Source organism: Pseudomonas sp. FW305-3-2-15-E-TSA4 (assembly GCF_058787295.1).
In genome coordinates this window covers 1-56,589 of the sequence record NZ_JBYSZP010000013.1, presented here as the reverse complement: position 1 = coordinate 56,589, position 56,589 = coordinate 1, and the positions used below count along the sequence as shown (strand labels likewise).

Annotated in this window: 51 protein-coding genes (1 of these 51 only partly in view); 25 read left to right on the top strand and 26 right to left on the bottom strand. The window is 60.0% G+C overall.

Annotated elements, in window-relative coordinates; all coding sequences use genetic code 11:
- The 3 genes from rpoD to rpsU form a co-directional block, all read right to left on the bottom strand.
- A protein-coding gene (rpoD, locus tag AC3WMV_RS18555) for an RNA polymerase sigma factor RpoD (RefSeq protein WP_027610709.1) crosses the window boundary here: on the bottom strand, positions 1-1,833 show its 5' portion. The gene continues 15 nt to the left of window position 1, outside the view; the window shows 1,833 of its 1,848 coding nt (coding positions 1-1,833); the start codon lies at positions 1,831-1,833; its stop codon lies off the left edge, out of view.
- A 67-nt stretch (positions 1,834-1,900) separates the two neighbouring features.
- Positions 1,901-3,865, bottom strand: coding sequence for a DNA primase (gene dnaG / locus AC3WMV_RS18550; RefSeq protein WP_103368685.1), 1,965 nt, complete (start codon positions 3,863-3,865; stop codon positions 1,901-1,903).
- A 481-nt stretch (positions 3,866-4,346) separates the two neighbouring features.
- On the bottom strand, positions 4,347-4,562 hold the full coding sequence (gene rpsU / locus AC3WMV_RS18545; protein WP_002551877.1) for a 30S ribosomal protein S21: 216 nt from the start codon (positions 4,560-4,562) through the stop codon (positions 4,347-4,349).
- 199 nt (positions 4,563-4,761) lie between these two features.
- On the opposite strand from rpsU, the gene tsaD reads away from it, so the two are divergent.
- On the top strand, positions 4,762-5,787 hold the full coding sequence (gene tsaD / locus AC3WMV_RS18540) for a tRNA (adenosine(37)-N6)-threonylcarbamoyltransferase complex transferase subunit TsaD (protein ID WP_027610710.1): 1,026 nt from the start codon (positions 4,762-4,764) through the stop codon (positions 5,785-5,787).
- 35 nt (positions 5,788-5,822) lie between these two features.
- On the opposite strand, the gene plsY is transcribed toward tsaD, so the two are convergent.
- On the bottom strand, positions 5,823-6,392 hold the full coding sequence (plsY, locus tag AC3WMV_RS18535; protein WP_041070041.1) for a glycerol-3-phosphate 1-O-acyltransferase PlsY: 570 nt from the start codon (positions 6,390-6,392) through the stop codon (positions 5,823-5,825).
- Positions 6,393-6,466: 74 nt separating this feature from the next.
- Here plsY and folB point away from each other — a divergent pair, with 74 nt between their 5' ends.
- Both folB and folK read left to right on the top strand, forming a co-directional pair.
- Complete coding sequence (folB, locus tag AC3WMV_RS18530; protein WP_003228857.1) at positions 6,467-6,823, top strand: dihydroneopterin aldolase; 357 nt, start codon at positions 6,467-6,469, stop codon at positions 6,821-6,823.
- Positions 6,814-7,332 (top strand): 2-amino-4-hydroxy-6-hydroxymethyldihydropteridine diphosphokinase, encoded by a 519-nt coding sequence (gene folK / locus AC3WMV_RS18525; RefSeq protein WP_097089125.1) that lies wholly within the window; start codon positions 6,814-6,816, stop codon positions 7,330-7,332. Before folB ends, folK begins: the two co-directional genes overlap by 10 nt.
- Positions 7,333-7,412: 80 nt before the next feature.
- On the opposite strand, the gene AC3WMV_RS18520 is transcribed toward folK, so the two are convergent.
- From AC3WMV_RS18520 to AC3WMV_RS18470, 11 genes are all read right to left on the bottom strand, one after another.
- Complete coding sequence (locus tag AC3WMV_RS18520; protein WP_097089127.1) at positions 7,413-8,642, bottom strand: multifunctional CCA addition/repair protein; 1,230 nt, start codon at positions 8,640-8,642, stop codon at positions 7,413-7,415.
- Positions 8,643-8,706: 64 nt separating this feature from the next.
- On the bottom strand, positions 8,707-10,269 hold the full coding sequence (locus tag AC3WMV_RS18515) for a SpoVR family protein (protein ID WP_027610714.1): 1,563 nt from the start codon (positions 10,267-10,269) through the stop codon (positions 8,707-8,709).
- Positions 10,266-11,537, bottom strand: coding sequence for a YeaH/YhbH family protein (locus AC3WMV_RS18510; RefSeq protein WP_103368684.1), 1,272 nt, complete (start codon positions 11,535-11,537; stop codon positions 10,266-10,268). Before AC3WMV_RS18510 ends, AC3WMV_RS18515 begins: the two co-directional genes overlap by 4 nt.
- A gap of 107 nt (positions 11,538-11,644) precedes the next feature.
- Positions 11,645-13,567: a PrkA family serine protein kinase gene (locus AC3WMV_RS18505; protein ID WP_003228848.1), complete on the bottom strand. Its 1,923-nt coding sequence runs from the start codon at positions 13,565-13,567 to the stop codon at positions 11,645-11,647.
- Between the two features lie 294 nt (positions 13,568-13,861).
- A complete protein-coding gene (gene glpE / locus AC3WMV_RS18500; protein ID WP_027610715.1) occupies positions 13,862-14,191 on the bottom strand; it encodes a thiosulfate sulfurtransferase GlpE in 330 nt (109 codons plus the stop codon).
- Between the two features lie 33 nt (positions 14,192-14,224).
- The gene (locus tag AC3WMV_RS18495; protein WP_027610716.1) at positions 14,225-15,106 is read right to left on the bottom strand and encodes a symmetrical bis(5'-nucleosyl)-tetraphosphatase; all 882 of its coding nucleotides are present in this window, start codon (positions 15,104-15,106) and stop codon (positions 14,225-14,227) included.
- Positions 15,106-15,486 (bottom strand): Co2+/Mg2+ efflux protein ApaG, encoded by a 381-nt coding sequence (gene apaG / locus AC3WMV_RS18490; RefSeq protein WP_027610717.1) that lies wholly within the window; start codon positions 15,484-15,486, stop codon positions 15,106-15,108. The genes AC3WMV_RS18495 and apaG overlap by 1 nt, the downstream gene beginning before the upstream one ends.
- 113 nt (positions 15,487-15,599) lie before the next feature.
- Complete coding sequence (gene rsmA / locus AC3WMV_RS18485) at positions 15,600-16,415, bottom strand: 16S rRNA (adenine(1518)-N(6)/adenine(1519)-N(6))-dimethyltransferase RsmA (RefSeq protein ID WP_103368683.1); 816 nt, start codon at positions 16,413-16,415, stop codon at positions 15,600-15,602.
- Positions 16,412-17,401 carry a 4-hydroxythreonine-4-phosphate dehydrogenase PdxA gene (pdxA, locus tag AC3WMV_RS18480; RefSeq protein WP_103368682.1) on the bottom strand — a complete coding sequence of 330 codons (990 nt, stop codon included), beginning with the start codon at positions 17,399-17,401 and terminating at the stop codon, positions 16,412-16,414. Before pdxA ends, rsmA begins: the two co-directional genes overlap by 4 nt.
- A complete protein-coding gene (locus AC3WMV_RS18475) occupies positions 17,398-18,714 on the bottom strand; it encodes a peptidylprolyl isomerase (protein WP_103368681.1) in 1,317 nt (438 codons plus the stop codon). Before AC3WMV_RS18475 ends, pdxA begins: the two co-directional genes overlap by 4 nt.
- Positions 18,695-21,493, bottom strand: a complete 2,799-nt coding sequence (locus AC3WMV_RS18470) for an LPS-assembly protein LptD (protein WP_103368680.1) — start codon at positions 21,491-21,493, stop codon at positions 18,695-18,697. Before AC3WMV_RS18470 ends, AC3WMV_RS18475 begins: the two co-directional genes overlap by 20 nt.
- 130 nt (positions 21,494-21,623) lie before the next feature.
- Here AC3WMV_RS18470 and AC3WMV_RS18465 point away from each other — a divergent pair, with 130 nt between their 5' ends.
- The 3 genes from AC3WMV_RS18465 to AC3WMV_RS18455 are packed head-to-tail and all read left to right on the top strand — an operon-like array spanning position 21,624 to position 24,080.
- Positions 21,624-22,643: an aminoglycoside phosphotransferase family protein gene (locus AC3WMV_RS18465; RefSeq protein WP_097089139.1), complete on the top strand. Its 1,020-nt coding sequence runs from the start codon at positions 21,624-21,626 to the stop codon at positions 22,641-22,643.
- On the top strand, positions 22,640-23,311 hold the full coding sequence (gene murU / locus AC3WMV_RS18460) for an N-acetylmuramate alpha-1-phosphate uridylyltransferase MurU (protein ID WP_027610723.1): 672 nt from the start codon (positions 22,640-22,642) through the stop codon (positions 23,309-23,311). Before AC3WMV_RS18465 ends, murU begins: the two co-directional genes overlap by 4 nt.
- A 1-nt stretch (position 23,312) precedes the next feature.
- The gene (locus tag AC3WMV_RS18455; RefSeq protein WP_103368679.1) at positions 23,313-24,080 is read left to right on the top strand and encodes a TerB family tellurite resistance protein; all 768 of its coding nucleotides are present in this window, start codon (positions 23,313-23,315) and stop codon (positions 24,078-24,080) included.
- A gap of 136 nt (positions 24,081-24,216) precedes the next feature.
- Here AC3WMV_RS18455 and AC3WMV_RS18450 read toward each other — a convergent pair whose 3' ends face one another.
- A complete protein-coding gene (locus AC3WMV_RS18450; RefSeq protein WP_027610725.1) occupies positions 24,217-25,206 on the bottom strand; it encodes an alpha/beta hydrolase family protein in 990 nt (329 codons plus the stop codon).
- A gap of 74 nt (positions 25,207-25,280) precedes the next feature.
- Between AC3WMV_RS18450 and AC3WMV_RS18445 the strand changes: the two genes are divergently transcribed.
- The 10 genes from AC3WMV_RS18445 to trpE all read left to right on the top strand — a co-directional run bounded on the left by AC3WMV_RS18445 (position 25,281) and on the right by trpE (position 37,828).
- Positions 25,281-27,677, top strand: coding sequence for a PAS domain-containing sensor histidine kinase (locus AC3WMV_RS18445; RefSeq protein ID WP_103368678.1), 2,397 nt, complete (start codon positions 25,281-25,283; stop codon positions 27,675-27,677).
- Between the two features lie 125 nt (positions 27,678-27,802).
- Positions 27,803-28,432, top strand: coding sequence for a response regulator (locus AC3WMV_RS18440; RefSeq protein ID WP_003228820.1), 630 nt, complete (start codon positions 27,803-27,805; stop codon positions 28,430-28,432).
- A 351-nt stretch (positions 28,433-28,783) separates the two neighbouring features.
- Positions 28,784-29,908 (top strand): ABC transporter ATP-binding protein, encoded by a 1,125-nt coding sequence (locus AC3WMV_RS18435; protein ID WP_007966453.1) that lies wholly within the window; start codon positions 28,784-28,786, stop codon positions 29,906-29,908.
- Positions 29,909-29,956: 48 nt separating this feature from the next.
- On the top strand, positions 29,957-31,000 hold the full coding sequence (locus tag AC3WMV_RS18430; RefSeq protein ID WP_027610727.1) for an ABC transporter substrate-binding protein: 1,044 nt from the start codon (positions 29,957-29,959) through the stop codon (positions 30,998-31,000).
- Between the two features lie 194 nt (positions 31,001-31,194).
- A complete protein-coding gene (locus tag AC3WMV_RS18425) occupies positions 31,195-32,442 on the top strand; it encodes an ABC transporter permease (RefSeq protein WP_027610728.1) in 1,248 nt (415 codons plus the stop codon).
- Between the two features lie 12 nt (positions 32,443-32,454).
- Positions 32,455-33,279: an ABC transporter permease gene (locus AC3WMV_RS18420; protein ID WP_041070101.1), complete on the top strand. Its 825-nt coding sequence runs from the start codon at positions 32,455-32,457 to the stop codon at positions 33,277-33,279.
- A gap of 277 nt (positions 33,280-33,556) precedes the next feature.
- Positions 33,557-34,705, top strand: coding sequence for an iron-containing alcohol dehydrogenase (locus tag AC3WMV_RS18415; protein WP_097089150.1), 1,149 nt, complete (start codon positions 33,557-33,559; stop codon positions 34,703-34,705).
- Positions 34,706-34,785: 80 nt separating this feature from the next.
- Positions 34,786-35,460 (top strand): ribulose-phosphate 3-epimerase, encoded by a 675-nt coding sequence (gene rpe / locus AC3WMV_RS18410; protein ID WP_003228808.1) that lies wholly within the window; start codon positions 34,786-34,788, stop codon positions 35,458-35,460.
- Positions 35,457-36,275: a phosphoglycolate phosphatase gene (locus AC3WMV_RS18405; RefSeq protein WP_103368677.1), complete on the top strand. Its 819-nt coding sequence runs from the start codon at positions 35,457-35,459 to the stop codon at positions 36,273-36,275. The genes rpe and AC3WMV_RS18405 overlap by 4 nt, the downstream gene beginning before the upstream one ends.
- Positions 36,276-36,346: 71 nt before the next feature.
- Positions 36,347-37,828, top strand: coding sequence for an anthranilate synthase component I (gene trpE, locus AC3WMV_RS18400; RefSeq protein ID WP_103368676.1), 1,482 nt, complete (start codon positions 36,347-36,349; stop codon positions 37,826-37,828).
- A 169-nt stretch (positions 37,829-37,997) separates the two neighbouring features.
- Here trpE and estP read toward each other — a convergent pair whose 3' ends face one another.
- Entirely contained in the window at positions 37,998-39,908 is a 1,911-nt protein-coding gene (gene estP, locus AC3WMV_RS18395) for an esterase EstP (RefSeq protein ID WP_103368675.1), read from the bottom strand.
- A 407-nt stretch (positions 39,909-40,315) separates the two neighbouring features.
- On the opposite strand from estP, the gene AC3WMV_RS18390 reads away from it, so the two are divergent.
- From AC3WMV_RS18390 to AC3WMV_RS18375, 4 genes are all read left to right on the top strand, one after another.
- Positions 40,316-40,909: an aminodeoxychorismate/anthranilate synthase component II gene (locus AC3WMV_RS18390; RefSeq protein WP_047596412.1), complete on the top strand. Its 594-nt coding sequence runs from the start codon at positions 40,316-40,318 to the stop codon at positions 40,907-40,909.
- Positions 40,910-40,918: 9 nt separating this feature from the next.
- Positions 40,919-41,968, top strand: a complete 1,050-nt coding sequence (gene trpD, locus AC3WMV_RS18385) for an anthranilate phosphoribosyltransferase (RefSeq protein ID WP_003228800.1) — start codon at positions 40,919-40,921, stop codon at positions 41,966-41,968.
- A complete protein-coding gene (gene trpC, locus AC3WMV_RS18380) occupies positions 41,965-42,801 on the top strand; it encodes an indole-3-glycerol phosphate synthase TrpC (protein WP_097089157.1) in 837 nt (278 codons plus the stop codon). The genes trpD and trpC overlap by 4 nt, the downstream gene beginning before the upstream one ends.
- A gap of 134 nt (positions 42,802-42,935) precedes the next feature.
- The gene (locus AC3WMV_RS18375; protein WP_103368674.1) at positions 42,936-43,634 is read left to right on the top strand and encodes a lipoate--protein ligase family protein; all 699 of its coding nucleotides are present in this window, start codon (positions 42,936-42,938) and stop codon (positions 43,632-43,634) included.
- Between the two features lie 10 nt (positions 43,635-43,644).
- On the opposite strand, the gene crp is transcribed toward AC3WMV_RS18375, so the two are convergent.
- Positions 43,645-44,289 (bottom strand): cAMP-activated global transcriptional regulator CRP, encoded by a 645-nt coding sequence (crp, locus tag AC3WMV_RS18370; protein ID WP_007966430.1) that lies wholly within the window; start codon positions 44,287-44,289, stop codon positions 43,645-43,647.
- A gap of 239 nt (positions 44,290-44,528) precedes the next feature.
- Between crp and AC3WMV_RS18365 the strand changes: the two genes are divergently transcribed.
- On the top strand, positions 44,529-44,951 hold the full coding sequence (locus AC3WMV_RS18365; RefSeq protein ID WP_103368673.1) for an OsmC family protein: 423 nt from the start codon (positions 44,529-44,531) through the stop codon (positions 44,949-44,951).
- A gap of 237 nt (positions 44,952-45,188) precedes the next feature.
- Positions 45,189-45,983: an adenosylmethionine decarboxylase gene (gene speD / locus AC3WMV_RS18360; protein WP_027610737.1), complete on the top strand. Its 795-nt coding sequence runs from the start codon at positions 45,189-45,191 to the stop codon at positions 45,981-45,983.
- Positions 45,984-46,099: 116 nt separating this feature from the next.
- Here the strand turns inward: speD and coq7 are convergent, their stop codons facing one another.
- The 6 genes from coq7 to hemJ form a co-directional block, all read right to left on the bottom strand.
- A complete protein-coding gene (coq7, locus tag AC3WMV_RS18355; protein ID WP_027610738.1) occupies positions 46,100-46,747 on the bottom strand; it encodes a 2-polyprenyl-3-methyl-6-methoxy-1,4-benzoquinone monooxygenase in 648 nt (215 codons plus the stop codon).
- 197 nt (positions 46,748-46,944) lie between these two features.
- Complete coding sequence (locus AC3WMV_RS18350) at positions 46,945-47,283, bottom strand: histidine triad nucleotide-binding protein (RefSeq protein WP_003228789.1); 339 nt, start codon at positions 47,281-47,283, stop codon at positions 46,945-46,947.
- A gap of 80 nt (positions 47,284-47,363) precedes the next feature.
- Positions 47,364-48,152 (bottom strand): SDR family NAD(P)-dependent oxidoreductase, encoded by a 789-nt coding sequence (locus AC3WMV_RS18345; RefSeq protein WP_027610739.1) that lies wholly within the window; start codon positions 48,150-48,152, stop codon positions 47,364-47,366.
- 61 nt (positions 48,153-48,213) lie between these two features.
- A complete protein-coding gene (locus AC3WMV_RS18340) occupies positions 48,214-49,161 on the bottom strand; it encodes a DUF805 domain-containing protein (protein WP_103368672.1) in 948 nt (315 codons plus the stop codon).
- 79 nt (positions 49,162-49,240) lie between these two features.
- A complete protein-coding gene (locus tag AC3WMV_RS18335) occupies positions 49,241-50,209 on the bottom strand; it encodes an NAD(P)H-dependent flavin oxidoreductase (RefSeq protein WP_027610741.1) in 969 nt (322 codons plus the stop codon).
- A gap of 34 nt (positions 50,210-50,243) precedes the next feature.
- Positions 50,244-50,672 (bottom strand): protoporphyrinogen oxidase HemJ, encoded by a 429-nt coding sequence (gene hemJ, locus AC3WMV_RS18330; protein ID WP_027610742.1) that lies wholly within the window; start codon positions 50,670-50,672, stop codon positions 50,244-50,246.
- Between the two features lie 135 nt (positions 50,673-50,807).
- Here hemJ and argC point away from each other — a divergent pair, with 135 nt between their 5' ends.
- Positions 50,808-51,842 carry an N-acetyl-gamma-glutamyl-phosphate reductase gene (gene argC / locus AC3WMV_RS18325; RefSeq protein WP_007966420.1) on the top strand — a complete coding sequence of 345 codons (1,035 nt, stop codon included), beginning with the start codon at positions 50,808-50,810 and terminating at the stop codon, positions 51,840-51,842.
- Positions 51,843-52,010: 168 nt separating this feature from the next.
- On the top strand, positions 52,011-52,361 hold the full coding sequence (gene erpA / locus AC3WMV_RS18320; RefSeq protein WP_003228776.1) for an iron-sulfur cluster insertion protein ErpA: 351 nt from the start codon (positions 52,011-52,013) through the stop codon (positions 52,359-52,361).
- A 75-nt stretch (positions 52,362-52,436) separates the two neighbouring features.
- On the opposite strand, the gene AC3WMV_RS18315 is transcribed toward erpA, so the two are convergent.
- Positions 52,437-53,528 carry an anhydro-N-acetylmuramic acid kinase gene (locus tag AC3WMV_RS18315; RefSeq protein ID WP_103368671.1) on the bottom strand — a complete coding sequence of 364 codons (1,092 nt, stop codon included), beginning with the start codon at positions 53,526-53,528 and terminating at the stop codon, positions 52,437-52,439.
- A 3-nt stretch (positions 53,529-53,531) separates the two neighbouring features.
- Positions 53,532-54,956 carry a peptidoglycan DD-metalloendopeptidase family protein gene (locus tag AC3WMV_RS18310; protein ID WP_103368670.1) on the bottom strand — a complete coding sequence of 475 codons (1,425 nt, stop codon included), beginning with the start codon at positions 54,954-54,956 and terminating at the stop codon, positions 53,532-53,534.
- Positions 54,957-55,168: 212 nt separating this feature from the next.
- Here AC3WMV_RS18310 and tyrS point away from each other — a divergent pair, with 212 nt between their 5' ends.
- Positions 55,169-56,368 (top strand): tyrosine--tRNA ligase, encoded by a 1,200-nt coding sequence (tyrS, locus tag AC3WMV_RS18305; protein ID WP_097089165.1) that lies wholly within the window; start codon positions 55,169-55,171, stop codon positions 56,366-56,368.
- The last annotated feature ends 221 nt before the right edge of the window (positions 56,369-56,589 follow it).

The window sequence follows — 56,589 nt, the reverse complement described above, 5'->3', positions numbered from 1 at the left end:
GGAGCGCAGATGCTCGCTTCGCGTCGGGTGGCGCAGCTTGCGCAGCGCCTTGGCTTCGATCTGACGGATCCGCTCACGCGTTACGTCAAACTGTTTGCCCACTTCTTCGAGTGTGTGGTCGGTGTTCATGTCGATACCGAAGCGCATGCGCAGAACCTTGGCTTCACGGGCAGTGAGGCCGGACAGCACTTCGCGAGTCGCTTCTTTCAGGCTTTCAACGGTTGCAACATCGATTGGCGACTGCATGGTCGAGTCTTCGATGAAGTCACCCAGATGAGAGTCTTCGTCATCACCGATCGGGGTTTCCATGGAGATCGGCTCTTTAGCGATCTTCAATACCTTGCGGATCTTGTCCTCAGGCATTTCCATGCGTTCGCCCAGCTCTTCCGGGGTCGGTTCGCGACCCATTTCCTGCAGCATCTGGCGGGAAATGCGGTTGAGCTTGTTGATTGTCTCGATCATGTGCACCGGAATACGGATGGTGCGGGCCTGGTCGGCGATCGAGCGAGTGATCGCCTGACGGATCCACCAGGTGGCATAAGTCGAGAACTTGTAACCACGACGGTATTCGAACTTGTCCACCGCTTTCATCAGACCGATGTTGCCTTCCTGGATCAGATCGAGGAATTGCAGGCCGCGGTTGGTGTACTTCTTGGCGATCGAGATCACCAGACGCAAGTTGGCTTCAACCATCTCTTTCTTCGCGCGGCGGGCCTTGGCCTCACCGATCGACATGCGACGGTTGATGTCCTTGATTTCGGCGATGGTCAGACCGGTCTCGGTTTCCAGCGCGATCAGTTTCTGCTGGCAACGGATGATGTCCGGCTGGACGCGACCAATGGCTTCGGCGTATTTGCTCTTGCCTTTGGCCAGGGCGTCGGACCAGCTTTCGTCGACTTCATTGCCCGGGAACTGACGCAGGAAATCGGCGCGAGGCATACGTGCATCACGTACACACAGTTGCATGATCGCGCGCTCTTGCTGACGCAGACGATCCAGGGCGCTGCGAACACGCTCGACCAGGGCTTCGAATTGCTTCGGCACCAGTTTGATCGGCATGAACAGCTCGGCCAGGGCCAGCAACTCGGCAATCGCTGCCTTGTTGTGACGACCGTGCTTTTTCAGGGCCTTGCGGGTGATTTCCATCTGATCGGACACAGCGCCAAAACGCTGGGCCGCGATGACCGGATCCGGACCGCTTTCGGCTTCTTCTTCGTCATCCGAAGATTCGGCGTCATCGTCGTCGGTATCGTCGTCAGCCTTGGCGGCTTTCGCGTCGATCGGCGGTGGCACTTCGGCGGCCGGCGGCGCAATGCCGTCGTCCGGGTCGATGTAACCGCTCAGAACGTCGGACAGGCGACCACCCTCGGTGGTGACGCGAGTGTACTCGGAGAGAATGTGGTCAACCGTGCCAGGGAAGTGCGCGATCGCGCTCATCACTTCACGGATGCCTTCTTCGATACGTTTGGCGATTTCGATTTCGCCTTCACGAGTCAGAAGCTCGACCGTACCCATTTCACGCATGTACATGCGCACCGGGTCAGTGGTGCGACCGATATCGGTCTCCACCGCTGCCAACGCAGCGGCTGCTTCTTCCGCAGCGGCCTCGTCGGTATCGGCGTCGGCCAACATAAGGGCGTCCGCATCCGGAGCACTCTCGTGTACGGGGATCCCCATGTCGTTAATCATGCGGATGATGTCTTCCACCTGCTCCGGATCTGAAATATCCTCGGGCAGATGGTCGTTGACCTCGGCGTAAGTCAGATACTTCTGCTCACGACCCAGTTTGATCAACTCAATAATACGAGACTGCTGTTGCGCTTTTCCGGACATAACACCCTATCCACTGAAGGTCTTGGCGGGCAAAAAACAAGCCGAGGATTATACCTGAGCTATGACCTCACGCGCCAGTTGAGGTCGGGTTTGATGCGGAAACATTGCGACTTAAAAGGTCGCGCAGTTGATTTTTCTCTTCGGCGCTCAGTTCGCTTTGACGCGCTTTCCTGAGCAACTGTTCCAGATTTCGCTCGCGTTGGCGGGCTGACAAGCTAGTAATGGTGTCGAAAAACTGTTGTTCAAGGTTTTCTCCGTCAATCAGCCACTCCTTTTCCGCCAGCGCTTTCAACAAGCGACCCTGTTCAGTGCCGTGCCATCGCGCGATCAACTGAAATGAGTTTAGCTTGGGATTCTTCTGTACGGCTTCGAGCAGCGCCACAAGCAACTGTGCGTTGGTCTGATTTTCGTCCGCAATGTGCCCGGCGTCCTCGACGCGCTCGGCCAGTTGCGGGTGATGCAGCAATGTTCGCAGGGCGGTCAGGGTCGGTGATTCGACGCCAATCGGCGTGCGCGGGCGTTGTTGATCGCGATCGCCGCCACGCTTGCCGTTCTTGTCCCAGGGTTTCTTGTCCCATTTCTTGCCGCCGGCGCCGGGTTTCTTCGGCGTCCACTCCTGCTGCGGCACATACATGTCTTGTGCCTGCGGCTGATGGTAGTCGCTGTAATCCGGCATTGCGTCGTAATCGATGCCCGGATCGTAGGCGGGCGGCGCTTCCTGCGGCGCGCTTTGCGCCAGCTGGCTGACGGTTTCGCTGCTCAGACCGGTAATTTCGGTCAAGCGCTGGCGCATCAGGATGCGCAGGTTGGCGCCCGGCACTTTGTCGATCAGCGGCGCGGCGAGGGTGGCCATATGGGCCTTGCCTTCGAGCGAGCGCGGATCGGCTTCCTCGGTCAGTTGCTGGAAGAAATAATCGGCCAGCGGTTGCGCATGTTGGTTGATTCGGGCCTTGAAGGCATCAGTGCCTTCGGCGCGAACCAGGGTGTCCGGGTCTTCGCCTTCGGGCAAAAACAGAAACCGCGCGCGGCGCCCGTCCTGCAGGCACGGCAATGTTGCTTCCAGTGCGCGCCATGCGGCGTTGCGGCCGGCCTGGTCACCGTCGAAGCAGAACAAAACGTTCGGCACTACCCGAAACAGACGCTTGAGGTGTTCTTCGCTGGTTGCAGTGCCCAGGGTCGCGACGGCATTGCGCAAACCTTGCTGGGCGAGGGCGATGACGTCCATGTAGCCCTCGACGACGATGATTTCGTCGAGGTTGCGGTTGTTCTTGCGTGCTTCATAGAGGCCGTAGAGCTCCTGGCCTTTATGAAAGACCGGGGTTTCCGGCGAGTTCAGGTATTTAGGCTTGTCGTCGCCGAGTACCCGGCCACCGAAAGCGATGATGCGGCCGCGGGTATCGCGGATCGGGAACATCACGCGATCGCGGAAGCGGTCATAGCGTTTGCCGGTTTCGGCGTTCTCGATCAGCAGTCCGGCGTCGATCATGGCCTTCTGCTGCAAAGTGTCGCTGCTCAAATGTTTGAACAGGTTGTACCAGCCCGGCGGCGCGAAGCCGAGACCGAAGTCCCGGGCGATCTCGCCGGTCAGTCCGCGGCCCTTGAGATAATCCACCGCAGCCTTGCGCGCCGGATGACTCTTGAGCGCCTGGCGGTAGAAATCGGCGGCGGCGGTGAGCAGCGGGTACAGCGGCGAATCGGTTGGCTGCCGCGGTTTGTGCGGGCGGCCACTTTCTTCGCGGGGGATTTCCATGCCGGCGGCTTTAGCCAGGTCCTCAACCGCCTGGGGGAAATCCAGGTTGTCGTGGTCCATGAGAAAGCCGAGGGCGTTGCCGCCGGCGCCGCAGCCGAAGCAGTAATAGAACTGCTTGTCGGGGCTGACGCTGAACGATGGGGTTTTCTCTTTATGGAACGGGCAGCAGGCGGTGTAGTTCTTGCCGGCCTTTTTCAGTTGCACACGCGAGCTGACCACGTCGACGATGTCGGTGCGGTTCAGGAGGTCGTCAATAAAGCTCTGGGGAATCAGCCCGGCCATGGCGTTCTCGTCTGCGCTGTAATGAGTCCGATGCGAAGGGCGGCCGGACGCAGGTCTTGAGTGAGGCGCACAAAATGGGCGGCTCGACCGGGTTCGGTTGCGTGATCGCTGTCGGGAAGTGTATCTGCCGAAAAACCACTGACGTTAGTACTCATCAGTTTTCGACTATTTGAAAGTGTTGCGCTGAATCCGCTGACGGCCGATAAATGGCCCCGGATAGCTCAATAAAACGGGCACGCATGCAGGTGCCTTGGGCTGATCGTCGTAAGAGGAATCAGTGGGTGTGCTCGTCAGTAGCCTTGAAAGGCTCGTCAGAAAAGACGTGCACCGCTGGCAAAAGAGCCAGGTCTGACGCGTGAAGCAGATTTGTCTCGGTCGCGTGTGCGGCTTCGACGGTGAAGCATCAAGCGTTTTACGCAAATGCCATTAGCCCGGCTGAGGGCCGGGCTTAGGCAAGAAACTTGCTACGATCGTCTGTGTATTAGTACAGACGAACGGCGCGGCGCTGTTCGCGCTGAACTTTCTTGGCGTGACGCTTAACAGCGGCTGCTGCTTTGCGCTTACGCTCAGAAGTTGGCTTCTCGTAAAATTCGCGGCTACGAACTTCAGCCAGTACACCGGCTTTTTCGCAGGAGCGCTTGAAACGACGCAGAGCTACGTCGAAGGGTTCGTTCTCTTTAACTTTGACGGCTGGCATCCAGAGCTACCTTCATTCATTACCGGGGTCAACATCCTCGCGGCAAAAGAGCACTTGAAGACGTCGGTTTTTAAGGGTTGCGGATGTTAACCCCTCATCGCTCGGAATGCAAAGCCTCTGATCGAAAACCGCTAGTCGGGGCATCGCATGGCGACTATTATGCGCGCCTTCGAATTCAGCCTAAACAAGGCGCAAACCCATGCTAGTACTGGGATTAGAAACCTCCTGCGACGAAACCGGCGTCGCATTATACGACAGTGAACGCGGCCTGCTGGCCGACGCGCTGTTCAGCCAGATCGACCTGCACCGCGTCTATGGCGGCGTGGTGCCGGAGCTGGCCTCGCGTGACCACGTCAAACGCATGCTGCCCTTGATTCGTCAGGTGTTGGCCGAGGCCGACTGCGTGCCGACCGAGATCGATGCGATCGCCTACACCGCGGGCCCGGGCCTGGTCGGGGCGCTGCTGGTCGGTGCTTCGTGCGCTCAGGCACTGGCGTTTGCCTGGGGCATTCCGGCACTCGGTGTGCACCATATGGAAGGCCACCTGCTGGCGCCGATGCTGGAGCCAAAACCGCCGGAATTCCCGTTCGTCGCTTTGTTGGTTTCCGGGGGGCATACGCAGCTGGTTCAGGTCGATGGTATTGGCCAATACAGCCTGCTCGGCGAGACCCTCGACGATGCCGCCGGCGAAGCGTTCGACAAAACCGCGAAAATGATGGGCCTCAATTATCCGGGCGGGCCGGAAATCGCCAAGCTGGCCGAGAAGGGCGTCGTAGGACGTTTCACCTTCCCGCGTCCGATGTGTGATCGCCCGGGCCTGGATTTCAGCTTCAGCGGCTTGAAGACCTTTGCTCTCAATACCTGGCAGCAATGCGTCAACGCCGGGGACGACAGCGAGCAAGCCCGTTGCGACATCGCGCTGGCGTTCCAGCAGGCCGTGGTGGAGACTTTGACCATCAAGTGCAAGCGCGCCCTGAAACACGCGGGCATGAAGCGTCTGGTGATCGCTGGCGGCGTCAGCGCCAACAAGGCCTTGCGCGCTTCACTGGAAAAGATGCTCGGCGACATGCAGGGCGATGTGTTCTACGCCCGCCCGGAGTTCTGCACCGACAATGGCGCGATGATCGCGTTTGCCGGTTGTCAGCGTTTGCAGGCCGGTCAGCAGGAAAGTCTGGCGATCAGCGTGCAGGCGCGCTGGCCGATGGAGCAGTTGTCGGCACTGTGATTGGGGGTGCGATTGGCGGTGTGGCTGAGCGGTATTTAAAAATGCCGTTCGCGCCCGGCAAACAGGTCGCGTAGATTGCCGCGGTGGCGCCAGACGATCAGCAATGTCAACGCGCTCATCGGCAGCAGCGCCTCCGGTTCTTGCCACGCCAGTAAGGGCAAGGTCAGGGGCGTGGCGATCAGCGCCGCCAGCGAGCTGGTACGGGTCAGGTAGAACGTCAGCAGCCAGGCGCACACCGCCAGCAGCGCGGCGGGTGGATACAGGCCCAGCAGCATGCCGGCGGCGGTGGCGACGCCTTTGCCGCCGCGAAAACGGAAATACAGCGGGAACAGGTGACCGATCACGGCGCACACGCCGATCCAGGCCTGATCCTGCAGCGAAAGGCCTGCGGCCGCTGCGATCAGCACCGGCAGCAGGCCTTTGCACAGATCACCCAGCAGGGTCAGGATCGCCAGTTTGCGACCGGCCAGGCGCAGCATGTTGGTGGCGCCGGCATTACCCGAGCCACTCATTCGCGGATCCGGGTTTCCGGTCAGGCGGCTGAGCAAAATGGCGAAGGACAGAGAGCCGAGCAGGTAGGCGAGAGTCGCCAGTAACCAAAACATGCTAACTATTCCGGGCGAGGACGCCCTGATTCTAACGGCGCATTGCGCCCTTGTCGTGCAGCGGAGAAAAGTGCTTGGACAGAGTGTTTATCGAGGGCCTGGAAGTCGACACCGTGATCGGTGCTTACGACTGGGAGCGGGGCATTCGACAGTGCCTGCGTCTTGATCTGAGCTTCGCCTGGGACAATCGCCCGGCCGCCGCCGGTGACGACCTGACCCTGGCGCTCGATTACGCCAGCGTTTCCACGCGCATCCAGGCCTTTGCCGAGCAATCCCAATATCAACTGGTCGAGACCTTTGCCGAGCGCCTGGTCGAAGTGCTGATGGCCGAATTCAAGATCACCTGGGTTCGTCTGAAACTGACCAAGCCGGGCGCCGTGCCGGCCGCCAAGGGTGGCGTGGGTGTGGAGATCGAGCGCGGATGTCGCTGACTCAGGTGTACCTCGGGCTCGGTAGCAATATCGAGCGCGAAACCCATTTGCGCGCCGGGCTCGACGCTTTGGCGACGTTTCTGGTGGATATCCGCTGTTCGGCGGTGTTCGAGAGTCAGCCGGTGGGGATCAAGAGCGGGCCTTTCTTCAACTTCGTGGTCTCGGCGTTTACCGATCTGCCCTTGATGGAGCTGGATCGGCGCCTGAAATTCATCGAAGCCGATAACGGTCGCTATGCGCCGGATCGCAAGGGGCTGCCGCTGGATATCGACGTGCTGTTATACGGCGATCTGACCGGTAACTTCGACGGCTTGATCCTGCCGCGTGCCGAAATCCTGAAAAACGCCTTTGTGCTGTGGCCGCTGTCGCTGATTGCGCCGGATCGAGTGCATCCGGGTGTGGGAAAAAGCTTCGCGACGTTGTGGGCCGAGGCGCAGATTGATCAGGTGTTGGCGCCGGTGGCCTTTGAGTGGCGTGGGCAGCAACTGACGTCTTCGGATTTACGTTGAATTAACGGCCGCTTTCGCGAGCAAGCCCACACATTTGGAATGCATTCCCCTTGTGGGAGCGGGCTTGCTCGCGAAGCTTTTCAGGCTGACGCCTTGTCTTTGTAGGCTTTTAGCGCCTTCAGTCGTTCTCGCTTCAGCGCTTCGCCCAGTTCCGGGCCTTTGAATCCCTTCTCCAGCAACGGCTGCACCGCGACTTCCCGCGCAGCCTGGGCAGCGCCGCGTAAATAATCGGCCTGTGGATAACTTCTCTGCTCCAGCCCTTTACGGCCTCGGGCGTCCATTTCGCATGCGCCGATAAACTCTTCAAACCGCTGCGGTCGTCGATACACATCAAAGCTCTGCAACAGCTCCAGCAATGTTGAGGCCTTCAATTCCAGCGCCCGGTGACAGTGGGTGTGGTACTTGCCGACAAGCAAGGCCAACTCCTGACAATCCTTCGGTGCCTTGAAGCGTTCGTTGACCGCTTTGATCAGCTTCAACCCAGTGTGTTCATGGGCGATATGTCGTGGCCACTCTTCTTCCGGCGTCAGGCCTTTGCCGAGGTCATGCAGCAGGCAAGCCCAGCGTACTGTCAGCGGTTGTTTGTGCAGCGCTGATTGCTCCAGAACGCTGAGAGTGTGCAGGCCGGTGTCGATTTCCGGGTGATGCACTTCCGGTTGTGGCACGCCAAACAGCGCGTCGACTTCCGGCATCAGTTCTTTCAGTGCGCCGCAATCGCGCAGCACCTGGATGAATACCTGCGGCTGATCTTCCATCAGTGCGCGGGAGATTTCTTTCCAGCTGCGTTCGGCGGTCAGCGCCTGCAGTTCGCCGGACTCGCTGAGCTGGCGCATCAGTTCCAGTGTTTCTGGTGCGACAGTGAAGCCAAGACTGGCATAACGGGCAGCAAAGCGCGCAACGCGCAGCACGCGGAGCGGATCTTCGGCGAATGCGGGGGAAACGTGGCGCAGGATCCGCGCTTCGAGATCGCGTTGCCCATGATAGGGATCGGTGAGGTTCTGCTGGTCGTCCTCAGCTATCGCATTGATGGTCAGATCACGACGGATCAGGTCTTCTTCCAGAGTGACTTCGGGGCTTGCGTGAAAAGTGAACCCGCCATAACCGCGACCGCTTTTGCGTTCGGTACGGGCAAGCGCGTATTCCTCGCCGGTATTCGGGTGAAGGAATACCGGAAAATCCGCACCCACGGGGCGAAACCCTTGGGCGAGCATTTCCTCAGTGGTCGCGCCCACCACCACCCGATCAACGTCGGTGACCGGTATACCCAGCAAGCGATCGCGTACCGCACCGCCAACCTTGAAAATCTGCATAAAAAACCTCCGTTAGCCCGACAGGATAACCCTTGTGTCGGACTTTCGGAGGTCAGAACCGCATCTAGAGATGAATCACGGCCAGGTCGAGTCGACCGTAATCACCCTCGCTGTGTTCACTTCGCGGCGGTACGTGGTGAGTTTTCATGATCTGGTCGCCCTGAAGGGTTTCCAGGTGAATGTCGAAGCCCCACAACCGGTGCAGATGTTTCAGTACCTCGTCGGTGGAATCGCCCAAGGGTTTGCGGTCATGTTGCTGGTGACGCAGGGTCAGCGAGCGGTCGCCGCGGCGGTCGATGCTGTAGATCTGCACGTTCGGTTCGCGGTTGCCGAGGTTGTACTGCGCGGCCAGGGTTTCGCGGATGATCCGGTAACCGGTTTCGTCGTGGATCGCAGGCACCAGCAAATCGTCCTTCTGATCGTCATCGAGGATGCTGAAGAGCTTCAGGTCGCGGATCACTTTGGGTGACAGGTACTGGAGGATGAAGCTCTCATCCTTGAAGCTGCTCATGGCGAACTTGATGCTCGACAGCCAGTCGGATCCGGCGATGTCCGGAAACCAGCGCCGGTCTTCCTCGGTGGGGTTTTCGCACATGCGGCGGATGTCGCGATACATCGCGAAGCCCAGTGCGTAAGGGTTGATCCCGTTGTAGTAAGGGCTGTCGAAGCCTGGCTGGAACACCACGCTGGTATGCGAGGTGAGGAATTCCATCATGAACCCGTCGGTCACCAGGCCCTCGTCGTACAGGTCGTTCATCAGGGTGTAGTGCCAGAAGGTGGCCCAGCCCTCGTTCATCACCTGCGTCTGACGCTGTGGATAAAAATACTGGGCGATCTTGCGCACGATCCGCACGATCTCCCGTTGCCACGGCTCCAGCAACGGCGCGTGCTTCTCGATGAAATACAGGATGTTTTCCTGCGGCTCGGCCGGGAACCGGGCGTTGTCCTTGTCGCTGTACTTGTCCGCGCCTTTGGGGATGGTGCGCCACAGATCGTTGATCTGCTTCTGCAGGTGCTCTTCGCGATCCTTCTGCCGCCGGCGTTCTTCCTCGGCGGAAATCGGATACGGACGCTTGTAGCGATCGACCCCGTAATTCATCAGCGCATGGCAGGAGTCGAGCAGGTCCTCCACCGCATCGATACCGTGGCGCTCCTCGCATTGCATGATGTACTGCTTGGCGAACACCAGGTAATCGATGATCGAACTGGCATCGGTCCAGGTGCGGAACAGGTAATTGCCCTTGAAGAAACTGTTATGGCCATAGCACGCGTGTGCCACCACCAGCGCCTGCATGCAGATGGTGTTTTCTTCCATCAGATAGGCAATGCACGGATCCGAGTTGATCACGATCTCGTAGGCCAGCCCCATCTGGCCGCGGCTGTAGGATTTCTCGGTGCTGAGGAAGTGTTTGCCGTAGGACCAGTGGTGATAGCCCAGTGGCATGCCGACCGAGGCATAGGCGTCCATCATCTGTTCGGCGGTGATCACTTCGATCTGGTTGGGATAGGTGTCCAGGGCATAGCCGGCCGCAATCCGGGCGATTTCGCGGTCGTAGGCCTGGATCAGCTCGAACGTCCATTCGGAGCCGGTGGAAATGGGTTGGCGTTTCTGCTCTTTGGCGGTCATGTCACTAACCTGCGCTGGAAGAGTTCACGGAAGACCGGATAGATATCCCCGGCCGAGACCAGTTGCTGCTGGGCAAACGTGTCGGAAAAGGCTTCGGCGATGCGTTCGTATTCGTACCAGAGGGCCTGGTGTTCGCGCGGGGTGATCTCCACATAAGTGTAGTACTGCACAAACGGCATGATCTGATTGATCAGGATGTCGCGGCAGATCGGCGAGTCATCGTTCCAGTTGTCGCCGTCGGAAGCCTGCGCGGCGTAGATGTTCCACTCGTTGCTCGGGTAGCGCTCGGCCATGATCTCCTGCATCAGCTTCAGGGCGCTGGAGACGATGGTGCCACCGGTTTCCCGCGAATAGAAAAACTCTTCCTCGTCCACTTCCCGGGCACTGGTGTGGTGGCGGATGAACACTACGTCGATCTTGTCGTAGTTCCGTTTGAGGAACAGGTACAGCAGGATGAAAAAGCGTTTGGCGATGTCCTTGGTCGCTTGGGTCATCGAGCCGGATACGTCCATCAGGCAGAACATCACCGCTTTCGAGCTGGGGTTGGGTTGCTTGATCAGCAGGTTGTACTTGAGGTCGAACGTATCAAGGAACGGCACGCGGTGGATGCGCGCGCTGAGTTTTTCGATTTCCGCTTCGAGTTCCTGAATATCGCCGAAGTTGTCCGGCTCTTCGCGCTTTAATCGCGCCAGTTCCTCTTTGGTCTCGCGCAGTTTGGCACGGCTGCTGCCGGACAGCGCAATGCGCCGGGCGTGGGCCGAGCGCAGGGTGCGGATGATATTGATCCGTGACGGGTTGCCCTCGTTGCTGATCCCCGCGCGCACGGTCTTGAAGGTGTCGGTACCGCTCAGGTTGCGTTTCACCAGATTCGGCAGTTCAAGGTCCTCGAACATGAACTCGAGGAATTCCTCCTGGGTGATCTGGAAGACGAATTCGTCCATGCCCTCGCCGGAATTGCCAGCCTTGCCGGGACCGCGTCCACCGCCGCCCCCCGGAGGCCTGGCGATGTGTTCGCCAGCAGTGAATTCCTTGTTGCCGGGATGAACCACGGTCTGCTTGCCGCCGCGACCGTGGTGAAGCACCGGTTCGTCGATATCGCGACCGGGAATGCTGATCTGTTCGCCGTGTTCCATGTCGGTGATGGAACGGCGGCTGACTGCCTCTTCGACAGCCTTCTTGATGTGATCACGGTAACGCCGCAGGAAGCGCTGGCGGTTCACCGTGCTCTTGTTCTTGCCATTGAGACGTCGGTCGATCACATAGCTCATACGTGGCCCTCCGGGCAGCTTCAAGTTGTGAGCTGCGAGCCGCAAGTAGAAGCACAGCGTTCACATGCTTTTTTCTTGCAGCTCGTAGCTTGAAGCTTGTAGCTGTTTTACTGCGATTTCCGGACCCGTAGGTACCATTCGGACAGAAGTCTTACCTGTTTGTCGGTGTAGCCGCGTTCGACCATTCGAGTAACGAAGTCGTTGTGTTTCTGTTGATCCTCTTTGCTCGCCTTGGCATTGAAGCTGATGACTGGCAGCAGGTCTTCGGTGTTCGAGAACATTTTCTTCTCGATGACCACCCGCAGTTTCTCGTAGCTGAGCCAGGTCGGGTTCTTGCCGTTGTTGTTGGCTCGGGCGCGCAACACGAAGTTGACGATTTCGTTGCGGAAATCCTTCGGATTGCTGATGCCCGCCGGTTTCTCGATTTTCTCCAGTTCTTCGTTCAGGGCGACACGGTTGAGAATCTCGCCGGTTTCCGGATCGCGGTATTCCTGATCCTGGATCCAGAAGTCCGCATACAGCACATAGCGGTCGAAGATGTTCTGCCCGTACTCGCTGTAAGACTCCAGATAAGCGGTCTGGATCTCCTTGCCGATGAATTCGATATAACGCGGCGCCAGGTATTCCTTGAGGTAGCGCAGGTAGCGTTCGCGGGTCTCGGCCTGGAACTGTTCCTGCTCGATCTGTTGTTCCAGCACATACAACAGGTGCACCGGGTTGGCGGCGATTTCATGCGGATCGAAGTTGAACACCTTGGACAGAATCTTGAACGCGAAACGGGTCGAGAGACCGTTCATGCCTTCGTCGACACCCGCCGAATCGCGGTATTCCTGGATCGACTTGGCCTTTGGATCGGTGTCCTTGAGGTTTTCCCCGTCATAGACGCGCATCTTCGAATAGATGTTGGAGTTTTCCGGCTCCTTGAGGCGCGACAGCACGGTGAACTGCGCCAGCATCTTCAGAGTGTCGGGGGCGCAGTGGGCTTTGGCCAGCGAACTGTTGAACAGCAATTTGTCGTAAATCTTCACCTCGTCGCTGACCCGTAGGCAGTACGGCACTTTGACGATGTAGATCCGGTCGATGAACGCTTCGTTGTTCTTGTTGTTGCGGAAGGTGTGCCACTCCGATTCGTTGGAGTGCGCGAGCAGGATCCCGGTGAACGGAATCGCCCCCAGCCCTTCGGTACTGTTGTAGTTGCCTTCCTGCGTGGCGGTCAGCAATGGGTGCAGCACCTTGATCGGTGCCTTGAACATTTCGACGAATTCCATCAGGCCCTGGTTGGCCCGGCACAGCGCACCGGAGTAGCTGTAGGCGTCGGCGTCGTTCTGTGGGTATTCCTCGAGTTTGCGGATGTCGACCTTACCGACCAGCGCCGAGATGTCCTGGTTGTTCTCGTCGCCCGGTTCGGTCTTGGCCACGGCGATCTGGTTGAGGATCGACGGGTACAGTTTGACCACACGGAACTGGCTGATGTCGCCACCGAATTCGGCCAGGCGTTTGGTCGCCCACGGTGACATGATGGTGTTCAGGTAGCGCCGCGGGATGCCGAAGTCTTCCTCGAGGATCGCGCCATCTTCGGTGGCGTTGAACAGACCCAGAGGCGATTCGAATACCGGCGAGCCCTTGATCGCATAGAAGGGCACTTTTTCCATCAACTGTTTCAGCTTCTCGGCCAGGGACGATTTACCGCCACCGACGGGGCCGAGCAGGTAGAGGATCTGTTTCTTCTCTTCCAGGCCTTGGGCGGCATGGCGGAAATACGAGACGATCTGGTCGATGCATTCTTCCATCCCGTGGAAGTCTTCAAAGGCCGGATAGCGACGAATCACCTTGTTGGAGAAGATCCGCGACAGCCGCGAGTTGGTCGACGTGTCGAGCAGCTCGGGTTCGCCGATGGCCATCAATAGACGCTCGGCGGCGGAAACGTAAGCGCTGCGGTCCTTTTTGCACAGCTCCAGGTACTCCTGCAGCGAGAGTTCTTCCTGGCGTGTGGACTCGAAGCGTTGTTGGAAGTGGCTAAAGATACTCATGACGTCACCTCGCTCGATACGTGGAGCCGACGCCGGATCACTCAGTCGATGCTGGCAAGCAGCCGTGGTGGCTGCCTGTTTACCCCCCAGAACACTTTCGCGGTCGACAACCTTGAAAGTCACTCCCGATGACCCGTGCGCCGGTGTACCGGCTCTCCCCTGTTTTGGATGGCCTGGGCTTAAGGATAGTTGGGAATTCGGGAGGTAAAGGCGAGATACGTAATTAGTTGTGGCAGACCGTTCGTCTGCCGCGCGCAGGCCCACGGCAGCCGGGGCCTGCGCGTGACAAAAAAATTATTCGGCGGTGCCTTGCGCGGTTTCCGACGGATAAGTCGCACGCCACAGCTCGAAGCCGCCGTCCATGCTGTAGACGTCGGAGAAGCCCTGGCTGATCAGGTAGGCGGCCGCGCCCTGGCTGGAATTGCCGTGGTAGCAGACGACAACGGTCGGTGCATCGAGGTCGGCGCCTTGAATGAAGGCGTGCAGCGAGTGGTTGTCCAGATGCTTCGAACCGCTGATATGCAGGGCGGCAAAAGTTGCAGGATCACGGACATCGACCACGACTGCGCCTTGCTCACGCAGGGCATGGGCCTGTTCCGGGGGGATTCGTTTGAATTCGCTCATGGCGGGTTCCTGTAGCTCGGCAGAGTGCGCAGTCTAACGCGGGGCGCTGACTGGTGGAGTTTCGGGGATAAGTGGTGCGACTGATGGCGCAAGCCCGCCGTGTTCATCGCATTTGCATGACACGCGCTCGCCGCTGTCGACGTTCATCAGGGTCAGGCTGCCGCCCCAGACACAACCGGTGTCCAGTGCCGAGATGCCCGGTTCACGGACATCGCCTTCCAGCGCGGCCCAGTGGCCGAAAATGATGCGCAGACCGCGGGTCTTGCGCTCTTTGTGCTGGAACCATGGCTTATAGCCGGGCGGGGCAGTGTCGAGACCTTCCTTGCTCTTGAGGTCGAGCTTGCCCTCGGCGGTGCAGAAGCGCATGCGGGTGAAATAGTTGGTGATGACACGCAGGCGGGTCACGCCCGTGAGCTCGCTGTCCCACTTCGCCGGCTCATTGCCGTACATGCCATCGAGATACAGCGGAAACAGGTTGTCGTCACGCAGTGCCGCTTCGGCCTCGGCCGCGTACTTCAGGGCCTTGCGCAAGGACCACTGCGGTGGGATGCCTGCGTGCACCATGGCTACTTCGCGTTGTTCGTCGTAGTGCATGAGTTTCTGCTGGCGCAGCCACTCGAGCAGATCGGCTGCGTCGGGGGCTTCAATGATCTCGCGCAGGGTATCGGACTTCTTCAGGCGCTCAATGTTGTTGGCCGCAGCGAGCAGGTGCAGGTCATGGTTACCCAGTACGCAAACCAGCGAATCGCGCATGCCGTAGAGAAAACGCAGGGTCTCCAGCGATTGCGGGCCGCGGTTGACCAGGTCGCCGACCAGCCACAGCCGATCGAGCTTCGGGTCGAAAGCCACTTGCTTGAGCAGACATTTGAGCGGTTCGAGGCAGCCTTGCAGGTCGCCGACGGCGTACGTCGTCATCAGTGCAGGGCTCCGGGGACGGCGAGGCGGAAAGGTTTGATGATCGCGTCGAAATGCTTGCCGTCATCGGCGACCATTTCGTAAGTGCCCTCCATGGTGCCGACCTTGGTGGTCATCACCGTGCCGCTGCTGTAGGTGTGGCTTTTGCCAGCCTCGATCAGCGGTTGCTGGCCGACGACGCCAGCGCCGCGAACCTCTTCGACATGCCCGTCACCGTCGGTAATCACCCAATGTCGTGACATCAGCTGGGCAGGGCGCTCGCCATTGTTCTGCACGGTGATGGTGTAGGCGAAGGCGAAGCGGTTGTGCTCGGGTTGCGATTGTTCTGCCAGGTAGCGGGTAACGACACTGACGTCGACCTGATAACGAGAATCGGACATGCAAAAGGGCCTTAAGCAAAGCGGACGCGAGGCGTAGCTGATGGGGAATCAGTCTAGGCAAGTATCGGGCAGTAAACCAGAGTGGCGTCCCGCCCGATAGCGTTCATCGCCGGTCAGTCGGCGGTGGAGGCGGGGGCTTGCTCGCTAAGCTTGTCGGCCAGGCGCACGAATGCGGCCAGGTCCAGTTGCTCGGGGCGCAAGCTGCCATCGACGCCGGCGGCTTCGATTTCGGCGGCGGTCATCAATTGCTTGAGGGTGTTGCGCAGGGTCTTGCGACGCTGGTTGAAGGCTTCGCGAACGACGCGCTCGAGCAGGCGATGATCCTTGGCCGGGTGCGGCAGTACCGCGTGCGGCACCAGACGGACGATGGCCGAGTCGACCTTCGGCGGCGGGTTGAACGCGCCCGGGCCGACGTTGAACAGGTGTTCCACACGGCAGTGATACTGAACCATGATCGACAGACGACCCCAGTCCCCGCCACCCGGGCCTGCGGCCAGGCGCTCGACCACTTCCTTCTGCAACATGAAGTGCATGTCGCGAATGATGCCGGCGTTGTTCAGCAGGTGGAAAATCAGCGGCGTTGAGATGTTGTACGGCAGGTTGCCGACCACGCGCAGGCTGTTCGGCGCAGCGTTGAGGGTGTTGAAGTCGAACTTCAGCGCATCGCCCTGATGCAGGTTGAAGTTGCTCTTGCCGGCAAACTGCTGGTTGAGGATCGGGATCAGGTCCTTGTCCAGTTCCACCACGTCGAGCTGCGCACCGGAGTTGAGCAGGCCAGCGGTCAGCGCGCCCTGGCCCGGGCCGATTTCCAGCATGCGGTCGCCGGATTTGGCACTGATGGAGCGCAGGATGCGGTCGATGACGCCGGCGTCGTGCAGGAAGTTCTGGCCAAAGCGTTTGCGCGCCTTGTGTTGGTATTGCTCGGTCATAAACGGGTCTCGGCCATCTGGTAGGCGGTTTCCAGGGCGACCTGCAGGCTGCCGGTGTCGATCTTGCCGCTGCCGGCCAGATCCAGGGCGGTGCCGTGATCGACCGAGGTGCGGATGATCGGCAGGCCAAGGGTAATGTTGACTGCGGCGCCGAAGCCTTTGTACTTCAGCACGGGCAGGCCCTGGTCGTGGTACATCGCCAGCACTGCGTCGCAGTGCTCCAGATATTTGGGGGTAAACAGAGTGTCGGCAGGCAGCGGGCCACGAAGGTCCATGCCCTCGCCGCGCAGGCGCTCTAAGGTAGGTTCGATGATGTCGATTTCTTCATGGCCCAGGTGTCCGCCTTCACCGGCGTGCGGGTTGAGCCCGCAGACCAGGATGCGTGGCCGGGCGATGCCGAATTTGTCTTGCAGCTCGGCGTGCAGAATCCGCGTGACCCGTTCCAGCCGTTCCGGCGTGATCGCATCGGCGATCTCGCGCAGGGGCAGGTGAGTGGTGACCAGTGCCACGCGCAAGCCGCGGGTGGCGAGCATCATGACCACTTGTGCGGTATGAGTCAGGTCAGCGAGAAATTCTGTGTGCCCGGAGAACGGGATGCCGGATTCATTGATCACGCCTTTATGTACAGGGGCGGTGATCATCCCGGCGAAGTCGCCGTTCAGGCAGCCGTTGCCGGCGCGGGTCAGGGTTTCCAGAACGAAGGCAGCGTTGGCCTTGTCCAGTTGCCCGGCAACCACGGGAGCGCTCAGCGGAGTGTCCCAGACGTACAGGCTACCGGCGGGTGCCGGCATATCCGGCCATTGGCCGGGTGCCACCTCCCGCAAAGAGACGGCCAGCCCCAGCTGCGCGGCCCGCTCGGTGAGCAGGTCGCGGCTGGTGATGGCAATCAGGGGGTGTGGCTGGGCTTGCGAGGCGAGCAGCAGGCACAGGTCGGGACCGATGCCGGCTGGTTCGCCGGGTGTCAGCGCGAAACGCTTGGGTTTCACTGCGCTGCCTGGTCTGCACCAGGGAGTTTGATTTCTACGTAGGCTTCTTCACGAATCTGACGCAGCCAGTTTTGCAGCTCTTCATCGTATTTTTTGTTACGCAGAACGGTCATCGCTTGTTGCTCGCGAGCCTGCTCGGTGCTGTCGGTGGCGCGGCGGCCAAGGACTTCCAGTACGTGCCAGCCGTACTGGGTCTGGAACGGCTTGGACAGCTGACCTTGCGGGGTCTTGGCCATCACTTCGCGGAATTCCGGTACCAGTGCGTTCGGGTCGATCCAGTTCAGGTCGCCACCGTTGAGCGCCGAACCCGGGTCTTCGGAGTAGTTCTTCGCCAGTTCAGCGAAGTCTTCGCCAGCCAGGATGCGCTCGTACAGCGATTGCACCAGGGCTTTGGTCTTGGCTTCGTCACGGATCGGGCTTGGCTTGACCAGGATGTGGCGCACATGCACCTCATCACGCATCTGCGCTTCGCCACCACGTTTGGCCAGCAACTTGAGGATGATGAAACCACCTGGGGTACGTGCAGGCTGAGTGATGTCGCCAACGGCCATGCTGCTCAGCTCACGATCGAACGGCGGTGGCAGTTGCGCAGCTTTACGCCAGCCCATGTCGCCGCCTTCCAGAGCGTTGTCGCTGCCGGATTTGGCAACGGCCATCTGACCGAAGTCAGCGCCTTGCTTGAGCTTCTGGTAAACGTCCATCGCCTGACGGTAAGCGCTCTGAATCGCATCAGAGTTGGCGCTTTCCGGTGTAGGAATCAGGATGTTGGCCAGGTGCAGTTCTTCGGACAGCTGCATCTTGCCCAGGTCGGAGGCGAGGAAGTTCTTCACTTCCTGCTCGGAGACCTGGATGCGCTCTGCCACGCGACGCTGACGCACACGGCTGATGATCATCTCGCGCTTGATCTGGTCACGGGCGTCGTCATAGGACAAGCCGTCGTGAGCCAGGGCGGCGCGGAATTGATCCACGGTCATGTTGTTGCGCTGGGCAATGGTGCCGACAGCCTGGTTCAGCTCTTCATCGGTAATGCGGATGCCGGAGCGCTCGCCGATCTGCAGTTGCAGGTTTTCGACGATCAAGCGCTCGAGCACCTGCTGATCCAGCACGCCTGGAGGCGGCATGCCGCCGCCACGCTTGGCGATGGTCTGCTGAACTTCGTGGACGCGCTGGTCCAGTTGGCTCTGCATGACCACGTCGTTATCAACGATCGCGACCACTTTATCGATGGACTGTACTGCGGCGTTGGCCGCAGTACCCAGGAACAGCGCGCCCAGCAGCAGCGGGCGCAGAGAATCAGAAAGCTTGGTCTTCACGTTGACGATAACCTTGGATGCCTTTGTCGAGGAAGCTCTCTACCTTGGCGCCAGTCAGGCCGCCGAGTCCCTTCAGAACAATTTGGAGGAAGACGCCGTGGTCGCCTTTTTCGTTTTGCGGAGCTTCCTGACTGAATTCGTCGTAGGAAACCCAGTAACGGTTGATCAGGCGCAGTTTCCAGCAGCAGTTGTCGTATTCGAAACCACCGAAGGCTTCCAGCGTACGGTTGCGGTTGTAGTCGTACTGCCAGCGGCTGATCGCGCTCCACTGCGGAACGATTGGCCAGATGACCGAGAAGTCATGCTGCTGGATCTTGTAGTAGTCCTTCACGTAGCCAGGCTGGCCCGGGGTGCCATAGTCACCGCCACCAACGGCCCACTTACCGGTGTTCTGGTCGTAACGGATCTGGTCGTTGCGATAGCGATAACCGACGTTGACCACCTTGTTCGGGTTGTCTTCAGGCTGGTAATGGAACATCGCGCTGCCGGAACGCGGGCTGCGACTGTCCGGATCCCAGTTGTAGTCGGCAGTGGTGCGCCAGTCACGGTTCCAGCGATATTCGTATTCCAGAGCGTACGGTGATACGTCGGATTGGGCGTCTTTACGATCGTTGAACGCGATGCCTGGCAGTTGGACTTCACGATCCTTGAAGTAGTAAGCCTGGCCGACGCTGATGCGCTGACGCTCGAAACCATTGTCTTCGATCCAGCGACTGGTCACGCCCAGCGACAGCTTGTTCTCGTCGCCGACACGGTCGGAGCCGGAGAAGCGGTTGTCGCGGAACAGCGATGCGTAGTTGAAGGTGTATTCACTGGTATCGAATACCGGAATGTCTTCCTGATCGACCTTGGGTACATAGAGGTAGAACAGACGCGGCTCCAGGGTCTGGCGATAGTTCTTGCCGAAGTACGACGTGTTGCGGTCGAAGTACAGGCCGCTGTCGACGCTGGCGATTGGTACGCCACGGTTCTGGTTGCTGTCGAACTTGCCATTGAGCTTCTGGTTTTCCGGAGACATTGCAGCAATCTGCGATTTGCCAGTGCCATCCAGATCCAGTTGGTACTGGGTGTACTGGTACTTGAGCGACGGCTTCAGGAAGCCGTAGGTCCAGTTCATCGGGAGGCTGACGCCAGGCTTCAGGTTCAGACGGTCGCCGTTGGCGCGCGCCAAGCCTTGTACGTTGGTGTCCAGGCGTGGCGTAACGGTGCCATCTTCATCGGTGAAGTTGCCGTTTTTCAGATCACGATCAAACCGCACAATCTCGGTCTCGTAATCGAAGTTCAAACCTTCCGGGTGATACGGCAGCTGACCATTGAAGGTGATCTGCGGCAGACGACCATAAGGCGTGATGTTCGAAACGGTCGCGAGTTGGTACTGCTGAGCGTTCAACGTGGCGGTATACGAGTCGCCACGATAGGAAACCAGACCTTGCTGGTTCACGAAGTCAGCACTTTTCACGCCGATCTGATCAGTGGTCAGATCCTGGAAGTAATACGGATCGCTGATCTTGGTGTAGTCGACCTGAGTCATCACACGGGAGTCGAGACCGCCCTTGTGCTGCCAGTTGTACATGTAGCGATTTTTTTCGTAATCGGACTGCTTGCTGCGATCGGTATCTTCGTCGTTCAGATACGCCGCACCAAACTGGCCTTCGCTGGACTTGGTCAGGTAACGGAACTCGCCTTCGACCAGCATGCCGCGCTTGCTCATGTAACGCGGGTACAACGTGGCATCGTAGTTCGGCGCCAGGTTGAAGTAGTACGGGGTCACCAGCATGAAGCCGGTATCGCTGCCGGTGCCGATGGTCGGCGGCAGGAAGCCCGATTGACGACGATCGTCGATCGGGAAGTAGATGTACGGCGTGTACAGGATCGGAATGTCCTTGACCCGCAGTGTCACGTTGGTCGCGGTACCGAAGCCGGTGGCAGGGTTCAGGGTGATGTTGTTGCCCTTGAGCTGCCAGGCGTTGCTGTTCGGTTCGCACGTGGTATACGTGCCGTCCTTCAAGCGGATGATCGCGTTCTCGGCACGCTTGGCGTACAGCGCGTTACCGCGGATGCGCGATTTGTGCATCACGTATTCGGCGTTGTCGACCTTGGCTTCACCGGTGTCGAGCTGCACATCGGCGTGGTCGCCGACGATCAGTGCGCCGTTGTCGCGAATGCGCACGTCGCCATTGAGTTCGGCGCGGCTCTCGGCCTGATACAGGCTGGCCTCGTCGGACTCGACCTGCATGCTGCCCTGACGCAGGACCACGTCGCCGGCCAGCGTACCCACCTGATCTTCGGTGTTGTAGCGCGAGGCCTTGGCGCCGATAAAGGTCGGTGCGTCACTTTTATTCGTCTTGTCATTCATGCCAGGACGAATCGGTTCGATATAGGAACCAGAGCAGTAAGGACCGGTCTCGGCCAATTGGGCGGCGGTGAGCTTCTCGCGCGGAACCCAGTCGAGGTGACTGTAGTCTTCGCTACGGGATTTCAGGCCGCGGCCTTTGGCTTCGGTGACCAGCACAGGCTTGGCGCCGGTGTCGGATGTGGAACCGTTCTGGGTCGGGGCTTCGCCGGCGGCGCTGACAGCGCTGCCGTCATGCACCGGACGCGGCGGCAATGCAGCTGCCGGCGTCTTGGGCGCACACGCCCAGCCACCCGTTGCCGAGACGGCGCAGTCATACTGCTCGGCGGCAACAACGAATTGACTGGCCAGAGGTTGCATAGCCAGCAGACTGCCGGTTACCAACAACGGAAATTTTTTACGAAACGCGGGGGATTTCAATGCCATCTTATTAGTCCGGGCTTCCTGCGTGCCATCTGCCCGCGGTGTGGGCCGCACGCCTCTCGATGGTCTGAAAAAGATGCTGGATAATAAAGCATGACCCGCTTGACGGCTAGCGCCGTCGGAGACCCTTGCAATGCCTGACCAAGATGTACGCTTGCAACACCTGAAAGTTTGGCTCGATGAGCAGTTGGCAATCCTGTTTGCAGATCAGGGCTGGGGCGCCGTGCCCCCGGCCACGTTGACCGCGGCCAGCAGCGACGCGAGTTTCCGCCGGTATTTCCGTTGGGAAGGCGCGGGTCGCAGTTTCGTCGTGATGGACGCGCCACCGCCCCAGGAAAACTGCAAACCGTTCGTGGATATCGCCTTTTTGCTGGCGAAATCCGGAATTAACGTGCCGAAAATTTATGCAGAAGACCTCGAACGCGGATTTCTTTTGCTCAATGACCTGGGCAACAAGACCTATCTGGACGTAATCGACAGCGAAAATGCCGACGCTTTGTTCAGCGATGCCCTGCAGGCGCTGTTGGCTTTTCAGCAATTGCCGATGGTCGCACCGCTGCCGAGTTACGACGTGGCACTGCTGCGCCGCGAGCTGGAACTGTTCCCCGAGTGGTACGTAAAGCGCGAACTCGGCATCGAGTTCGACGCGGCACAGCAGCAACAATGGCAAGCCGTCAGCGATCTGCTGATCGACAGCGCCCTGGCCCAGCCGAAAGTGCTGGTGCACCGCGACTACATGCCGCGCAATCTGATGCTCAGCGAGCCGAATCCGGGCGTACTGGACTTTCAGGATGCGGTCTACGGCCCGGTCACCTACGACGTCACCTGCCTGTTCAAGGACGCTTTCCTCAGTTGGCCTGAAGAGCGCGTGCGTGGCTGGCTGGAAAGCTACTGGCAGCAAGCCTCGGCGCTGGACATCCCGGTGCAAGCGGATTTCGAAGACTTCCTGCGTGCCAGCGACCTGATGGGCGTACAACGCCACCTGAAAGTCATCGGCATCTTCGCCCGCATCTGCCATCGCGATGGCAAGCCGCGCTACCTGGCCGACGTGCCGCGTTTCTTCGCCTATATAGAAGCGGTGCTTGCGCGTCGTCCTGAACTGGCGGATCTGCAGGCGTTGCTCGCCAGTCTGCGTGGCGGAGCGACTGCATGAAGGCGATGATTCTGGCGGCAGGCAAGGGCGAGCGCATGCGCCCGCTGACCCTGACCACCCCCAAGCCGCTGGTGCGTGCCGGCGGCGTGCCGTTGATCGAATATCACCTGCGCGCGCTGGCGGCGGCTGGTTTCAGCGAGATCGTGATCAACCATGCCTGGCTCGGTCAGCAGATCGAAGATTACCTGGGCGACGGTTCGCAGTTCGGCGTGAGTATCCAGTACTCGCCGGAAGGTGAGCCGCTGGAAACCGGCGGCGGGATTTTCCGCGCCTTGCCGTTGCTCGGTGACGATGCGTTTCTGGTGGTCAACGGTGACATCTGGACCGATTACGACTTCAGCGTGCTGCATCAACCGATCAACGGTTTGGCGCATCTCGTACTGGCGGACAACCCGGCTCATCATCCGACGGGCGATTTCACCCTGACTGACGGCCGGGTACAGGATGGCCAGCAAGGCGCGCAAACCCTGACCTACAGCGGCATCGCCGTGCTCCATCCGCAGCTGTTCGATGGCTGCGCGGACGGCGCATTCAAGCTCGCACCACTGCTGCGCAAAGCCATGGCTGACGGACAGGTCAGCGGTGAGCGTCTGAAAGGTCACTGGGTGGATGTCGGTACGCATGAGCGTCTGGCCGAAGCTGAAGCATTGATAGAAGCGAGTCGTTGATATGTTGTGGCCAGGGACTCTGATTGGAGCCGGAGCGGGTTTTGCGATTGCCAGCATTCCGGGGGCCATGCTTGGGGCATTGTTGGGACAGGCGCTGGATCGGCGCCTGCACCTGCAAAGCTGGGGGCACTTGCGGGAAAAACTCGGCGGACGGCCGATGTTGCGCAACGACGAATTGCTGTTCGTGTTGCTCGGGCGTCTGGCCAAGAGTGACGGGCGAGTGACGGACGGCCATATCCAGCAGGCGCGCAATGAAATGAACGCCCTGGAAATGAGCGAACCGGCACGGCGACGGGCGATTGCTGCGTTCAATCGCGGCAAGGCCGGCGGCGACCGCCTGCGCGGTTATCTGCGCCGCCTGAGTGCTCAGCCGCATGCCGCCGAGGGCGTGTTGCGCGCCTGCTGGCGGATGGTCTGGGCCGACGGTCGTGCGGGCGTCAGTGAGCGTGAATTGTTGGCGCAGTGGGGCAAGTGGCTGGGTTGGACAACCCACCAGATTCAGGCGCTGGCCAATGATTACGAGCCCAATAAACGGCCGATTGTCAGTGCCGCGGTGAGTTATCAGGAAGCGATGCGCCTGCTCGGGGTGTCGGCGACCAGCGAGCCGGCGCAGATCAAGCGCGCCTATCGCCGGCTGCTCAGTCGTCATCACCCGGACAAGATCGCCGGCAGCGGCGCGACGCCGGAGCAGGTGCGTGACGCGACCGAGAAAACCCGCGAGCTGCACAACGCGTTTACCCTGATTCGGGCGCGGCGGGATTTTCGCTGATCGTTGCCGTTAAAGATGGGGCGGCTGAAATGGCCTCATCGCGAGCAGGCTCGCTCCCACACTGATCGCATTCCTACAGATGGAATGCATTCAAATGTGGGAGCGAGCCTGCTCGCGAATGGGGCGACTCGGTCTATCAGTCAGTCTTCTGCGGATTCAACCAGCCACGCACCCGCCGGAACATTTGTTCCTGCTCAGCCTTTTTATCCGGTAACGCCTTGAGCGCCACTTGGCTGAAGGTCGAAGTCTTCAAGCGCTTGCTGGCCTGCATGCGCTCCAGCGCCGCGTTGCGATCCAGCGCCTTGTCCATGTAGAAAATGTCGGCGGTCGGCAACTTCAGGGTCGGTGTCAGCTCGGCCAATTGTGGCTTGGCCTTGCTCGGCGTTTGCGCATCGACCATCACCAGTTTCTCGACCTGGGAACTCTGCCGCTCGCTGAGAAAGCGCGCTGCCCAGTACGCGCCCGTACCGTGACCGAGGACCACGACCCGGCGTGCGCTTTGCTGCTCGGCGTAGGCGATCGCCGCATCGATCCGCGCAAAGATCCGTTCGGCATCAGCCTTGGATTGTTCTTCAGTCGTTTCGGCGACCACCTGATCCGCCACTTCCGCTTCACCGCCCGCCGCCTGTTCGATCGGTTGCGCAGTGGTGGAATCCTTGCTGCCACTTTCCGGGGCTTTCGGCGCGGCGGCGGGCGCAATCACCCGCGGTGCAATGACATCGCTTTGCAGATCCGGCAGGGTGATACTCAGGCTGCTCCACTCGACATCGGGCAATTTGCTGCGCAGTGGGCCGATCACTTGCGGCCAGTCAGCGGTTTCGCCGGCGCCGGGGACGATAATCACCGCACCTTTGGGCTCGGCAGTGTTGGCCGGTTTCCACAGGGCGAGGAAAGTATCGGCGCCGGCCTGCAATTGCTGCTGTTCTTGTGCCGGGACTTTGCGTTCCAGTGCTGCGGCTTCTTCCTGACTACGCTCAAGCAGTGGCTGGCGTTCGGCCGGTTTTTCGGCGGCCGGTTGCTCGGCGGTGGAGGCGGGCGCCGGATCGGCGGCTTCGACGGAAAACGCACAAGGCAGGATCAGCGACAGGCACAATGCTGGCATTGCCAGGCGGTAGACAGAGGGCATCGGTTATTCCAGGCCAGAAAAGTATCCCGGCAGCCTAATGGGTTGGTCAGAATTTGTCAGTGCAAGAGACTTCAATGATGCGTTTTTGCTGCCTGTGGGTTATCGGCTGGTTGTGTTTTCCCTTGATGGGCTGGGCGGCGTCTGCGCCGGCGGCACATGCAGCGCTGTTGACGCCCGGCGAGCAGCAATGGCTGGCGCAGCACCGTGAGCTGCGTGTTGGCCTGGTATTGCAGGCGCCGTACGCGCAATACGACCGGCGCTTGCAGCGCTTGTCCGGGGCCAATGTCGAATTGATGAAGGCGCTGGCCAAAACCCTGAACGTCGAGCTGAGCTGGCGCAATTTTCAGGACCTGGCGCAACTGGAAGACGCCGCCCGCGAAGGTGAAATCGACATCGCCCCGGGCCTGACCCAGACCCCGGGTGCGCTGCGCCTGTGGCTGTTTTCCGATCCTTACATGCGTGTGCCGCAACTGGTGGTCAGCGACCAGAAGAGCGGCGGCGTGGTCGAGCTGGAAAAGCTTGACAGCCTGTCCCGCGTCGCGGTGCGCATGCCCAGCGTCACCGCCGATTATTTGCGCAGCAATTATCCGCACCTGAATCTGCAAGGCGTGCCGCTGGAGCGTCAGGCGCTGCAACTGTTGTTGACTCAACAAGCGTCCTACGCCGTGATAGATGAAGCGCAACTCGGGCGGTTGTCCGCCGAACCTGAGTTCGCCGGGTTGGTGGTGGTCGGCGATATCGGCTTGCCGCAGCTGTTGCGGGTTGCCACGCGGCGCGACTGGCCGCAATTGGCCGGGATCATCGAAAGCGCCTTGCGAGCGATTCCGGCCAAGGATCTGGAGCGCCTGCACAACCAATGGCTGCAACCCAAGTACCCACGGCTGACGGAATCGCCGGGGTTCTGGCAGAACCTCAGCCTGTTGTTTGCGGTGTTGTTGCTCAGTTGCCTGGCCATCGTTGTCTGGCAACGACGCCAGCAACACAGCCTCGAACAGCGTCTGCTGGCTGCACGTGAAGACATCGCCCTGCGCGCGGCCAGCGAAGAAGCCTTGCGCCTGACCCAGTTTTCCATCGACCAAAGCACCGTCGGCATTCTCTGGGTCAACTGGGATAGCCATGTGCGCTACGCCAACCGCGCTGCGGAGCACATGCTCGGTTATCCACAGGGCGCGCTGATCGAACGGCCGCTGATCGACTTCGAACCCGACCTGCACATGGATCGCTGGCTCAACCTGTGGAAACGCGCGCGGGCCAGTGAAGAAGGGCCGCTGAGTTTTGAAACCAGTTGCGTGCGCGCCGATGGCAGCATCCTGCCGGCGGACGTCTCGCTGAGTTTTCTGCGTTTTCGCGACAGCGAGTATCTGGTGGTTTATCTCACCGACGTCACCGAGCGCCGCCGCGCCCTGGCCGCGTTGCAGGAAAGTGAAGCGCGCCTGCAAGGCATCGCCGCCAACGTACCGGGGCTGGTGTTTCGCCTGGAGCGGGCGCCGGTGACCGGGCAGATCGATTTCGCCTACATCAGCGAGGGCAGCGAGAGTCTGGTCGGCTATGCGCCGGCCGCCATCGCCCATCGCGACATGGGCTTGCGCAGTCTGGTGCACCCGGACGACAAGGCCAGTTATCACCAGACCCAGGATCAGGCGCTGGACACCGACAGTGACTGGTCGTGGCAGGGTCGCATCCTCACCCGTCAGGGCGAGCAGCGCTGGGCCGAGATCAAGGCAATCACCCGACAGCTGGAGGATGGCGCCTATGTCTGGGACGGCATCGTCTGGGACATCAGCGAAAGCAAACGTATCGAGCTGGAGCTGGCCGCCTCCCGCGAGCAACTGCGCGAATTGTCGGCGCACCTGGAAAGCGTGCGCGAAGAAGAAAAGGCGCGGATCGCCCGGGAAGTGCACGATGAACTGGGGCAGATGCTCACGGTGCTGAAACTGGAAACCTCGATGTGCGAACTGGCCTATGCGCAGCTCGACCCGGGGCTGCACGAGCGCTTGAACAGCATGAAGCGCCTGATCGCCCAGTTGTTCCAACTGGTGCGTGATGTGGCGACGGCGTTGCGCCCGCCGATTCTCGATGCCGGGATTGCTTCAGCGATCGAGTGGCAGGCGCGGCGCTTCGAGGCGCGTACGCAGATTCCGTGTCTGGTGCAGGTGCCGGACAATCTGCCGGCGCTCAGCGATGCCAAGGCGATCGGGCTGTTCCGAATCCTGCAGGAGGCGCTGACCAACGTCATGCGCCATGCTCAGGCGCATACTGTGGAGCTGACACTGGCGCTGGAAGGCGACGAGTTGTGTCTGACGGTCAGCGACGATGGCGTAGGCTTTGTCGCTGCGGCGGATCGGCCGACGTCCTTTGGTTTGGTCGGTATGCGCGAGCGGGTACTGATCATGGGCGGACGCTTGTTGCTTGAGAGTGAGCCGGGGGAGGGCACCAGTCTGAATGTGTGGGTGCCGGTGAATGAGGTTTGAAGGTTGTGGTGTTTGAGCTGACGCTATCGCGAGCAGGCTCGCTCCCACATTGGAATGCACTTCCCTGTGGGAGCGAGCCTGCTCGCGAATGACCTTGGCGCTGAATAAGAATAATGGAGAACAACGTGATCCGTGTATTGGTAGCCGAAGACCACACCATCGTCCGTGAAGGCATCAAGCAATTGATCGGCCTGGCCAAGGACCTGCAAGTGGTGGGGGAGGCGAGCAATGGCGAACAGTTGCTCGAAACCCTACGCAGCGTGCCGTGTGAAGTGGTGTTGCTGGACATCTCGATGCCTGGCGTCAATGGGTTGGAGGCGATCCCGCGGATTCGCGCGCTGAACAATCCACCCGCGATTCTGGTGCTGTCGATGCACGACGAGGCGCAAATGGCCGCCCGTGCGCTGAAGGTCGGCGCCGCCGGCTATGCGACCAAGGACAGCGATCCGGCATTGTTGTTGACGGCGATTCGCAAAGTGGCGGCCGGCGGACGCTACATCGACCCGGAACTGGCCGACCGCATGGTCTTCGAAGTCGGCCTGACCGACACGCGTCCGTTGCATTCGCTGCTGTCCGAGCGTGAGTTCTCGGTGTTCGAACGCCTGGCCCAAGGCGCCAACGTCAACGACATCGCCCAGCAACTGGCGCTGAGCAGCAAGACCATCAGCACCCACAAGGCGCGGCTGATGCAGAAGCTCAACATCACCTCGCTGGCCGAGCTGGTCAAATACGCGATGGAACACAAACTCCTCTAAAGATCACCGCAGTTAAAACTGTAGGAGTGAGCCTGCTCGCGATAGCGGTCTGTCAGGCAACACTTCAGTGACTGAGCCACCGCTATCGCGAGCAGGCTCACTCCTACAGGGGATCTTCATAGCGCCCGAAATTGCGAGCATATCCATTAGCGACAACCGCTTTTGCTTGTTCTCGTGGCTCGCAGCATGGCGCTCGTCGCTCGCTTGCCAAAACGCGCCATCCTTGTAGGGCAATCCCTACCCCCAACCTTCCATCCGGCTGAGGCGATTCTCTCCTGCGCCCCGATTTGCGTGGCTGGCGCCAGCCACTAGGCTTAATCCACAGCAGTTACCAATAACAAAGGTGTGGGTATGAGCCAGGTCGATTCAAACGCAGGGGCCAGTGACGTGCTGGTCAGCTTTCGTGGAGTGCAGAAGAGCTACGACGGCGAGAACCTGATCGTCAAAGACCTCAACCTGGACATTCGCAAAGGCGAGTTCCTGACTCTGCTCGGACCGTCCGGCTCGGGCAAGACCACCAGCCTGATGATGCTCGCCGGGTTCGAAACCCCGACCGCCGGCGAAATCCTCCTGGCCGGCCGTGCAATCAACAACGTGCCGCCGCACAAGCGCGACATCGGCATGGTGTTCCAGAACTACGCGCTGTTCCCGCACATGACCGTGGCCGAGAATCTGGCCTTCCCGCTGACCGTACGTGGCCTGAACAAGAGCGACGTCAGCGACAAGGTCAAGAAAGTCCTGAGCATGGTCCAGCTCGACGCCTTCGCTTCGCGTTATCCGGCACAACTCTCCGGCGGTCAGCAGCAGCGTGTAGCGCTGGCCCGGGCGCTGGTGTTCGAACCGCAACTGGTGCTGATGGACGAACCGCTGGGCGCACTCGACAAGCAACTGCGCGAACACATGCAGATGGAGATCAAACACCTGCACCAGCGCCTCGGCGTGACCGTGGTCTATGTGACCCACGACCAGGGTGAAGCCTTGACCATGTCCGACCGCGTCGCCGTGTTTCATCAGGGCGAGATCCAGCAGATCGCGCCACCGCGCACGCTCTACGAAGAACCGAAAAACACCTTCGTCGCCAACTTCATCGGCGAGAACAACCGCCTCAATGGCCGTCTGCTCAGCCAGAGCGGCGAGCGGTGCGTGGTCGAGCTGGGTCGGGGCGAGAAGGTCGAGGCGCTGGCGGTCAACGTCGGCCAGACCGGCGAGCCGGTGACCCTGTCGATCCGCCCGGAGCGCGTCAGCCTCAACGGTTCGAGCGACCAATGTGTCAACCGCTTCTCAGGGAGGGTGGCGGAATTCATCTATCTGGGCGACCACGTCCGGGTGCGCCTGGAAGTCTGCGGCAAGACCGACTTCTTCGTGAAACAACCGATTGCCGAGCTCGATCCAGCGCTCGCGGTCGGCGACGTGGTTCCGCTTGGCTGGCAGGTCGAGCACGTTCGCGCACTCGATCCTCTTCTAGAGGCGCACTAAGCGCCCCGGCAATACCAACACCAACCCTGCACGTGGAGAGAACAATAAATGTTGAGATCCCTGAAGTTCACCGCCCTGACCCTGGGCCTGATGGGTGCGGCCAGCGCAATGGCCGCCGGTCCCGATCTGACTGTGGTGTCATTTGGCGGGGCGAACAAGGCAGCGCAAGTCAAAGCCTTCTACGCACCGTGGGAAGCGGCGGGCAACGGCAAGATCGTTGCCGGCGAGTACAACGGCGAAATGGCCAAGGTCAAAGCCATGGTCGACACCAAGAGCGTGTCGTGGGATCTGGTGGAAGTCGAATCGCCAGAGCTGTCCCGTGGTTGCGATGAAGACATGTTCGAACAGCTCGACCCGGCCCTGTTCGGCAAAACCGAGGATTACGTCAAAGGCGCAATTCAGCCGTGCGGCGTGGGCTTCTTCGTCTGGTCGACCGTGCTCGCGTACAACGCCGACAAGCTGAAAACCGCGCCAACCAGTTGGGCCGATTTCTGGGACACCAAGAAATTCCCGGGCAAGCGTGGCCTGCGCAAAGGCGCCAAGTACACCCTGGAATTCGCGCTGATGGCCGACGGTGTTGCACCGAAAGACGTCTACAAAGAGCTGGCGAGCAAGGGAGGACAGGATCGCGCGTTCAAGAAACTCGATGAACTCAAGCCGAGCATTCAGTGGTGGGAAGCCGGCGCGCAACCACCGCAATACCTTGCTTCCGGTGACGTGGTCATGAGCTCGGCCTACAACGGTCGCATCGCCGCCGTGCAGAAAGAATCCAACCTGAAAGTGGTGTGGAACGGCGGCATCTACGACTTCGATGCGTGGGCCATCCCGAAAGGTCTGGACGCCAAGCGCGCCGAAGCGGCGAAGAAATTCATCGCCTACTCGGTTCAGCCGCAGCAACAGAAGACCTACTCGGAAAACATCGCCTACGGCCCGGCCAACACCCAAGCCGTACCGCTGCTGAGCAAGGACGTGCTGAAAGACATGCCGACCACCCCGGAAAACATCGCCAACCAGGTGCAGATCGACGTCAGCTTCTGGGCTGACAACGGCGAGCAACTGGAGCAGCGCTTCAATTCCTGGGCTGCGAAATAAGCAAGGCCTGGTGATGGTGGGCTTGCCTACCCCTGTGGGAGCGAGCCTGCTCGCGAAAGCGGTCGATCAACCAGCATAGATGTTGAATGTGCTGGCCTCTTCGCGAGCAGGCTCGCTCCCACAGGTAGCTGTGTTTCAACACAACAGAGGTGGTTCGCCACCTCTGTAACGATCAAAGATTTGCGGAGTACGTCATGGCCATCGCCGTTCCCCTGAACGAGGGCGCCAGCCCCACCTTGAAGCAGAAGCTCAAGCGCGCCGAGCGGGTCAACCGCTGGAAGGCCCAGGCGTTGATTGCGCCGCTGGTGCTGTTTCTGTTGCTGGTGTTTCTGGTACCGATCGTGGCGCTGCTCTACAAAAGCGTCGGCAACCCGGAAGTGGTCGGCGGCATGCCGCGCACCGTGGCGGCCATCGCCAGTTGGGACGGCCGTGGCCTGCCCGCTGAACCGGTGTACAAAGCGGCCGGCGAAGACCTCGCCGAAGCCCGCAAAAACCAGACGCTGGGCGATCTGTCCAAGCGCTTGAACATGGAGTTGGCCGGCTATCGCAGCCTGCTGACCAAAACCGCCCGGGCGCTGCCCTTCGCCAGCGAACCGGCCTCCTATAAAGAAGCCCTCGAAGCGCTCGATGAGCGTTGGGGCGATCCGGCCTATTGGCAAGCGGTCAAACGCAACACCAGCAGCATCACGCCTTACTACTTGCTGGCGGCGGTGGATCACCGTATCGATGATCTCGGCGAACTGGCCCCGGCCACCCCGGATCAGGCGATCTACCTCGACATCTTCGCCCGCACGTTCTGGATGGGCCTGATCATCACCGTGATCTGCCTGCTCCTCGCCTATCCACTGGCCTACCTGCTGGCGAACCTGCCATCACGGCAGAGCAACCTGCTGATGATTCTGGTGCTGCTGCCGTTCTGGACCTCGATTCTGGTGCGGGTCGCGGCGTGGATCGTGTTGCTGCAATCGGGTGGACTGATCAACAGCGCACTGATGGCGATGGGCATCATCGATAAGCCGCTGGAGCTGGTGTTCAACCGCACCGGGGTCTACATCTCGATGGTGCACATCCTGCTGCCGTTCATGATTCTGCCGATCTACAGCGTGATGAAAGGCATCTCGCCAACCTACATGCGCGCCGCCATCTCGCTGGGCTGCCATCCGTTCGCCAGTTTCTGGCGGGTGTATTTCCCGCAGACTTATGCCGGCGTCGGTGCCGGTTGCCTGTTGGTGTTCATCCTCGCCATCGGTTACTACATCACCCCGGCGCTGCTCGGCAGCCCGAACGATCAGATGGTCAGCTACTTCGTCGCGTTCTACACCAACACCAGCATCAACTGGGGCATGGCCACTGCGCTGGGCGGCTTGTTGCTGCTGGCGACCGTGGTGCTTTATCTGATCTACAGCTGGCTGGTGGGCGCCAGTCGCCTGCGCCTGAGCTAAGGGGAATTTGAAATGCTGAGTCCTTACATGTCGCCCATCGAACGGGTGTGGTTCTACAGCTTGCGGATCCTCTGCGGCCTGATCCTGCTGTTCCTGATTCTGCCGGTACTGGTCATCGTGCCGCTGTCGTTCAACTCGGGCAGTTTCCTGGTGTATCCGCTGCAGGGCTTTTCCCTGCACTGGTATCAGGACTTCTTCGCCTCGGCGGAATGGATGCGTTCGCTGAAGAACAGCATCATCGTCGCCCCCGCGGCGACCGTGCTGGCGATGGTCTTCGGAACCCTGGCCGCGATCGGCCTGACCCGTGGCGACTTCCCCGGCAAGGCGCTGGTGATGGCGCTGGTGATTTCGCCGATGGTGGTGCCGGTGGTGATCATTGGTGTGGCGAGTTATCTGTTCTTCGCACCGCTGGGACTGGGCAATAGCTTCTTCTCGCTGATCGTGGTGCACGCGGTGTTGGGTGTGCCGTTCGTGATCATCACCGTGTCGGCGACGTTGCAGGGGTTCAACCACAATCTGGTGCGGGCGGCGGCCAGCCTTGGCGCTTCGCCATTGACCACGTTCCGTCGGGTGACCCTGCCGCTGATTGCGCCGGGGGTGATTTCCGGGGCGTTGTTCGCCTTTGCCACTTCGTTCGATGAAGTGGTGGTGACGCTGTTCCTCGCCGGCCCCGAGCAAGCGACCTTGCCACGGCAGATGTTCAGCGGCATTCGCGAGAACCTCAGTCCGACGATAGCGGCGGCGGCAACCTTGCTGATCGCCTTCTCTGTCATCCTGCTGTTAACCCTTGAATGGCTGCGCGGTCGTAGCGAGAAACTGCGTACCGCGCAGGTCTGACGCCCAGATCAAAAGCCACCCCCTCACCCCAGCCCTCTCCCCCAAAGGGGCGAGGGGGAAAGGGAGCAGATCTTCATGCTGTTCAGAATCTGAGTTCGACTCGGTATTGCACGTCGATGGACTTCGAGAGTGCAGCTCGGTCAGTCCCCTCTCCCTACGGGAGAGGGTTAGGGTGAGGGGCTTTTGCTCCTGATTATTCACCAACTGAATACCAGACAACCCGAAACCCTCAACTACGCTTGTGCTCAGCTCCCACATCTATAAGAGGCTGCGCACGATGAGTCTGTCCCAGTTCAAAATCGCTCACAAACTGATCACCGGTGCCGGGGCCATCGAGCAACTGGCCGCCGAACTCACCCGCCTCGATATCGACAACCCGCTGATCGTCACCGACGCCGCGCTGGTCAAATCCGGCACCGTGGAGCTGGCGCTGTGCCAATTGGGCGGGCGCGAGTACGAGATTTTTGATCGGGTGCTGCCGGACCCGGAAATCGCCATCGTCGAAGATTGCATGCGCGTGTATCGCGAGGGCGGGCATGACGGCTTGATCGGTCTCGGTGGCGGCAGTGCCATCGACATCGCCAAGAGTGTCGCCGCGTATGCCGGATACCACGGCGCGCTGGAAGACCTGTTCGGCGTCGATCAGGTGCCGCGCAAAGGCCCGCCGCTGATCGCCATCCCGACCACCGCCGGCACTGGCTCGGAAGTGACCAACGTCGCCATCCTCTCGGACAAGGTCGCGCAACTGAAGAAAGGCATCGTCAGCGACTACCTGTTGCCGGACGTGGCGCTGGTCAGTCCGCAAATGACCCTGACCTGCCCGCGCAGCGTCACCGCCGCCAGTGGCGTCGATGCGCTGGTGCATGCCATTGAATCCTATCTGTCGGTCAACGCTTCGCCGATCACCGATTCGCTGGCGCTCGGCGCAATCAGGTTGATTGCCAGGTCGCTGCCCAAGGCCTATGCCAATGGCGCCAATCTGCAGGCCCGTGAGGACATGGCCACCGCCAGCCTGATGGCCGGGATGGCGTTCGGCAATGCCGGAGTCGGCGCGGTGCATGCGTTGGCCTATCCGTTGGGCGGGCGCTTCAACATCGCCCATGGCGTCAGTAACGCCTTGTTGCTGCCGTACGTCATGACCTGGAACAAGATGGCCTGCGTCGAGCGCATGCAGGATATCGCCGAGGCCATGGGGGTGAAGACGGCTCATCTGAGCGTCACCGAGGCGGCGGACAAAGCCGTGCAGGCGATGACCGACCTGTGCGCTGCGGTGGAAATTCCGGCCGGGCTGCGCAGTTTCGGTGTGCCGGAAGAGGCGATCCCGGCCATGGCCGTGGAGGCCGCGGGAATCGAGCGTTTGATGCGCAACAACCCGCGCAAGCTCAGCGCTGCGGATATCGAGAAGATCTACCGAGCGGCGTACTGATCATCGCGGTCACGGTGCGCGCACGGAAACTTGAGGTATACAATGCGCGCCATCGTGATTTAGCTCAGAAAAGGTGCGTCATGCAGCCCTTCGTAATTGCTCCGTCGATTCTCTCCGCCGACTTCGCCCGCCTCGGCGAGGAAGTGGACAACGTTCTGGCCGCCGGTGCCGACTTCGTCCACTTCGATGTCATGGACAACCACTACGTGCCGAACCTGACCATCGGCCCGATGGTTTGCGCGGCACTGCGCAAGTACGGCATCACCGCGCCGATCGACGCGCACCTGATGGTCAGCCCGGTGGATCGCATCGTTGGCGACTTCATCGAGGCCGGCGCCACTTACATCACTTTCCACCCGGAAGCCACGCTGCACGTCGATCGTTCGCTGCAACTGATCCGTGAAGGAGGCTGCAAATCCGGCCTGGTGTTCAACCCGGCGACCCCGCTGGACGTGCTCAAGTACGTGATCGACAAGGTCGACATGGTCTTGCTGATGAGCGTCAACCCGGGCTTCGGCGGGCAGAAGTTCATTCCTGGCACCCTCGACAAACTGCGCGAAGCGCGGGCGATCATCGATGCCTCGGGCCGCGACATTCGTCTGGAAATCGACGGCGGCGTCAACGTCAACAACATCCGCGAAATCGCGGCCGCTGGCGCTGACACCTTTGTGGCCGGTTCGGCGATCTTCAATGCACCGAACTATCAGGAGGTCATCGACAAGATGCGTTCCGAACTGGCGCTGGCGCGCCCATGAGCGGTTTTGAGCAGCTGTTCCCGGGGCAACTGCCACGGTTGGTGATGTTCGATCTGGATGGCACGTTGATCGATTCGGTTCCCGACCTGGCGGCGGCGGTGGACACCATGCTGCTCTCCCTCGGCCGCAAGCCTGCCGGTATCGAGGCGGTACGCGAGTGGGTCGGCAATGGCGCACCGGTGCTGGTGCGCCGGGCGCTGGCCGGTGGCCTCGATCATTCGGCGGTGGATGACGTAGAGGCCGAGCACGCGCTGGAAGTATTCATGGAAGCCTATGGCGCGAGCCACGAGTTGACCGTGGTCTATCCCGGCGTACGCGACACTCTCAAATGGCTGCACAAACAGGGCGTGGCCATGGCATTGATCACCAACAAACCGGAGCGTTTTGTCGCGCCGCTGCTGGATCAGATGAAGATCGGCCGCTACTTCAAGTGGATCATCGGCGGCGACACCCTGCCGCAAAAGAAACCCGACCCGGCCGCGCTATTCTTCGTGATGAAGATGGCCAACATCCCGGCCTCGCAATCGCTGTTCGTCGGCGACTCGCGCAGCGACGTGCTGGCGGCGAAAGCGGCGGGGGTCAAGTGCGTGGCGCTGAGCTACGGCTACAACCACGGTCGACCGATTGCCGAGGAATCCCCGGCACTGGTGATCGACGATCTGCGCAAGCTAATTCCCGGTTGCCTCGGTACAGCCGCTGAGATAACGTTGCCCGACGCTGCTCAATCCCATTCTGGAAACGCCATCGTGGTGGTCACCCGCAAACTCTGGATGAAAGTCATCAAGGCCCTGGCCCGCTGGCGTTGGCGCGCCTGACTGGTTCCTGGCCGGCTTGCCGGCGCGTTTGCACACCTGACTGATTTGCCCCTCACACCACGAGGCACCCCATGATCCGCGAAGAATTCCTGCGCCTGGCCGCTGACGGCTACAACCGCATTCCGTTGGCCTGCGAAACCCTGGCCGACTTCGACACCCCGCTGTCGATCTACCTGAAACTGGCCGACCAGCCAAACTCCTACCTGCTCGAATCGGTGCAGGGTGGTGAGAAATGGGGTCGTTACTCGATCATCGGCCTGCCGTGCCGCACCGTGCTGCGGGTGCACGACCATCACGTGAGCATCACCGTCGATGGCGTCGAGACCGAAAGCCATGACGTCGAAGACCCGCTTGCTTTCGTCGAAACCTTCAAGTCCCGCTACAACGTGCCGACCATCGCCGGTCTGCCGCGTTTCAACGGTGGCCTGGTCGGTTACTTCGGTTATGACTGTGTGCGTTATGTCGAGAAGCGTCTGGGCAAATGCCCGAACCCGGATCCACTGGGCGTGCCGGACATTCTGCTGATGGTGTCCGATGCGGTAGTGGTGTTCGACAACCTCGCCGGCAAGATGCACGCGATTGTCCTCGCCGATCCGGCGCAAGCCGATGCTTACGAGCAGGGTCAGGCGCAATTGCAGGCACTGCTGGAGAAACTGCGCCAGCCGATCACCCCGCGCCGTGGCCTGGATTTCAGCAAGCAACAAGCGGCTGATCCGCTGTTCCGCTCCAGTTTCACCCAGAGCGACTACGAAAAAGCCGTCGACACCATCAAGGAATACATCCTCGCGGGCGACTGCATGCAGGTCGTGCCGTCGCAGCGCATGTCGATCGACTTCAAGGCGGCGCCGATCGATCTGTATCGTGCGCTGCGTTGCTTCAACCCGACGCCGTACATGTACTTCTTCAACTTCGGAGACTTCCACGTCGTTGGCAGTTCGCCGGAAGTGCTGGTGCGGGTCGAAGACAACCTGATCACCGTGCGCCCGATTGCCGGCACTCGTCCACGCGGGGCCACCGAAGAGGCGGATCTGGCGCTGGAAGAGGATCTGCTGTCGGACGACAAAGAGATCGCCGAGCACCTGATGCTGATCGACCTCGGTCGTAACGACACTGGCCGGGTTTCGGAAATCGGTTCGGTGAAACTCACCGAGAAAATGATCATCGAGCGTTATTCCAACGTGATGCACATCGTCTCCAACGTCACCGGCCAGTTGAAGGCCGGGCTGACCGCGATGGACGCGCTGCGGGCGATTCTGCCGGCGGGCACCTTGTCCGGCGCACCGAAGATCCGTGCGATGGAAATCATCGACGAACTGGAGCCAGTCAAGCGTGGCGTGTATGGCGGTGCGGTCGGTTACTTTGCCTGGAACGGCAATATGGACACCGCGATTGCGATTCGCACTGCGGTGATCAAAAACGGCGAACTGCACGTGCAGGCCGGTGGCGGTATTGTTGCCGACTCGGTGCCGGCGCTGGAATGGGAAGAAACCCTGAACAAGCGCCGCGCAATGTTCCGTGCCGTGGCATTGGCCGAGCAAACCCCGGACGCCTGATCCACGCAAAACCCTGTAGGAGTGAGCCTGCTCGCGATTTTGGTCTGACATTCTCCTTAATGTTGACTGTTTCACCGCCATCGCGAGCAGGCTCACTCCTACATTTGATTGTGTTCAGCCATAAAAAACGCGGCGCCTGTGAGGGCGCCGCGTTTTTTATGCCAGCAGATCAGAAATCAAGGCTGACCCCGACGTTCACCCCCTGCTGGGTAAAGTCATCATCCTTGCGCACGTTGTAGCTGGCGCGCAACGCCAAATCCTGCGTGAGCTTATGGCTCACGCCCAGGTTCAGACGATTGAGGTTGGTCTGCGGCTCGTAGCCTTCGAGCGTGAAACGGTTGCCCGGCAAGCTGTTGAGGTTGATGGTCAGATCCTGGCGGTCGTCGTTGTACTCACGTTCGTGAGCGAACTCACCGAACACTTCAGTCTGCGCGGTGATCTGGTACTTGCCCTGGATACCCACGCCCAGACGCCGCGAGTTGCGCGACTGGTCGTCAAAAGTCAGCGCCGTGGAGTCAGCGCCTTTTTCCGAGTAGCCATCGACTTCGGTCTTGCCAAAGTCGGCACTGACGAACGGCGACAGGTGCCACGGGCTGCTGGCCTGCTGTGCGATGTCGTAGCCGAGGCGGCCGCTGATCGCCAGCACGTAACCGTCGGTATCGCCTTTCTCTCCGCGCTCGTTGACCCCAAGCTGGAATTTACGCTTGAGGCTGTCGTAGTCGAGTTTGCCGGCGGTCATCGCCAGATCGCCCCACCAGCGGTTTTGCTGGTACTGGGCGAACGCGGTGCCCATGTAGGAATTGAGCTTGTATTCCGAATCGGCGTCGCCGGCTTCGAGTTTCTGATGGTACAGACCCGCGGCCAGACCTACACGCCAGGCTTCGTTGACGCGATAGCTGCCGCCGATGTTCAGGTTGTAGCCGTTGCCGTCGGCACTGGCGGCGCTGTGCTGGCCGTCGAAGTCCTGATGTTGACCGCCGCCGGCAACGATGGCGCGCCATTGGCCCACGGCTTGCCAGTTTTCCCAATCGGCCAGCCATTGATTGCGCAGTTCATCCTGATGCGCGCGCAACGAACCCTGGGCCATTTCCGGCAGCAGGGTCAGTTCCCACGGGGCGGCGAGCAGCGAGTAGGCGTAGTCGGCAATCAGGCGCTGGCCAGCTTCGGTCGGGTGCACCGAGTCGTTGTAGATCAGCTTGGTCGGATCCGGCGTGGCGCTGTTGATGCCGTATCGGGCGTTCTCGGTGCAACTGTTGCCGCTGAAGCAGGTGGCCGTCAGGTTCTGGTCGGTCGCGAGGCCGAACTGCGCCGGGTTGGCGAAGGCTTCTTTGAGCAGCACCGGGATGTTCAGCGGGATGATTTCGGCGTTGATGCCCTGCAACTGCCTGACCAGCTCGGTGTTGAACTGGGCGCTGAGCTGCGAGGTGAAACCCTGCAGCGGCGAGCCGTTGATGGCCGGGGTCAGGCCGATGTCCGGCAGCAGCCAGACCATGATGTATTTGGCGCCGGCGCCTTGCAGCGTGCGGGCGCTGTCGGCCAGGCGATCGGCTGCGGCGCTGGCCTGATCGAGACTGAGTACGCGGCCCTGAAGGAAATCGTTGCCGCCCCCGGACAGGTAATACAGCGCGTTCGGATCGGCACGGAAGCCGTTCGACGGCAGGTAACCGCTGCGGGTGCGTTCGCCGGTGGCGGACTGTGTGGTGATAGAGTCGAGAATCTGGTCGGTACGGTAGCCGCCCACCGCCCAGTTGTTGCCATCGGCCAGACCTTCGCCGGCACGCGCGGCCGATGACGACGATGCGGTCTGATCCGGGCTGAAACCCAGTTTGCCGCCGATGATCTGGGTGGCGTTGAGGTCGCGGTTTTCCCCAGTGCCGTCCTTGTACAGAGGGCCGGTGCGGTTGGTGTAGCGCTGCGTGGCGCCGGCCGGGCCGCCGCTGTCCCTGAAGGTTCCGGCGTCGTTCAAGCTATCGCCGAACACGATGAAGTTGGAGTAGGGCGCGGGTGCTGCGTACGCCTGGGTGCAAGCCATGGCGAGCAGGCAACCGGCGAGCGGTACAAACAACGTCTGTTTGATCATGAGCAAGTCCGTTTATTTATTGTTGTAGGTGAACGAAACGACAGTACCAAAAACTCCCGGCGTTTTGCCATCGGTCGCGAAGCCTCCCTTAGTTTTGTCCCCCGTCAGCCCCGCCATATTGCACGCTCCGTCCAGCTAAGTTACTGTGCCGGAACGTATGAACGAGACCTTCCCCGTGTTGATCGTCAGCAAACTTCTGGATCAAGTCATCAAGGCACACGCCCGTTGGCGTTGGCGCGCCTGAATCTTTTCTGCCGGCCCGGCCGGATCTGTATCGCTTTGCCTTCCTTGCCCGTTTGAAATGCCGCTGTGCCGACGCCACCTGCGCGCCCGACATCGTGCAGCGCCCTGCGGGCAAGTCATTCGAAGGCTGTCTTCAAGTCAGAATTCAAGAGGTTCGAAACGCCATGTTGCTGATGATCGACAACTACGACTCCTTTACTTACAACGTTGTGCAGTACCTCGGCGAGCTGGGTGCCGAGGTCAAAGTCGTGCGCAACGACGAACTGACCGTCGCCGAAATCGAAGCGCTCAACCCCGAGCGCATCGTGGTCTCGCCAGGCCCGTGCACGCCGACCGAAGCCGGCATTTCCATCGAAGCCATCAAGCATTTCGCCGGCAAACTGCCGATCCTCGGCGTCTGCCTCGGCCATCAGTCGATTGGCCAAGCGTTCGGCGGCGATGTGGTGCGTGCCCGTCAGGTGATGCACGGTAAGACTAGCCCGGTATTCCATGAGGACAAGGGCGTTTTCGCCGGTCTGAACCATCCGCTGACGGTTACCCGCTACCACTCGCTGATCGTCAAGCACGATACTTTGCCCGAGTGCCTGGAGCTGACCGCGTGGACCCAGCACGACGACGGCTCGGTCGACGAAATCATGGGCCTGCGGCACAAGACCCTGAACATTGAGGGCGTACAGTTCCACCCTGAGTCGATCCTGACCGAGCAGGGCCATGAACTGTTTGCCAACTTCCTCAAACAAACCGGCGGCACGCGCTAAGGACTTCCCATGAATATCAAGACAGCCCTGAGCCGTATCGTCGAACACCTCGACCTCAGCACCGAAGAAATGCGTGACGTGATGCGCGAAATCATGACCGGTCAATGCACCGAGGCGCAGATCGGCGCATTCATGATGGCCATGCGCATGAAGAGCGAGAGCATCGATGAAATCGTCGGCGCCGTTTCGGTGATGCGTGAGCTGGCCGATCAGGTCGAACTCAAGACCCTCGACGGCGTGGTCGATGTGGTCGGCACCGGCGGTGACGGTGCGAACATTTTCAACGTGTCGACGGCGTCCGCGTTTGTCGTCGCGGCAGCCGGTTGTACCGTGGCCAAGCACGGCAACCGCGCGGTATCGGGCAAGAGCGGCAGCGCCGACTTGCTGGAGGCGGCCGGTATCTACCTGAACCTGACGCCGGTGCAGGTTGCCCGTTGCATCGACAACGTCGGCATCGGTTTCATGTTTGCCCAGACTCACCACAAAGCCATGAAGTACGCCGCCGGCCCGCGTCGCGATCTTGGCTTGCGTACGCTGTTCAACATGCTCGGCCCGCTTACGAATCCGGCCGGTGTCAAACATCAGGTGGTGGGCGTGTTTACGCCTGCGCTGTGCCGGCCATTGGCCGAAGTCTTGCAGCGTCTTGGCAGCAAGCACGTACTGGTGGTGCATTCGAAGGACGGTCTGGACGAGTTCAGTCTTGCCGCGCCGACCTTTGTCGCTGAACTGAAGAACAACGAGATCACTGAGTATTGGGTCGAGCCGGAAGATCTGGGCATGAAGAGCCAGAGCCTGCACGGCCTCTCGGTCGAAGGCCCGGAAGCGTCGCTGGCGCTGATTCGCGATGCGCTGGGCAAGCGCAAGACCGAGAACGGCCAGAAGGCTGCCGAAATGATTGTGCTCAATGCCGGTGCGGCGCTGTATGCCGCTGACCTGGCGACCAGTCTCAAAGAAGGCGTGGCGCTTGCGCACGACGCACTGCACACCGGTCTTGCTCGGGAAAAACTCGAGGAGTTGGGTGCCTTTACCGCGGTATTCAAAGTGGAGAATGAGGGATGAGTGTACCGACGGTTCTGGAAAACATTCTGGCGCGCAAAGTCCAGGAAGTCGCCGAGCGTAGCGCTCGTGTCAGCCTGAGCGAGCTGGAAAGTCTGGCCAAGGCGGCCGATGCACCCCGTGGTTTTGCCCAGGCATTGCTGGCGCAGGCCAAGAAGAAGCAGCCGGCGGTGATCGCCGAAATCAAAAAGGCTTCACCGAGCAAAGGCGTGATCCGCGAGAACTTCGTGCCTGCCGACATTGCCAAGAGCTACGAGAAGGGCGGTGCGACCTGCCTGTCCGTACTGACCGATATCGACTACTTCCAGGGCGCCGATGCCTACCTGCAACAGGCCCGCGCCGCTTGCAAATTGCCAGTGATCCGCAAGGACTTCATGATCGATCCGTACCAGATCGTCGAAGCCCGCGCACTGGGCGCCGACTGCGTGCTGTTGATCGTCTCCGCACTGGACGACGTGAAAATGGCTGAGCTGGCCTCGGTCGCCAAAGGCGTGGGTCTCGATGTGCTGGTGGAAGTGCACGATGGCGATGAGCTGGAACGCGCACTGAAAACCCTCGACACGCCGCTGGTCGGGGTCAATAACCGCAACCTGCACACCTTCGACGTCAGCCTGGAAACCACCCTCGACCTGCTGCCGCGCATCCCGCGCGACCGTATGGTGATTACCGAGAGCGGCATCCTCAACCGTGCCGATGTCGAGTTGATGGAAATCAGCGACGTTTATGCGTTCCTGGTCGGCGAAGCGTTCATGCGCGCGGAAAGCCCGGGCACCGAACTGCAGCGCCTGTTCTTTCCGGAGCGTGGCGTTCCGGTCAGTGGTTCGACCCTCGACTGATCTGCTTCAGACCGAGTCGCCCCTTTCGCGAGCAGGCTCGCTCCCACAGGAAATGTATTCTTGATGTGGGAGCGAGCCTGCTCGCGAAGGGGTCATAAGATTCACTACAGACTGCTCGTCTAACGGATTTCTTTATGACTCCAGTTTGCCTCCCCATCGAAGCCGGCCTGCAAACCGAACAAGACTTGCTCGCTTCCGTCTGCGCCGGCAACGCCGAATCCGGTCTGCTGTTCTGGCAACCCAGTGATCGCGCCTTGGTCATGCCGCGTCGCCTCAATCGTCTGCCCGGTTTTGACCACGCCTGTGAAGTCTCCGCCGCTGCCGGCTGGCCAGTCTTGCTGCGGGAAACCGGCGGTGAACCGGTCCCGCAATCCGCTTCAACCATCAACATCGCATTGGTTTACGCCCCGCCCCGCAGCGAGGGCGATCTGAACCGCATCGAAACCGGTTACCGGCGCCTGTGTGATCCGATCTGTGAATTGCTCGATGAGTTGGGTGGTGTGTCGTCGTTGGGCGAAATCGACGGCGCGTTCTGCGACGGTCGTTTCAACGTCAATCTCGACGGCCGCAAGATGGTCGGCACCGCTCAGCGCTGGCGCCAGAGTCAGGGCGGTCAGCGTCCGGTGGGGCTGGTGCACGGGGCGATGCTGATGGATAACGAGCGCGAGTCGATGGTTGCAGCGGTCAATCGCTTCAACGAGGCTTGCGGTCTGGAGCAGCGGGTGCGCGCCGAAAGCCACATCGCCCTGCATGAGAAGTTCGTCGCGCCAACGGCTTTGGCGCGTCTGGATGAGCTGTTTCGTCTGATGCTGGCGCAGGTCTACAGCGCCTGATTTTGCGCGCTTAGCGCGTACCGAAGACTACCATGGTCTTGCCTTTCACATCGACCAGGTTGCGTTCTTCAAGATCCTTGAGCACGCGACCGACCATCTCCCGCGAACAACCGACAATCCGGCCGATTTCCTGACGGGTCACCTTGATCTGCATGCCGTCCGGGTGGGTCATCGCGTCGGGCTGCTTACACAGCTCCAGCAGGCAGCGGGCCACGCGACCGGTAACGTCGAAGAACGCCAGGTCGCCGACCTTGCGCGTGGTATTGCGCAGACGTTGGGCGATTTGTCCGCTGAGGACGTAAAGAATGTCTGGATCCTGCTGCGACAGTTCGCGGAACTTCACGTAGCTGATTTCGGCGATTTCGCATTCGACCTTGGCCCGCACCCATGCGCTGCGTTGCTGTTCCTGGCCTGCCTGTTCGAACAGACCCAGCTCGCCGAAGAAGTCCCCGGCGTTGAGGTAGGCGATGATCATTTCGCGGCCGTCGTCATCTTCGATCAAGATGGTGACCGAACCTTTGATGATGAAGTACAGCGTGTCCGAGCGATCGCCGGCGCAGATGATGTTGCTCTTGGCCGCATGGCGACGGCGCTGGCAATGCATCAACAGCTTGTCGAGGTTCTTGATTTTGGGTGTGGGGGTAATAGCAACCATGGTTGTATCCCGAAAAGACTGCACGGTGATGTTTGATTTTTTTATGAGGCGCTGAAGGCGGTCGCTACACAGGCTGACAATTGGCGCCAGCGAATTGGCGCCAGCTTACCAGACACTTCGTCGAAAATTCGAGAAATTACCTACGCAGCTGAGGCATCCGTCCTAGGAACGCCGGGCGCTGCCAGAGCAAAGGCCTGTGCTAAGCTGGCGACCCTTTTTTCTACAGTGGAGTCTTGGCGATGAAGGCACGCATCCAATGGGCTGGCGAAGCCATGTTCCTCGGCGAATCCGGTAGCGGTCATGTTGTGGTCATGGACGGACCACCGGACGCCGGTGGTCGTAATCTGGGTGTTCGCCCGATGGAAATGCTCCTGCTGGGCGTTGGCGGTTGCAGCAACTTCGACGTGGTCAGCATCCTGAAGAAGTCGCGTCAGGCGGTTGAAAGCTGCGAAGCGTTCCTCGAAGCCGAGCGAGCGACCGAAGATCCGAAGGTGTTCACCAAGATCCACATGCACTTCGTGGTCAAGGGCCATGGCCTGAAAGAAGCCCAGGTCAAGCGCGCCATCGAACTGTCTGCCGAGAAGTATTGCTCGGCCTCGATCATGCTCGGCGCGGCCGGCGTGGCGATCACTCACGATTATGAAATCGTCGAGCTCGGTTGAATCGACATTCAACTATCATAAAAGCAGGGCAGACTCTGGCGATCCCTCGCTGACGTCTGCATAATGCGCCACTTTTTTCAGGGCAGTGATCGGTCAACCGACGGATCGTCCGCCTGAACAGATAACCAAAATCGCCATCGCGAAGAGGTGTTAACCGTCCTACGCAGGTGCGTTGTTCGCACTTGACGGGCATGCTTGATCACGCGGCTGCGCCGCATACATAGAGAGTTTTTAACGGTGAAAAGCAAACTCAAGCTCCACGGGTTCAATAACCTGACAAAGACCTTGAGCTTCAACATCTATGACATCTGCTACGCGGAAACCCCGCAAGACCAGCAGGCTTACGTCGAGTACATCAATCAAGAGTACAACGCCGAACGCCTGACGCAGATCCTCACGGAAGTTGTCGAAATCATTGGTGCCAACATTCTGAACATCGCGAGTCAGAACTATGAGCCTCAGGGTGCCAGCGTCACGATTCTGATCTCGGAAGAGCCGGTGACCCCGACTGACAGCCAGATCGAAGAGTCCCCGGGTCCATTGCCCGAAATCATCCTTGCCCACCTCGACAAGAGTCACATCACGGTGCATACCTATCCGGAAATCCATCCGGACGCCGGTATTGCGACGTTCCGTGTGGACATCGACGTGTCGACCTGTGGTGTCATTTCACCGCTTAAAGCGCTCAACTTCCTCATTCACCAGTTCGATTCGGACATCGTGACTGTGGACTACCGTGTGCGCGGCTTCACCCGTGACGTTGAAGGCAACAAGCACTTCATCGACCACGAGATCAACTCGATCCAGAACTACCTTTCCGAAGACACTCGCGACGCGTACCAGATGACCGACGTGAATGTGTACCAGGAAAACCTGTTCCACACCAAAATGCTGCTGAAGAACTTCGAACTGGATAACTACCTGTTCGGCGACGCCACCAGCAACCTGTCCTCCGAGCAGCGTGCTCAGGTGACCGAGCGTGTGAAACACGAAATGCTGGAAATCTTCTACGCGCGCAACATGCCGGCGTAAGATTCCCGGGCACAAAAAAGGCGACTACCGTGCGGTAGTCGCCTTTTTTATTACCGAAACAGAACCCTGTGGGAGCGAGCTTGCTCGCGAAGGGGCCCTGCGAGACAACACTGAAGTCAGATCCTGTAGGTACTCTTGGTCATCACCTTCGCCAACAGACTCATCCCGAACTTCACCGGCGCCGGAAAACGGAAACCGCCCGCATCCAGTGCGCTCTCCGCATGATGCTCTTCATCAATGCGCATCTGCTCCAGAATCGCCCGGGACTTCTCGTCCTCGGCCGGCAATTGTTCCAGGTGCTCGTTCAGGTGTTTGCACACCTGATGCTCGGTGGCCGCGACGAAGCCAAGGCTGACCTTGTCACTGATCAGGCCGGCGACGGCGCCAATGCCGAACGACATCCCGTAGAACAGCGGATTGAGCACGCTGGTGTGACTGCCCAGCTGATGGATGCGCTGCTCGCACCACACCAGGTGATCGATTTCTTCTTCGGCGGCGTGCTCCATGGCAGCACGCACCTGCGGCAATTTTGCAGTCAGCGCCTGCCCTTGGTACAGCGCCTGGGCGCAGACCTCGCCGGTGTGGTTGATGCGCATCAGGCCAGCGACGTGGCGGGTGTCCTCGTCGCTCATCTGCACATCCGGCTGCACGATGGCTGGCGACGGACGGTAGGGCTGACCGCTGAAGGGCAGCAGGGTCCGCATCGCGGCATCGGCTTGCAGCAGAAGACGGTCAATCGGCGAGTAGTGACGTTGGGTAGTCATGCTGACCTCCGGGAAAAATCTCGACCGCCAGTTTAACCGAATCGGCCGGGGAAGGTTTGCGCTGGGTCATTTGCCACGCGGTCATGCTTTTGGTGGGAGCGGGCTTGCTCGCGAAGGCGTCGGCACCTTCAGAATATCAATGTCAGACACTCCGCTTTCGCGAGCAAGCCCGCTCCTACAGGGGCGGATGCAGTGAATCAGCCCGGCGGCCAGTTCATCTGGCGCTGACCCAGTACGTGCATATGAATGTGATAGACGGTCTGACCACCTTTTTCATTGCAGTTCATCACCACCCGGAAGCCTTCCTCGCAGCCCAGCTCCAGCGCCAGACGCTGGGCAGTGAACAGGATGTGCCCGGCCAGTGCCTTGTCGTCTTCGGTCAGGTCGTTGAGGGTGCGCACCGGTTTCTTCGGGATCACCAGAAAATGCACCGGTGCCTGAGGGGCGATGTCGTGGAACGCCAGAACCTGGTCGTCCTCGTAAATGATCTTGGCCGGGATCTCCCGGTTGATGATCTTGGTGAACAGAGTATCCACTGCTGTTTTCTCCGTTGTGGGGGCTGGCCTGAGTGTACTCATGGGAAATGACCCCGCCCAGTGTTTTGCCGTAGGACAGTTCAGCGTGGGCAGTAAGCCTTGTTGACCATGCCGACGATGGTGCGATTGAGCCAGCGCGAGCCGAGGCGTGGCAGGAAGGCCAGCCAGCGGTTGCGTCGTCCCGGAATGATGATGGCGCGGTTTTTCTCCAGTGCACGCACGGTGTAAAGCGCGACTTCCTCGGGACTCATCAGCAGTTTGCTGTCCTTGAGTTTGTCGCTGTTGAGCTGCGCGGTGCGGAAGAATGCGGTGCGGGTCGGGCCGGGGCAAAGTACCGAGACTTTGACCGCGCTCTGTTTCAGTTCAACCCGCAGCGCTTCGGAGAAGTGCAATACGTAAGCCTTGCTGGCGTAGTAAGTGCTCATCCACGGGCCGGGATTGAACGCCGCCACCGAGGCGACGTTGAGGATCTGTCCGCCGCCCTGCAGCGCCATGCTGTTGCCGATGGCGTGGCACAGGCGGGTGAGGGCGAGGATGTTGACTTCGATCAGATCCTGCTCGGTCATCCAGTCTTGGGCGAGGAACGGGCCGCAGGTGCCGATGCCGGCGCAATTGACCAGCAGATCGATCTGCCGGTCGCCTTCTTCCAGTTCCAGCAGGAAGCCGGACAAGCGCAATGGCTCGCCCAGGTCGCAGGCGCGGAACAACACCTCCACGCCAAAGCGCTGGGTCAGTTCGATCGCGATACTTTCCAGCTGATCACGCTGGCGGGCCACCAGAATCAGGCTGCGACCGCGCCGGGCCAGCGCTTCGGCCATGGCCAGGCCGATGCCGCTGGAGGCGCCGGTGATCAGAGCGTAACGGGTCATGCAATTCTCCATCGCAACAGCTCCGCGCCAGCGACGCAGGTGTCACGGCGGGGAGCGTTGTTCATTCTTTCGCAGAGTCTACAGGGGCCGGGGCCGCTTCGGCTGCATCGTCCACGGAATTCGCCGGTTCAGTCTCGACCTCGACTTCATCGGTAGTGACCGAGCCGCTTTCGTAGCTGCTCTCAAGGTTGCTTTCGTATTCCTGCTGGATCGCCGAGATACCGCCGAGCATGCCACCGGCAAATACCAGGGCGAAGAACACGATCCACAACGAGCACAGCACTTTGACCGCGGTGCTGTTGGGTGGCGGTGGCGGGCCGTAGCGGTTAGCGCCGGTGTTGCCCGGCACGACCATGATCACCAGCGGGAAGAAGCTGCCCACGAACGGCACCAGGTTCAGCAGCCAGAGCCAGCCGGACCAGCCGATATCGTGCAGGCGCTGTACGCTGAACAGAATGCTGACAATGATGAAGCCGAGGAACAGGAAGAACGCGAATATCCCGCCAATGATCAGGCCGGTGGTGGAGTCGCCACTGACCAGTCCGAGAGCGAGCAGGGCGAATATGCCCACGATCGGCAGAGTCACCAGGCTCAGCACCATCGTCCAGGCCAGAAACCGCAGGCGACCGATCCGGCCTTCGACGCTGAAGGGCTTGAGCACTGCGAATGCTGGCAGGTTTTCGCCGACGTTGGCCCGAGGTGGCGCATAGGGTGATGCGGGTTCGTTGAAAGTCGCCGGTTGTTCATGCACGTCCGACAGACTCAGTTCGATCGCCGTTTCGCTTTCGATCCGTGCATCGATCCCGGTCTTGCTCAGTGCTTGCAGATAAGTCTGCGCATCGCTGTGGGTCAGGTCGCGTTTGAGGGCGACGGTGCTGCCGTTGAACAGGCGCTCGATGGCGGCAACATCGCTTTTGAACAGGGCCGCCAGATTGAGCTTGGCGGTGGTGAGATCGACACCGGGCTGGAGAGCACCGTCGAAAACGATCTTGTAACGAGGTTCGCTCATGGCCGAGGCATCCTTGTCGCGAATCAATTGAAAGTCAGCAAGTGTAAGGCCAGTCCGTCGATCACTGGCCTGATTTTTCTCAGCGTGGCCAGCGTTTTGGCAACTGCGCCGCGCGTTCCAGCGCCTGACGATATTCCGCGTCGAGCCGGGCGATCAACTGGTCGACGCTCGGCAGGTCGTCGATCTGGCCTACGCCCTGGCCGGCCGACCACACGGTCTTCCAGGCCTTGGCTTCATCGTTGATCGGTTTGAGCTTGTCACCGAAATTGACTTCGCCCTTGCCTTGCAGCGCGGCCATGTCGAAACCCGCCGCCTCCAGGCTTTGACGCATGAAGCTGGCCGGTACTCCGGAGACTGCAGGAGTATGAATGATGTCCGCCGCCTTGGCCGTCAGCAGCATGTCCTTATAGGCGTCAGGCGCATGACTTTCGGTGGTGCCGATAAATCGCGTACCGAAGTAGGCCAAATCCGCGCCGAGCAGCTGTGCGGCCAAAATCTCATGGCCGTGGTTAAGACATCCGGCAAGCAACAGGGTTTTATCGAAGAATTCACGGATCTCGGCGATCAGTGCAAACGGACTCCAGGTGCCGGCATGGCCGCCGGCGCCCGCCGCGACGGCGATCAAGCCGTCGACTCCGGCTTCGGCGGCTTTCTCGGCATGCCGGCGCGTGGTCACGTCGTGGAACACCAGGCCGCCGTAGCTGTGCACGGCATCGACCAGTTCCTTCACTGCGCCGAGGCTGGTGATGACAATCGGCACCTTGTGCTCGACGCAGATGTTCAGATCCGCCTGCAGGCGCGGATTGCTGTTGTGCACGATCAGGTTCACTGCATACGGCGCCGGGTTGTCCAGTGTCGCCAGGCCCGCTTCAATCTCCTCCAGCCAGGCCTTGAAGCCGCTGCTTTCACGCTGGTTCAGCGCCGGGAAGCTGCCAACCACGCCGTTACGGCAGCAGGCGAGCACCAGCTCCGGGTTGGAGATCAGGAACATCGGCGCCGCCACTATCGGCAAGCGCAGACGTTGTTCGAGCAAAGCGGGCAGCGACATTGGAAATCCCCCGAGGTGAGATGCTGTTATGAAGTTAGAACGGCTTGACCACGACCAGAATTACGATAGCCAGCAATATCAGAACCGGCACTTCATTGAACCAGCGATAAAAGACATGGCTGCGGGTGTTCTCGCCACGGGCGAAGCGTTTTACCTGCGCGCCGCACATGTGGTGGTAGCCGATCAGCAGCACCACCAGGGTCAACTTGGCGTGAATCCAGCCGCCCATGCTGAAGATGCCCGGATTGAGGTAGATGAGCCAGCCGCCGAAGATCAGCGTGGCGATCATCGCCGGGCCCATGATGCCGCGATACAGCTTGCGCTCCATGAGGCTGAAGCGTTCCTTGCTGATCGCGTCTTCACTTTGCGCGTGATAAACGAACAGCCGCGGCAAGTAGAACAGCCCGGCAAACCAGCAGACGACGCTGACGATGTGAAACGCTTTGATCCATAGATAGAGCATTTTTGGTTATTCCCAGGTTCACGGTAGCCGGGATAGTAGAGGCTTGAGCGTCCGCACGTCACCTTGATGGTTGTCGCAGGGGCGCGCGGCCCCTATTATCGACGGCTTTCCAGTGGGTTCGTTGAGGGCAGGTTTATGGTCAAGGTCGGTATCGTCGGCGGCACGGGTTACACCGGTGTCGAACTGCTGCGTCTGTTGGCACAGCATCCGCAGGCAGAAGTGGTAGTGATCACTTCCCGATCCGAGGCCGGTCTGGCCGTGGCTGACATGTACCCGAACCTGCGCGGTCACTACGACGGTCTGGCGTTCAGCGTGCCGGACATCAAAACCCTGGGTGCGTGCGACGTTGTGTTCTTCGCCACCCCGCACGGCGTTGCCCATGCGTTGGCCGGTGAACTGTTGGCGGCGGGCACCAAGGTCATCGACCTGTCAGCGGACTTCCGGTTGCAGGACGCTGAAGAATGGGCCAAATGGTACGGACAGCCACACGGTGCGCCGGCGTTGCTGGACGAGGCGGTCTACGGCCTGCCGGAAGTCAATCGTGAGCAGATCAAGAAGGCGCGTTTGATCGCCGTACCGGGTTGCTATCCAACCGCCACACAGTTGGGTTTCCTGCCGCTGCTTGAAGCGGGTCTGGCTGATACTTCTCGCCTGATCGCCGACTGCAAATCCGGCGTCAGCGGTGCCGGTCGCGGTGCTTCTGTAGGCTCGCTGTACTCCGAGACGTCGGAAAGCATGAAGGCTTATGCGGTGAAAGGTCACCGTCATCTGCCGGAAATTCGCCAGGGTCTGCGTCGCGCTGCCGGTAAGGATGTCGGTCTGACCTTCGTCCCGCACCTGACCCCGATGATTCGTGGCATTCATTCCACGCTCTACGCGACCGTGGTTGATCGTTCGGTGGATCTGCAGGCACTGTTCGAAAAGCGTTATGCCAACGAGCCGTTCGTCGACGTGATGCCGGCCGGCAGCCATCCGGAAACCCGCAGCGTGCGTGGCGCAAACGTCTGCCGCATCGCTGTACATCGTCCGCAGGATGGTGATCTGGTGGTGGTGCTGTCGGTGATCGACAACCTGGTCAAAGGCGCGTCGGGTCAGGCGGTGCAGAACATGAACATTCTGTTCGGCCTGGATGAGCGCTTCGGCCTCTCCCACGCCGGTATGCTGCCGTAACACGTTCGGCAACACAGCAAAAAGGCCCGTCAAACGGGCCTTTTTGCATTCTGGGCAGTTGTTCGGGTTTATTGATATACCGTAACAATAGTTGACCGATTTTCTAGGACAAGCGGATAATGCGCGTCATCACGCATTATGGCGGCGTAACGCCGGGAGATAGTCAGCATGAGCGTCGAATCCTTCACCCCCACGGCTTTGCAATTCACCCAAGGTGCTGCGCACAAGGTGAAGAGCCTGGTCGATGAAGAGGGGAATGATCGCTTGAAGCTGCGCGTATTCGTTACGGGCGGTGGTTGTTCAGGGTTTCAGTACGGCTTCACCTTCGATGAGGATGTGGCCGAGGACGACACCATCGTCGAGCGCGAAGGCGTGAGTCTGGTGGTCGATCCGATGAGTTTCCAGTACCTGGCGGGTGCCGAAGTGGACTATCAGGAAGGTCTGGAAGGTTCGCGCTTCGTGATCAAGAACCCGAACGCCACCACGACCTGTGGTTGCGGCTCTTCGTTCTCGATCTGATCGCACCTCGCTGCGCACAACAAAACGCCGCAGAGCCTTACGGTTCTGCGGCGTTTTTTGTTGCTGGCGTTTTATTCAGTTGGGATAGATGGCGCCGAGTACCCGCAGGCCTTTGGCGCCGGTGACGCTCGGGCGATTGGCGGCAATGCCTTCGAGGCAGCAATGGGCCAGCCAGGCGAAGGCCATTGCCTCGACCCAGTCCGGATCGACGCCGTGAGTGGCGGTGCTGGCGACGGTGGCGTTAGGCAGCAGGTCGGCAAGACGTTTCATCAGCGTAGCGTTGTGAGCGCCGCCGCCGCAGACCAACATTTCCCGCGTATCGGATTGAGCGCTTTGCAGCGACTCGACGATGGTCTGCGCCGTCAGTTCGAGCAGCGTTGCCTGAACGTTTTCAGCAGCGAAGCTCGGCAAACTTGAGAGGTGGTGCTCCAGCCACGGCAGGTTGAACACTTCCCGGCCAGTGCTCTTCGGGCCTTTGGTCACGAAGAACGGGTCGCCGAGCAGAGCTTTCAGCAAGACTGGCTCGACCGTGCCGGTGGCTGCCCACTGGCCGTTGCGATCATAGTTCTCGCCGCGTTGCTGATGAATCCAGGCATCCATCAGCACATTCCCAGGGCCGCAGTCGAAACCGGCTACAGGCCTGGTCGGTTCTATCAGACTGAGATTGCTGAAACCGCCGACATTCAGGACTGCGCGGTTGCCGTTACGCTCTTCGAACAAAGCCTCATGGAAGGCTGGTACCAGCGGGGCACCCTGACCGCCAGCAGCCACGTCGCGGCTGCGGAAGTCGCTAACCACGGTGATGCCGGTCAGCTCGGTCAGTAGTGCGGGATTGCCGATCTGCACTGTGAAGCCACGAGCGGGCTCATGGCGAATGGTCTGGCCATGGCTGCCGATTGCACGAATGGCCTCAGGCTTTAGTTGCTGCTGGTCGAGGAGGGTGTGGATGCCCTGTGCAGCGAGTTTGACCCAGTGCTGCTGGGCGATCGCCGAGCGGGCAATCTCGTCGGGGCCGCTGGCGCACAAGCCAAGCAGCTCGGCGCGCAGGGATTCAGGCATGGGGATGTAATGCGTGGCGATCAGTTTGATCGCCGAGGTCTGCTCGATCAGGGCGATGTCCAGCCCATCGAGACTGGTGCCGGACATCACGCCGATATAAAGAGTCATGGCTTAGCGCTTGCTCGAAGCCAGCATGGTGGCTTTCTCTTGATCCATGCGCGCCATCAACGGCTGGCTCTGCGCGAGGAAACGTGCGCGCTCGGACTTGGCGATCGGATCCGCCATCGGCAGCTTCTGGCCCAGTGGGTCGACGTGAACGCCGTTGACCTGGAACTCATAGTGCAAGTGCGGTCCAGTGGACAGGCCGGTGGTACCAATGTAACCGATCACTTGGCCCTGCTTGACGCTGCCGCCGGTTTTCACGCCTTTGGCGAAGCCTTGCATGTGGCCATACAGCGTGCGGTAGGTGTTGCCGTGCTGGATGATCACCGTGTTGCCGTAGCCACCGCGGCGGCCGGCCAGCAATACTTTACCGTCGCCGGCAGCCTTGATCGGCGTACCGCGTGGCGCTGCGTAATCGACACCTTTGTGGGCGCGGATCTTGTTGAGGATCGGGTGTTTGCGGCCCATGGAGAATTTCGAACTGATGCGGGCGAAGTCCACCGGGGTACGGATAAACGCCTTACGCATGCTGTTGCCATCAGCGGTGTAATAGCTGCTGTTGCCTTGTTTGTTGGTGTAACGCACGGCGGTGTAGGTCTTGCCGCGGTTGGTGAAGCGTGCAGACAGAATCGGGCCGGTGCCCACTGCCTTGCCGTTGACCACTTTCTGCTCGTAGATCACGTCGAATTCGTCACCTTGACGGATGTCCTGAGCGAAGTCGACGTCGTAGCCGAAGACGCTGGCCATATCCATGGTCAGGCTATGGGACAGGCCTGCACGGGCAGCGGATTGTGACAGGGAGCTATTGATCACGCCGTGCACGTAAGCCGTGCGAACGGTCGGCTTGGCTGTTACGCGGTTGAATGCGTAGCCCTTGTCATTCTTGGTCAGGGTAATGGTTTCGACGTCGCTGACCTTGCTGTGCAGGCTGGTCAGTTGGCCTTCCGGGTTCAATTCGAACTCCAGCTTCTGGCCGTGCCTGAGCTGGCTGAACTGTTTGGCTTGTTTGTCGCTGGCCAGCACTTCGTGCACAGCAGCGGCTGGCAGACCGACTTTCTCGAACAATGTAGAGAGCGTATCGCCTTTGGAGACGACGACTTCGCGGTGCCCCGGGGCTTTTGGTTTCTCTGCAGCCGGAGCTGGGGCAGGTGCGGCTTCAGCGGTTTTCGGGGTTTCTTCGGTGCTGTTTTCGATCTGGGCGAAAGGTGAAGCTGCTGGCTCATTTGTGGCTTGAATCGCGTCAGCAGCGTCTTGATCTTGTGTCAGTTGTTCAGCAGGACTTTCCAGTTCCAGGCTCAGGGTCGTCTTTTTGGCTTCAACATCACTGGAAGGAAATACCAGGAGCGCCAGACTGAGAAGGGCGGCGATTCCACTTGCGGCGAGCAGGTGGGTCTTCGGGTAAAGCGGTGGCGCTTTAGACGGTTCAGTGGTCATAAGTAATTTTGACTTTGAAAAAAGATGAATTGGAAAAGATGAATGACATGATGAAGATGAAATAACTGTATAAAATATAACCAAATCATCCCCGAAGCAAGTCTACAGACACCCTGTCTGCAGATTGGTGTCCGTGCGCCGGGCAAAACTTGTAATTGGTGCACGATCTTGTATGGTTGGTTCCCTTTGAATCTGAGCCTTGCGGGTCTGTTATGAAGTCGGTTGAAGAGCAGCTAGCGCTGATTAAACGTGGTGCGGAAGAACTATTGGTCGAGTCCGAGCTGATCGAGAAGCTCAAGCGCGGCCAGCCGCTGCGTATCAAGGCTGGTTTCGATCCAACCGCCCCGGATCTGCACTTGGGTCACACCGTGCTTATTAATAAGCTGCGCCAGTTCCAGGAATTGGGGCATCAGGTGATCTTCCTGATTGGTGACTTCACCGGGATGATCGGTGATCCAAGCGGCAAGAGCGCTACGCGTCCTCCGTTGACTCGCGAGCAGGTTCTGGAAAACGCTGAGACATACAAGACTCAAGTATTCAAGATTCTTGATCCGGCGAAAACCGAAGTTGCCTTCAATTCCACCTGGATGGATCAGATGGGTCCGGCTGACTTCATTCGTCTGACATCGCAGTACACCGTCGCACGTATGCTTGAGCGTGATGACTTCGATAAGCGTTACACCACCAATCAGCCGATCGCTATTCATGAGTTCCTCTATCCGCTGGTTCAGGGATATGACTCGGTTGCTCTGCGCGCGGATGTTGAGTTGGGCGGTACCGATCAGAAATTCAACCTGCTGATGGGGCGTGAGCTGCAGCGTGGGTATGGCCAGGAAGCTCAGTGCATTCTGACCATGCCATTGCTGGAAGGTCTGGATGGCGTGAAGAAGATGTCCAAGTCGTTGGGCAACTACGTGGGTATCCAGGAAGCGCCAGGTGTGATGTACGGCAAGCTGGTTTCGATTCCGGATGCGCTGATGTGGCGTTACTTTGAGCTGCTCAGCTTCCGTTCGATGGATGAGATCAATGCCTTCCGTGCAGATGTCGAGGCGGGGGCTAACCCGCGCGACATCAAGATCAAGTTGGCGGAAGAGATTGTCGCGCGCTTCCATGGTGAGGAGGCTGCGGCCAATGCTCATCGCGCTGCCGGTAACCGTATGAAGGATGGCGAACTGCCGGATGATCTGCCGGAGATCGAACTGGCCTCTGCTGAAGATATGCCAATTGCGGCCGTCCTTAATAAGGCAGGCCTGGTGAAGAACTCGGCGGCTGCGCGTGATCTGTTGGCTTCCGGCGGTGTGCGTGTGGATGGTGAGGTGGTTGATCGCTCCTTTATATATGTGCTGGGCGCGACCCACGTTTGCCAGGCGGGCAAGAAGGCATTTGCACGTATCACACTGAAAGCTGGATAAAGTTTGAAATAAGGGTTGACGGCGAATTTTAGAAGTCTATAATTCGCCCCACTTCCGGCGCAGTCGAAACGGAAAACTCCTTGAGATTCAACGAGTTACGCAGTTTTCGGCAGCGACTTGCTTCAGTTCATCGAAGCCTGGAAAGAGTTGAAAGAGCGGTGATGTTTGGCTCTTTTGACGGTTCGATCTTCTCGGTCGAAAGCGGAGAAAAAGAGGTGTTG

Coding starts and splice junctions, on each gene's coding strand:
- AC3WMV_RS18365 (WP_103368673.1), top strand. CDS start 44,529: ATGAAGGCACGCATCCAATGGGCTGGCGAAGCCATGTTCCTCGGCGAA.
- AC3WMV_RS18390 (WP_047596412.1), top strand. CDS start 40,316: ATGTTGCTGATGATCGACAACTACGACTCCTTTACTTACAACGTTGTG.
- AC3WMV_RS18345 (WP_027610739.1), bottom strand. CDS start 48,152: ATGACCCGTTACGCTCTGATCACCGGCGCCTCCAGCGGCATCGGCCTG.
- AC3WMV_RS18375 (WP_103368674.1), top strand. CDS start 42,936: ATGACTCCAGTTTGCCTCCCCATCGAAGCCGGCCTGCAAACCGAACAA.
- argC (WP_007966420.1), top strand. CDS start 50,808: ATGGTCAAGGTCGGTATCGTCGGCGGCACGGGTTACACCGGTGTCGAA.
- AC3WMV_RS18415 (WP_097089150.1), top strand. CDS start 33,557: ATGAGTCTGTCCCAGTTCAAAATCGCTCACAAACTGATCACCGGTGCC.
- trpE (WP_103368676.1), top strand. CDS start 36,347: ATGATCCGCGAAGAATTCCTGCGCCTGGCCGCTGACGGCTACAACCGC.
- AC3WMV_RS18435 (WP_007966453.1), top strand. CDS start 28,784: ATGAGCCAGGTCGATTCAAACGCAGGGGCCAGTGACGTGCTGGTCAGC.
- AC3WMV_RS18455 (WP_103368679.1), top strand. CDS start 23,313: ATGTTGTGGCCAGGGACTCTGATTGGAGCCGGAGCGGGTTTTGCGATT.
- AC3WMV_RS18515 (WP_027610714.1), bottom strand. CDS start 10,269: ATGACCGCCAAAGAGCAGAAACGCCAACCCATTTCCACCGGCTCCGAA.
- folK (WP_097089125.1), top strand. CDS start 6,814: ATGTCGCTGACTCAGGTGTACCTCGGGCTCGGTAGCAATATCGAGCGC.
- AC3WMV_RS18335 (WP_027610741.1), bottom strand. CDS start 50,209: ATGTCGCTGCCCGCTTTGCTCGAACAACGTCTGCGCTTGCCGATAGTG.
- rsmA (WP_103368683.1), bottom strand. CDS start 16,415: ATGACCGAGCAATACCAACACAAGGCGCGCAAACGCTTTGGCCAGAAC.
- AC3WMV_RS18445 (WP_103368678.1), top strand. CDS start 25,281: ATGATGCGTTTTTGCTGCCTGTGGGTTATCGGCTGGTTGTGTTTTCCC.
- trpD (WP_003228800.1), top strand. CDS start 40,919: ATGAATATCAAGACAGCCCTGAGCCGTATCGTCGAACACCTCGACCTC.
- AC3WMV_RS18465 (WP_097089139.1), top strand. CDS start 21,624: ATGCCTGACCAAGATGTACGCTTGCAACACCTGAAAGTTTGGCTCGAT.
- dnaG (WP_103368685.1), bottom strand. CDS start 3,865: ATGGCCGGGCTGATTCCCCAGAGCTTTATTGACGACCTCCTGAACCGC.
- AC3WMV_RS18340 (WP_103368672.1), bottom strand. CDS start 49,161: ATGAGCGAACCTCGTTACAAGATCGTTTTCGACGGTGCTCTCCAGCCC.
- tyrS (WP_097089165.1), top strand. CDS start 55,169: ATGAAGTCGGTTGAAGAGCAGCTAGCGCTGATTAAACGTGGTGCGGAA.
- AC3WMV_RS18495 (WP_027610716.1), bottom strand. CDS start 15,106: ATGACGACGTACGCCGTCGGCGACCTGCAAGGCTGCCTCGAACCGCTC.
- AC3WMV_RS18505 (WP_003228848.1), bottom strand. CDS start 13,567: ATGAGTATCTTTAGCCACTTCCAACAACGCTTCGAGTCCACACGCCAG.
- glpE (WP_027610715.1), bottom strand. CDS start 14,191: ATGAGCGAATTCAAACGAATCCCCCCGGAACAGGCCCATGCCCTGCGT.
- AC3WMV_RS18310 (WP_103368670.1), bottom strand. CDS start 54,956: ATGACCACTGAACCGTCTAAAGCGCCACCGCTTTACCCGAAGACCCAC.
- AC3WMV_RS18315 (WP_103368671.1), bottom strand. CDS start 53,528: ATGACTCTTTATATCGGCGTGATGTCCGGCACCAGTCTCGATGGGCTG.
- AC3WMV_RS18430 (WP_027610727.1), top strand. CDS start 29,957: ATGTTGAGATCCCTGAAGTTCACCGCCCTGACCCTGGGCCTGATGGGT.
- apaG (WP_027610717.1), bottom strand. CDS start 15,486: ATGTCCGATTCTCGTTATCAGGTCGACGTCAGTGTCGTTACCCGCTAC.
- AC3WMV_RS18520 (WP_097089127.1), bottom strand. CDS start 8,642: ATGCAGATTTTCAAGGTTGGCGGTGCGGTACGCGATCGCTTGCTGGGT.
- AC3WMV_RS18420 (WP_041070101.1), top strand. CDS start 32,455: ATGCTGAGTCCTTACATGTCGCCCATCGAACGGGTGTGGTTCTACAGC.
- AC3WMV_RS18470 (WP_103368680.1), bottom strand. CDS start 21,493: ATGGCATTGAAATCCCCCGCGTTTCGTAAAAAATTTCCGTTGTTGGTA.
- AC3WMV_RS18425 (WP_027610728.1), top strand. CDS start 31,195: ATGGCCATCGCCGTTCCCCTGAACGAGGGCGCCAGCCCCACCTTGAAG.
- crp (WP_007966430.1), bottom strand. CDS start 44,289: ATGGTTGCTATTACCCCCACACCCAAAATCAAGAACCTCGACAAGCTG.
- tsaD (WP_027610710.1), top strand. CDS start 4,762: ATGCTAGTACTGGGATTAGAAACCTCCTGCGACGAAACCGGCGTCGCA.
- AC3WMV_RS18405 (WP_103368677.1), top strand. CDS start 35,457: ATGAGCGGTTTTGAGCAGCTGTTCCCGGGGCAACTGCCACGGTTGGTG.
- erpA (WP_003228776.1), top strand. CDS start 52,011: ATGAGCGTCGAATCCTTCACCCCCACGGCTTTGCAATTCACCCAAGGT.
- coq7 (WP_027610738.1), bottom strand. CDS start 46,747: ATGACTACCCAACGTCACTACTCGCCGATTGACCGTCTTCTGCTGCAA.
- rpsU (WP_002551877.1), bottom strand. CDS start 4,562: ATGCCAGCCGTCAAAGTTAAAGAGAACGAACCCTTCGACGTAGCTCTG.
- rpe (WP_003228808.1), top strand. CDS start 34,786: ATGCAGCCCTTCGTAATTGCTCCGTCGATTCTCTCCGCCGACTTCGCC.
- estP (WP_103368675.1), bottom strand. CDS start 39,908: ATGATCAAACAGACGTTGTTTGTACCGCTCGCCGGTTGCCTGCTCGCC.
- murU (WP_027610723.1), top strand. CDS start 22,640: ATGAAGGCGATGATTCTGGCGGCAGGCAAGGGCGAGCGCATGCGCCCG.
- hemJ (WP_027610742.1), bottom strand. CDS start 50,672: ATGCTCTATCTATGGATCAAAGCGTTTCACATCGTCAGCGTCGTCTGC.
- trpC (WP_097089157.1), top strand. CDS start 41,965: ATGAGTGTACCGACGGTTCTGGAAAACATTCTGGCGCGCAAAGTCCAG.
- AC3WMV_RS18510 (WP_103368684.1), bottom strand. CDS start 11,537: ATGAGCTATGTGATCGACCGACGTCTCAATGGCAAGAACAAGAGCACG.
- AC3WMV_RS18450 (WP_027610725.1), bottom strand. CDS start 25,206: ATGCCCTCTGTCTACCGCCTGGCAATGCCAGCATTGTGCCTGTCGCTG.
- plsY (WP_041070041.1), bottom strand. CDS start 6,392: ATGTTTTGGTTACTGGCGACTCTCGCCTACCTGCTCGGCTCTCTGTCC.